Source organism: Shewanella sp. 492, assembly GCF_059338445.1.
This window is the reverse complement of record NZ_CM181702.1, coordinates 2,595,220-2,652,890: the sequence shown is the minus strand read 5'-3', so window position 1 is coordinate 2,652,890 and position 57,671 is coordinate 2,595,220. Positions and strand designations below refer to the sequence as shown.

The 57,671-nt window shown below is 47.6% G+C and carries 51 protein-coding genes (2 of these 51 only partly in view); 38 read left to right on the top strand and 13 right to left on the bottom strand.

From position 1 onward, the window contains the following. Positions 1–376: the start of an NADPH-dependent 7-cyano-7-deazaguanine reductase QueF gene (queF, locus tag AC5YBX_RS11765; protein WP_494523727.1), read on the bottom strand. Its footprint begins 482 nt before the window's first position; the window shows 376 of its 858 coding nt (coding positions 1–376); the start codon lies at positions 374–376; the stop codon falls past the left edge of the window. A gap of 60 nt (positions 377–436) precedes the next feature. Here queF and syd point away from each other — a divergent pair, with 60 nt between their 5' ends. Then, positions 437–1,099, top strand: a complete 663-nt coding sequence (gene syd / locus AC5YBX_RS11760; protein ID WP_475514399.1) for a SecY-interacting protein — start codon at positions 437–439, stop codon at positions 1,097–1,099. Between the two features lie 114 nt (positions 1,100–1,213). On the opposite strand, the gene AC5YBX_RS11755 is transcribed toward syd, so the two are convergent. Further along, positions 1,214–1,987, bottom strand: coding sequence for a Zn-ribbon-containing protein (locus AC5YBX_RS11755; RefSeq protein WP_475514398.1), 774 nt, complete (start codon positions 1,985–1,987; stop codon positions 1,214–1,216). Then, positions 1,987–2,322 (bottom strand): hypothetical protein, encoded by a 336-nt coding sequence (locus AC5YBX_RS11750; protein ID WP_475514397.1) that lies wholly within the window; start codon positions 2,320–2,322, stop codon positions 1,987–1,989. Before AC5YBX_RS11750 ends, AC5YBX_RS11755 begins: the two co-directional genes overlap by 1 nt. Positions 2,323–2,437: 115 nt before the next feature. Here AC5YBX_RS11750 and AC5YBX_RS11745 point away from each other — a divergent pair, with 115 nt between their 5' ends. Then, positions 2,438–2,842: a DUF3192 domain-containing protein gene (locus AC5YBX_RS11745; protein WP_475514396.1), complete on the top strand. Its 405-nt coding sequence runs from the start codon at positions 2,438–2,440 to the stop codon at positions 2,840–2,842. 141 nt (positions 2,843–2,983) lie between these two features. Here the strand turns inward: AC5YBX_RS11745 and AC5YBX_RS11740 are convergent, their stop codons facing one another. Then, entirely contained in the window at positions 2,984–3,214 is a 231-nt protein-coding gene (locus AC5YBX_RS11740; RefSeq protein WP_475514395.1) for a DUF2789 domain-containing protein, read from the bottom strand. Positions 3,215–3,486: 272 nt separating this feature from the next. On the opposite strand from AC5YBX_RS11740, the gene AC5YBX_RS11735 reads away from it, so the two are divergent. Together AC5YBX_RS11735 and AC5YBX_RS11730 are read left to right on the top strand one after the other, a co-directional pair. Further along, the gene (locus AC5YBX_RS11735) at positions 3,487–4,137 is read left to right on the top strand and encodes a GNAT family N-acetyltransferase (protein WP_475514394.1); all 651 of its coding nucleotides are present in this window, start codon (positions 3,487–3,489) and stop codon (positions 4,135–4,137) included. Further along, complete coding sequence (locus AC5YBX_RS11730) at positions 4,130–4,444, top strand: Mpo1-like protein (protein ID WP_494521338.1); 315 nt, start codon at positions 4,130–4,132, stop codon at positions 4,442–4,444. The genes AC5YBX_RS11735 and AC5YBX_RS11730 overlap by 8 nt, the downstream gene beginning before the upstream one ends. 1,386 nt (positions 4,445–5,830) lie before the next feature. On the opposite strand, the gene AC5YBX_RS11725 is transcribed toward AC5YBX_RS11730, so the two are convergent. Together AC5YBX_RS11725 and AC5YBX_RS11720 are read right to left on the bottom strand one after the other, a co-directional pair. Next, complete coding sequence (locus AC5YBX_RS11725) at positions 5,831–6,220, bottom strand: DUF3301 domain-containing protein (protein WP_494523726.1); 390 nt, start codon at positions 6,218–6,220, stop codon at positions 5,831–5,833. Then, positions 6,217–7,230, bottom strand: a complete 1,014-nt coding sequence (locus AC5YBX_RS11720; protein ID WP_494523725.1) for a DUF3549 family protein — start codon at positions 7,228–7,230, stop codon at positions 6,217–6,219. The genes AC5YBX_RS11725 and AC5YBX_RS11720 overlap by 4 nt, the downstream gene beginning before the upstream one ends. Positions 7,231–7,379: 149 nt before the next feature. On the opposite strand from AC5YBX_RS11720, the gene AC5YBX_RS11715 reads away from it, so the two are divergent. The 5 genes from AC5YBX_RS11715 to purU all read left to right on the top strand — a co-directional run bounded on the left by AC5YBX_RS11715 (position 7,380) and on the right by purU (position 11,821). After that, entirely contained in the window at positions 7,380–7,700 is a 321-nt protein-coding gene (locus tag AC5YBX_RS11715; RefSeq protein ID WP_475514390.1) for a YqcC family protein, read from the top strand. Between the two features lie 22 nt (positions 7,701–7,722). Further along, positions 7,723–8,520: a tRNA pseudouridine(65) synthase TruC gene (gene truC / locus AC5YBX_RS11710; protein ID WP_494524817.1), complete on the top strand. Its 798-nt coding sequence runs from the start codon at positions 7,723–7,725 to the stop codon at positions 8,518–8,520. 495 nt (positions 8,521–9,015) lie between these two features. Then, a complete protein-coding gene (locus AC5YBX_RS11705) occupies positions 9,016–9,480 on the top strand; it encodes a flavodoxin (RefSeq protein ID WP_494523724.1) in 465 nt (154 codons plus the stop codon). Then, entirely contained in the window at positions 9,444–10,910 is a 1,467-nt protein-coding gene (locus tag AC5YBX_RS11700) for a PTS transporter subunit EIIC (protein WP_494523723.1), read from the top strand. Before AC5YBX_RS11705 ends, AC5YBX_RS11700 begins: the two co-directional genes overlap by 37 nt. Before the next feature lie 77 nt (positions 10,911–10,987). Next, the gene (purU, locus tag AC5YBX_RS11695) at positions 10,988–11,821 is read left to right on the top strand and encodes a formyltetrahydrofolate deformylase (RefSeq protein ID WP_494521606.1); all 834 of its coding nucleotides are present in this window, start codon (positions 10,988–10,990) and stop codon (positions 11,819–11,821) included. A 212-nt stretch (positions 11,822–12,033) separates the two neighbouring features. Here purU and AC5YBX_RS11690 read toward each other — a convergent pair whose 3' ends face one another. The 4 genes from AC5YBX_RS11690 to map all read right to left on the bottom strand — a co-directional run bounded on the left by AC5YBX_RS11690 (position 12,034) and on the right by map (position 17,025). After that, on the bottom strand, positions 12,034–12,378 hold the full coding sequence (locus AC5YBX_RS11690; RefSeq protein ID WP_494521342.1) for a DUF3718 domain-containing protein: 345 nt from the start codon (positions 12,376–12,378) through the stop codon (positions 12,034–12,036). A gap of 303 nt (positions 12,379–12,681) precedes the next feature. Continuing rightward, on the bottom strand, positions 12,682–13,506 hold the full coding sequence (gene dapD / locus AC5YBX_RS11685) for a 2,3,4,5-tetrahydropyridine-2,6-dicarboxylate N-succinyltransferase (protein ID WP_494521343.1): 825 nt from the start codon (positions 13,504–13,506) through the stop codon (positions 12,682–12,684). A 47-nt stretch (positions 13,507–13,553) separates the two neighbouring features. After that, positions 13,554–16,124 (bottom strand): bifunctional uridylyltransferase/uridylyl-removing protein GlnD, encoded by a 2,571-nt coding sequence (glnD, locus tag AC5YBX_RS11680; RefSeq protein WP_494521344.1) that lies wholly within the window; start codon positions 16,122–16,124, stop codon positions 13,554–13,556. Between the two features lie 103 nt (positions 16,125–16,227). Further along, on the bottom strand, positions 16,228–17,025 hold the full coding sequence (map, locus tag AC5YBX_RS11675) for a type I methionyl aminopeptidase (RefSeq protein ID WP_494521345.1): 798 nt from the start codon (positions 17,023–17,025) through the stop codon (positions 16,228–16,230). A gap of 290 nt (positions 17,026–17,315) precedes the next feature. Here map and rpsB point away from each other — a divergent pair, with 290 nt between their 5' ends. The 17 genes from rpsB (at position 17,316) to tilS (ending at position 37,134) form a co-directional block, all read left to right on the top strand. Beyond that, positions 17,316–18,044, top strand: a complete 729-nt coding sequence (gene rpsB, locus AC5YBX_RS11670) for a 30S ribosomal protein S2 (RefSeq protein ID WP_110458609.1) — start codon at positions 17,316–17,318, stop codon at positions 18,042–18,044. Between the two features lie 119 nt (positions 18,045–18,163). Next, positions 18,164–19,012 (top strand): translation elongation factor Ts, encoded by an 849-nt coding sequence (gene tsf / locus AC5YBX_RS11665; protein ID WP_475514383.1) that lies wholly within the window; start codon positions 18,164–18,166, stop codon positions 19,010–19,012. Positions 19,013–19,145: 133 nt separating this feature from the next. Further along, complete coding sequence (pyrH, locus tag AC5YBX_RS11660) at positions 19,146–19,892, top strand: UMP kinase (protein WP_475514382.1); 747 nt, start codon at positions 19,146–19,148, stop codon at positions 19,890–19,892. Positions 19,893–19,940: 48 nt separating this feature from the next. After that, on the top strand, positions 19,941–20,498 hold the full coding sequence (gene frr / locus AC5YBX_RS11655) for a ribosome recycling factor (RefSeq protein WP_494521346.1): 558 nt from the start codon (positions 19,941–19,943) through the stop codon (positions 20,496–20,498). 81 nt (positions 20,499–20,579) lie between these two features. Next, positions 20,580–21,374: an undecaprenyl pyrophosphate synthase gene (uppS, locus tag AC5YBX_RS11650; RefSeq protein ID WP_494523722.1), complete on the top strand. Its 795-nt coding sequence runs from the start codon at positions 20,580–20,582 to the stop codon at positions 21,372–21,374. A gap of 18 nt (positions 21,375–21,392) precedes the next feature. Continuing rightward, positions 21,393–22,250: a phosphatidate cytidylyltransferase gene (locus tag AC5YBX_RS11645; protein ID WP_494521348.1), complete on the top strand. Its 858-nt coding sequence runs from the start codon at positions 21,393–21,395 to the stop codon at positions 22,248–22,250. A 2-nt stretch (positions 22,251–22,252) separates the two neighbouring features. Then, a complete protein-coding gene (ispC, locus tag AC5YBX_RS11640) occupies positions 22,253–23,446 on the top strand; it encodes a 1-deoxy-D-xylulose-5-phosphate reductoisomerase (RefSeq protein ID WP_494521349.1) in 1,194 nt (397 codons plus the stop codon). Between the two features lie 12 nt (positions 23,447–23,458). Continuing rightward, positions 23,459–24,820: a sigma E protease regulator RseP gene (gene rseP, locus AC5YBX_RS11635; RefSeq protein WP_494523721.1), complete on the top strand. Its 1,362-nt coding sequence runs from the start codon at positions 23,459–23,461 to the stop codon at positions 24,818–24,820. Between the two features lie 31 nt (positions 24,821–24,851). After that, positions 24,852–27,335, top strand: a complete 2,484-nt coding sequence (gene bamA / locus AC5YBX_RS11630) for an outer membrane protein assembly factor BamA (protein WP_494521351.1) — start codon at positions 24,852–24,854, stop codon at positions 27,333–27,335. Between the two features lie 68 nt (positions 27,336–27,403). Next, entirely contained in the window at positions 27,404–27,898 is a 495-nt protein-coding gene (locus AC5YBX_RS11625) for an OmpH/Skp family outer membrane protein (protein ID WP_494521607.1), read from the top strand. A gap of 6 nt (positions 27,899–27,904) precedes the next feature. Then, on the top strand, positions 27,905–28,930 hold the full coding sequence (lpxD, locus tag AC5YBX_RS11620; protein WP_494523720.1) for a UDP-3-O-(3-hydroxymyristoyl)glucosamine N-acyltransferase: 1,026 nt from the start codon (positions 27,905–27,907) through the stop codon (positions 28,928–28,930). Between the two features lie 30 nt (positions 28,931–28,960). Next, positions 28,961–29,422, top strand: coding sequence for a 3-hydroxyacyl-ACP dehydratase FabZ (fabZ, locus tag AC5YBX_RS11615; RefSeq protein ID WP_494521353.1), 462 nt, complete (start codon positions 28,961–28,963; stop codon positions 29,420–29,422). Continuing rightward, positions 29,419–30,186 (top strand): acyl-ACP--UDP-N-acetylglucosamine O-acyltransferase, encoded by a 768-nt coding sequence (lpxA, locus tag AC5YBX_RS11610; protein ID WP_494521354.1) that lies wholly within the window; start codon positions 29,419–29,421, stop codon positions 30,184–30,186. Before fabZ ends, lpxA begins: the two co-directional genes overlap by 4 nt. 212 nt (positions 30,187–30,398) lie before the next feature. After that, positions 30,399–31,547, top strand: a complete 1,149-nt coding sequence (gene lpxB / locus AC5YBX_RS11605; RefSeq protein WP_494523719.1) for a lipid-A-disaccharide synthase — start codon at positions 30,399–30,401, stop codon at positions 31,545–31,547. Position 31,548: 1 nt separating this feature from the next. Further along, positions 31,549–32,169, top strand: a complete 621-nt coding sequence (gene rnhB, locus AC5YBX_RS11600; protein WP_494523718.1) for a ribonuclease HII — start codon at positions 31,549–31,551, stop codon at positions 32,167–32,169. A gap of 119 nt (positions 32,170–32,288) precedes the next feature. After that, positions 32,289–35,762, top strand: coding sequence for a DNA polymerase III subunit alpha (gene dnaE, locus AC5YBX_RS11595; RefSeq protein WP_494523717.1), 3,474 nt, complete (start codon positions 32,289–32,291; stop codon positions 35,760–35,762). Between the two features lies 1 nt (position 35,763). Next, positions 35,764–37,134, top strand: a complete 1,371-nt coding sequence (gene tilS, locus AC5YBX_RS11590; protein ID WP_494521357.1) for a tRNA lysidine(34) synthetase TilS — start codon at positions 35,764–35,766, stop codon at positions 37,132–37,134. A 48-nt stretch (positions 37,135–37,182) separates the two neighbouring features. On the opposite strand, the gene dgcS is transcribed toward tilS, so the two are convergent. Beyond that, entirely contained in the window at positions 37,183–38,061 is an 879-nt protein-coding gene (gene dgcS / locus AC5YBX_RS11585) for a diguanylate cyclase DgcS (protein ID WP_494521358.1), read from the bottom strand. A gap of 290 nt (positions 38,062–38,351) precedes the next feature. Here dgcS and AC5YBX_RS11580 point away from each other — a divergent pair, with 290 nt between their 5' ends. Next, complete coding sequence (locus AC5YBX_RS11580) at positions 38,352–40,301, top strand: monovalent cation:proton antiporter family protein (RefSeq protein WP_494521359.1); 1,950 nt, start codon at positions 38,352–38,354, stop codon at positions 40,299–40,301. A 79-nt stretch (positions 40,302–40,380) separates the two neighbouring features. Next, entirely contained in the window at positions 40,381–41,193 is an 813-nt protein-coding gene (locus AC5YBX_RS11575) for an SGNH/GDSL hydrolase family protein (RefSeq protein ID WP_494521360.1), read from the top strand. Here the strand turns inward: AC5YBX_RS11575 and AC5YBX_RS11570 are convergent. Continuing rightward, complete coding sequence (locus AC5YBX_RS11570) at positions 41,190–42,323, bottom strand: patatin-like phospholipase family protein (protein WP_494521361.1); 1,134 nt, start codon at positions 42,321–42,323, stop codon at positions 41,190–41,192. The two genes, AC5YBX_RS11575 and AC5YBX_RS11570, sit on opposite strands and share 4 nt — an antisense overlap. A gap of 451 nt (positions 42,324–42,774) precedes the next feature. On the opposite strand from AC5YBX_RS11570, the gene AC5YBX_RS11565 reads away from it, so the two are divergent. Next, positions 42,775–43,434 carry a response regulator transcription factor gene (locus AC5YBX_RS11565; protein ID WP_494521362.1) on the top strand — a complete coding sequence of 220 codons (660 nt, stop codon included), beginning with the start codon at positions 42,775–42,777 and terminating at the stop codon, positions 43,432–43,434. Between the two features lie 117 nt (positions 43,435–43,551). Here the strand turns inward: AC5YBX_RS11565 and AC5YBX_RS11560 are convergent, their stop codons facing one another. After that, positions 43,552–47,049, bottom strand: a complete 3,498-nt coding sequence (locus tag AC5YBX_RS11560) for a sensor histidine kinase (protein WP_494521363.1) — start codon at positions 47,047–47,049, stop codon at positions 43,552–43,554. Between the two features lie 352 nt (positions 47,050–47,401). Between AC5YBX_RS11560 and AC5YBX_RS11555 the strand changes: the two genes are divergently transcribed. The 9 genes from AC5YBX_RS11555 to AC5YBX_RS11515 form a co-directional block, all read left to right on the top strand. Then, positions 47,402–48,442: a DcaP family trimeric outer membrane transporter gene (locus AC5YBX_RS11555; RefSeq protein WP_494521364.1), complete on the top strand. Its 1,041-nt coding sequence runs from the start codon at positions 47,402–47,404 to the stop codon at positions 48,440–48,442. 155 nt (positions 48,443–48,597) lie between these two features. Beyond that, a complete protein-coding gene (locus AC5YBX_RS11550; protein WP_494521365.1) occupies positions 48,598–49,395 on the top strand; it encodes an ABC transporter ATP-binding protein in 798 nt (265 codons plus the stop codon). Then, a complete protein-coding gene (locus AC5YBX_RS11545) occupies positions 49,395–51,356 on the top strand; it encodes a long-chain fatty acid--CoA ligase (protein WP_494521366.1) in 1,962 nt (653 codons plus the stop codon). The genes AC5YBX_RS11550 and AC5YBX_RS11545 overlap by 1 nt, the downstream gene beginning before the upstream one ends. Beyond that, entirely contained in the window at positions 51,353–52,246 is an 894-nt protein-coding gene (locus AC5YBX_RS11540; protein WP_110458633.1) for a branched-chain amino acid ABC transporter permease, read from the top strand. Before AC5YBX_RS11545 ends, AC5YBX_RS11540 begins: the two co-directional genes overlap by 4 nt. 57 nt (positions 52,247–52,303) lie before the next feature. Beyond that, positions 52,304–53,377, top strand: a complete 1,074-nt coding sequence (locus tag AC5YBX_RS11535; protein WP_494521367.1) for a branched-chain amino acid ABC transporter permease — start codon at positions 52,304–52,306, stop codon at positions 53,375–53,377. 186 nt (positions 53,378–53,563) lie between these two features. Then, complete coding sequence (locus AC5YBX_RS11530) at positions 53,564–54,808, top strand: ABC transporter substrate-binding protein (protein ID WP_494521368.1); 1,245 nt, start codon at positions 53,564–53,566, stop codon at positions 54,806–54,808. 66 nt (positions 54,809–54,874) lie between these two features. After that, positions 54,875–55,693 (top strand): ABC transporter ATP-binding protein, encoded by an 819-nt coding sequence (locus AC5YBX_RS11525; RefSeq protein ID WP_110458636.1) that lies wholly within the window; start codon positions 54,875–54,877, stop codon positions 55,691–55,693. 11 nt (positions 55,694–55,704) lie between these two features. Further along, a complete protein-coding gene (locus AC5YBX_RS11520; protein ID WP_494521369.1) occupies positions 55,705–56,934 on the top strand; it encodes a phenylacetate--CoA ligase family protein in 1,230 nt (409 codons plus the stop codon). A 416-nt stretch (positions 56,935–57,350) separates the two neighbouring features. Beyond that, positions 57,351–57,671 carry the 5' end (the start) of a S8 family serine peptidase gene (locus AC5YBX_RS11515; RefSeq protein WP_494521370.1) on the top strand. It continues 1,512 nt past the right edge of the window, so the window shows 321 of its 1,833 coding nt (coding positions 1–321); its start codon is at positions 57,351–57,353; its stop codon lies beyond the right edge, outside the window.

Here is a 57,671-nt window from a genome sequence, read left to right as displayed (position 1 = left end):
CACATGCGCAAAGATCGTCAGTTAATGTCTGCTGCACCTGTTCAATGCTGTTGAATTTAGTTTGGTTAAAACTATTGAGGTACAGCTTGAACGACTTAGATTCGATTAAGTTGGCGCTATTCACATCTAAGCAGAACTCGGCAATGGCAACCATGGGTTTACCTTTGGCATTGAGCCATGAAAGTTCATAACCTGTCCAAATATCGGCCCCATGAAATGGCAATTGATGGCCTAAATCAATGGCATCACGATTAAGTTTACGCGGCACGCCCTGTAATAAATTGGCATCGTACTGTGCTTGGTAGCCCGTCGATTTACCTAAGGTTAATTCTGCAAGGGCGGGAGCATCACTGTATGGGTCATGAACTGGTGTCATCGAGTGGATTTCCATGTCAAAATAGCCTTACATTATACTCAAATTTTGGACTGCTGCTAAGTGTCTTCTTTACCTGCTTTAGATAATTTTTTTGACGTTTACCACCAAAGTTATATTGAAAAGCTAGCTGAACCGCCTAGATATTACCCTGAAGGTGAAGATTCTGAGTGCATTTTAAGCGAAGATAAAGCCCATGTGGTGAATCGTCCAGAGGTTGCTGTGCGTTGGCTGGCTGTTGAGCGGCAATCCCCCGGCGGCTTTAATAATATTGAACATGCCTTAGAGTTGAGCCTGCATCACAGCATAAATGCCTTTTATGGGGCTTACTATGCGGCGCCGTTAATGTTTGATTCTGCCTGGGGGCAAGGCGAACTGCTACAGGTGTGGAACCATCAAGATTTTGAATATTTACAGCAAAACTTGATTGGGCATTTAATGATGAAGCAAAAATTGAAACAGAGTCCCACCTGGTTTATTGGTGTGCTTAACGAAGGCGATCAGATGTTGGTGGTCGATAATAATGACGGCAGTGTCTGGCTGGAGATCCCTGGGCAGGTGCCTCATCAACGGTTAGCCGAGAGTTTAAATGAGTTTATCGATGCGTTATCTCCCAGAGTATGCCCGCCGGTTAAGCATATTGAAGAGTCTCTGCCCGAGCTTGACCATCCGGGGATATGGCAGCGGATTAAAACCATGTGGGCCAATCTCAGAGGTAAAAGCTAAAGGTTTATGTTGCAGGCTAACGTTAACAGTACTGCTAAGTCAATCTGGCTCATCAATGTATGCCCCATTGATGAGCCTGTTGAGGTGAGTTCACTAAAGCTATTTTTTAAATAGTTAAAGGTGATCCCATGAGATGTTAGAGACAATACGGCAGTCATCACACCGAAAGTGGAACATATCTAATAAGGGCTCATCGAGTAACCAGTCTTGATTGCCACAGCGCGGGCATGGCCGTTGTTGCTCAGACGCTAAACTTTCGCCCCCAACGCGATATAAGTAATAGTAGGTGGGGATGTGTGTTAGGTATTCAACGCGGCCGCGCAGATCCCAACCTCGTCTAAACAGGTCGCTGTCGCTCGAGGTTAACTCTTCAAGTGCGGCAAATTCGGCTTTGGTGGCCGCAGCCATCTGCAGTTCATCACAGGCTTGCCATTCAGTTTGCCATTTAATGATACGTTTATGATCGCCATTAAAGGTGGCTGGGATCTGGTATAGCGGGATAGGTTGTAAGGTATCACCGTTGCGAAGTGGGGAGCACATATGCACGTAACTGGTGTAAATTAGCTGCCAACTGGGCGTCTCTGTACTGGTCACTTCTGAATTGATATCTTGGCCGATATACTTTTCGCGAGGGTGCAACAGTTTTGCTTCGGTCAGCTGAGCTAAGGCGTGCTCGACCCATGGGCTATTATAGCGTTTTGCTAGGCTGCTTTTTTCTGGCATCAGCAGACGTACGCGAAATTCCCCGTCATTAAATGCCACGGCAAATTCGCGCCCAAGGACTTGGCCGTTAGCACGGTAAGCTTCGAGAAGCCCATTGATAGCCTGTTCTGCTGCGGTGATGGTGGTGTTATCGAAGCATTCAAATCTTAATTCCACGACGTGCATTAATGGTTATCTCGCTGTGTGAGTTTGGCTTCTAGGGCGGAGATCCTATTGATTAACTCCTGTTGCTGTTGTGTTAAGGCATGCACTTGTTGCTGCAATTGCGCTAAGGCGGTCTCGGCACTGGCGGACTGCTCTACCACGGCGGGCAGGTGATAGCTTGCATCAAGCGCCGCCACTTCTTCCTTAGATAACGCCTTAAAACGTTGTATGCCTTGAATGAGCACTGGCATAGGCAATGCGTTTCCCAGCTTTGATTTTATCAGTGCCAGACTAGGTGTCTTGCCGGAGTCGACAATCGCTTTTGCCACTGCAACGACCTGTTCGATCGGAGTCATAATGAGTGAAATTCCTTACTTTTTAGCAATTATGGTATCCATTAAAAGAACCGACCAAATAAAAAACATTATTATTCATATAGATAGTTGTTTGGCATGCACTTTGCTGTAATTAATGTCGATTATAATAGATAAACAGGGAGTTAAAGTGAAAACAAAATTACTGAGTTTGATTATTTTGACAGCATCAACCATTGGAATGTCAGGTTGTGTGATCAATATTGGCGACGAAGAGGGCGGCTGGGATAAGGGCCATAGCTGGCAAGCCACGCAAGCACAAAATCGGGAAAATTTGTCGAAGTTGGCCATCGGCATGAATAGAGAGCAAGTGATTTCACTAATGGGCACGGCTGATTTTACTGAAGCCTATGTTAAACAAGGCCAAGAGGTCGCCATACTCTATTATCGTACCCAGCGCATCAGAGGAGATGGTACGACTACTAAAGATGAATGTACGCCGATAGTCTTAGCCGATAACAAGGTTACTGGTTGGGGCGATGCGGCCTATGCTAACCTCTAAGCATGGCTACTCAGTTAAAGGGTTAATCATCTTGATCCCGCTATACGTCACATGGCGAAATGATAAAGGCCATAACGACTATTAGACACTTGGCTCGTTATACGATATCGAGCCAAGTCTATCTACTCTTTACCTGCAAGTTTATGCTCTTAACTGCGCATCTAGCTGATCGATCACCTCTGTCCACTGCGCATCTTCTTCGAGTGATTCTTTAATAAAATGGCGTTGAGATGGGTTCCAAAAGTCGGCGTTAGCAATATGGATATTGTCTGCCATTTTGTGTTGCGCAATAAAGTCTGCTATCGCCTGATCGCTATTAGGTAGTCCTAGCTGTGCAAATAAACTATTGAGATTGGGTGTAGTGATATCCATTTTGGGCTCCTTAATTAATATCGAATCAGTTCATTGAGTATGGAACAAAATGATTAAGTTACTGAAATATTATGAACCTGTTTGTCAGTACCCTATGCACTGTAGCCTGCAGCGCGTAATCAGTATGCCAGTAAATTATCTACTGAAAATTTTTATTACATTTCGAAGTGGATGCAGATATTAGTCAGATTAGGCGGACAAAGATTATGCTTTGCACTAATTAACACTTTTGTTACATTGGAAAGGTTGACCGCTAATTTGGACATTCAGAAATGAATAGCAAAGCCCCCATACAGACCCTCAATGGCTATAAGGCTGTATATTTAACCGCTGAAGATCTTCGCATCGCCGCTTCCATCTTATATAACGCTTACCATGATGATGCTTTTTTTATGGCCGCTTTATATCAAGGCGACAAAGCGCAATATGAACAAAAGTTGCGCGGGGCAATTCGCGAAGAATTACATACATTGTGGCAAGAAGAGCAAGCGTTAATTGGCCTGTTTGATGATCAAAGACTTGTTGGGTTAGTGTGTATTGTGACTCAGCAAGTGCCTCTGGGTGAAGCACGATATTGGCATTGGCGACTAAAAATGTTAATCAGTACTGGCTGGCGCTCAACTCAAGCGTTAATGAACAAAGAAGACTCCATTCTAGAACACTTACCCAGTACTCATTGTGGTATCTTGCAATTTATTGCGTTGACACCAACAGAACAAAATAAAGGCTTAGGAGTGTGGTTAGTCGAGGCGGTGATTAGTTGGTGTGATGAACAACCAAAGCTTGATGGCATTGGTGTGTTTGTAACCGAAGATAAACATGCTCATCTGTTTTCCAAACTGGGGTTTGCCGCAATAGAAAGCTTGGATATCGACGGTGTAGAGGGCGAACTGTTATTTTATCGCAGCGCCGAAAGTGAATAAGCCTTTACACCGTTTTAGCGATTTTTACCCGTTTTATTTATCACAACATCAGCATCCTATGTGTCGTGCGCTGCATTATGTTGGTAGTACTTTGGTATTACTATTAATCGCCTTAGCAATCTCACTGGGTAACGTTTGGGTGTTATTACTGCTTCCTATTGTGGGCTATGGTCCAGCTTGGCTAGGACACTATGCTTTTGAGCATAATCGCCCCGCGACGTTTACTCACCCAATATACAGTTTTTTGGCAGATTGGCTGATGTTTACGCAGTGGGTAAAATCGTTATATAAAATTAAACCCAAATAACAAGAATAGCTTGGGCTAATGGCTTTTATCGAGCGAATTGCTTTGTGGCGGTTAACTCCTTATCTCTCATCTAGATGTAAGAGATCTCTTACAATGATGTGAGTGATTAACTTTTTCATTGAGTGTTTTATGGGGTTTTTACATAGTAAGCTTTTATAAAACAATGGCTTAAATTATATTTTTTTGCAGGTTATCCCTAGCATGTTGAGTATGATTGTTTTTATCATCGTACGCTAGAACAAAGCTTGGCCTTATAATAACCGCAGTTAAGGAATTGAGCTTAAGTCACACCTTAAATGACTTCAGGATGAAGTGCTTGGGACATGGTGATGGATGGAGTCAGGATGCACTCTAGTGACATGGGATGTGACAATAAGGAATAACGACTTAAGTCTTTAGTACAAGGATTGTCTTGCTGGATGCACCAATGCTTAATGGAATGAGCGGTTCAGTTAAACGGAATAATTGAACTCAGGAAAAACAGCTAGGATGTTAAAGGATCTGTTTGGAGCTGGCAGGATGCCGCAGCATTAGGGATGAAGCAGGGAGCAGTGTGATAGCAGGAAGGCTAACAAAAGTATACTAGGCGCACTTTTTAGTGCGCCTTTTTCTTTGGTTAAATATAGGCCTGCTCTCGTCATTGCATGTTGGCCTTCTCGAGTTAACAGCTGCTATGTTGTTAACATTTATTGGTGTATAAACCCACATCTGCTCGTGATCTTGTGAGCTATCTCTTACAACAGCGTAAGACTTTGGGGAGTTACCACTAGATAAAAACTCATCTTTGATTTTAATTTTCAATTTTTTCATACGGTTATTAACGGTTTGGCTGGTTAAGATAGCTTGTTATGGCAATGCTAATGGTTATTACCGGTCAAAATATTTCTCGGTGTTTTACAATTGATCGTGTTCAAGGATGAATGCTTATGGACAATGAATCAGGATGATTCAGTGCTGTTAGGATTGATAGCATACTAGGAGTGGCAAGGATGTAGCGCTCAGGATGAGTGCAAGCAGACTAAGGAAGGCCGAATATTCATGGATGAACGCGCTCTGCCTAGGATGGCAGTAGACACGGAGTGTGTAGCAAGGAAGCACAAGGACGACAAAGGACATGCTTAAGGAGTAAGCAAACTTGGTAAAAGGATGACCAAGTAAAGGGACAGTACGTCAAGTACAAGGATGCAAGGGATACAGGGAAGAGGCAAGGAGCAATTCGAACCCATGGATGGTGCAGGGAGCACAGGCATAGCAGGATAGCTTAGCGAAAGACACAAGGCGCGACTCTTTATTGAGCCGCGCTTTTTTTTTGGAGACTTTCACATATCGCCTGGATTGAGTTCAGCTTCGCATTATCTTTTTTGAGCCTGTTTTATAGGCTTAGTGCTATTTACAGCCATTGGGTTTACAGCCGCCACGACTACCGCAACCGCCGCCAATAGAGCCGCTGGCTTGTGGTGCATCTAACCATTCGGGTTCAGGAAATATTGGCCACTGAATTTTTTGGATCTTTTTTCCATGCATCCAGATAGTTGCTTGATATTGATTGAGGCCGTCGGTACTAAAATCCAATAGAAACTTAGCTTTCCATGTGAGACCACTATTACCGCCTATGCTGGGGCGAGCCGATTCCATGGCGATAGCCAAAAACTGCACTCGTTGTTTTTTGCATTCGCTACTGGCAAACAAACGGCTTACTTCAGCCATCTGTCTTAATTGCCAGAAAAAGGCGGCAATGATCACGAGCGCCGCAATCAATAAAAAGTCTGTCATCATGCTTTCGTTACCTTAAATAATCCACCAATTGCGGCAGACAGTACTGTGCTGCGATTAGGATTACGGAGTTCCATTAATAGCTCGGCTCTAATCGCTGGAATAGCTACGATATCAGCAAAAATTTGGTTAAAGAAGTGTTGATCTTGTTTTGCAAGGGCTTCGAGATAAAGAGTGCGGGTCTGATCGTCTTTTAGGGCCATCCAATTGCGAGCGGCAATGGTAATTAGTGTCTCTTTATCTAAACGGTCGTGCTGAGCAAAGTAGTGAATGGCTTTTTGAGAATATTTAGCTTGAGATGCTAAAGCGCGCATAAAGTAGAGTTTATGTTCAGCCTTTACGCTATAGAGTTTCTCCAGTAAGCGCTCTGCAAATTCGGCAGAAAGGGTTAAATGTTCTAATTGCTGACATATAGCGATTTGTACCTCTATGGCACCGTGCTCTAAAGCGTTTTCAATCTGAGTTTGGTGATCGAGTTCATCGGCGTGAACACAAATATCGGCAATCCCTTGCAAACCCACATCTTGCCAGCGGCTGGTATCCACTTGGCCGGAGAGGTATTGATAGGCAAATTCATATTGCGCAGAAGCCACTTGGCCGAGCTGCTTTCTCACTAGAGCATTAAACAGCGCCAGCTTTTCGGCGCTAGGCTTAAAGGCGAAAGGGTGATTGGCCAGTCTATTTTGTTGCTCTTCAGATATGGGCTGGGTGGGATCGCTGCCCAACGCCTCAAGCACCATACTAATAAATTGGGTTCTTGGCGCAGGAGAGAGCAAGCCTCGCTCATCAAGAGGGAGTTTTAAAAACCAGATGTAATACTGTTTTGATGCGTCCCAAAAAACCAATGCAAATTGAGCATGGCCTTGAATAGGTGAAGGGTAAGGCGTTGCTAGCTGCTCAATTTGGGAAAATGCTAACTTATCGATATGTTGTACCCGGCGGCCTAGATCATAGATTTCGAATTGAGAGTTGGCCGTGGTTAAAAATTGGGTGAGAGTGGTGATTTCAGTCATGAGTTAGAATGCCGTTACATGTGAGGACTAGATTTCAATGACCGTTATTATAGGGAGAACTCTACCGAGATGGTATAATTTGGCGCAAAATAGCCAAGATATCCGTCACTAGAGACAAGATCCATCGTCAATGATGCTAGGAAATTACAATGTTGTACCGGTTTACCCAAAAGCAATTAGCTCTCATTACGCAGGAACTAAAAGCGCAGGCGTTATGGGCTGATGAGCCACCGTCAGCGCAGGCCATGGCCGATCCTACGCCGTTTGCTTGTGAGTCAATGCCATTTGAGCATTGGCTGCAATTTATTTTTATTCCCAAGATGAATGAGCTTGTGGCCCAGCGAGCTCCTTTGCCAACTAATATTGCGCTAGCACCGATGGCTGAATACGTATGGCAGCACCGCATTGAGCTGCGAACGTTAATTAGCATTATTAATCAATTAGATGAGTGTTTAAGTGAACCAAGATAATCCAATAGTCGATCCGCAAGCGATGCTCTGTGATGAAACCTGTAGTGCCGCAGACTCAGCGCCAGAGATAGTTATTCTTTATGAGGATGAAGATCTGGTCGTGATCCATAAGCCCGCTGGCTTATTGGTGCATCGCAGCTATCTTGCTCGCCGAGAACGCTTTTTTGCCATGCAAATGACGCGTGACAAAGTCGGCTGCCATGTGTTTCCGGTACACCGCCTAGACAGGCCAACATCGGGTGTATTGTTGTTTGCTAAAAGCAGTGAAATGGCTAATGTTTTGTGTCAGCAATTCGCCTCAAAAGCGGTTGAAAAGCACTATTTAGCCATAGTGCGTGGAAATATGTTGCAAGGTGATACCTTGGATTATCCGCTTAAACAGGAGTTTGATGAGCTGGGCGATAAGGATGTCGACCCTAATAAGGCGGCTCAAGAAGCGCAAACCAGTTACCAGCCTCTGCTAAACTGTGAAATACCCTATGCTTCAGGACGCTATCCTACCAGTCGTTACGCATTGGTGCAGTTAACGCCTCATACGGGACGTAAACACCAACTTCGCCGGCACATGGCGCATCTGCGTCATCCAATTGTGGGTGACACCACCCATGGTGATGGTAAGCAAAATCGCTTTTTTAGGGATCACTTTGGCATCAATCGTTTATGGCTTATCGCTAAAAAATTAAGCTTCACTCATCCAAGAACGGGTGAGCCTATGAGTGTCGAAACCGAGTTAGAACCAGAGTGGTTGACCTTGTTTGAGGCCTTTGGTTGGAATGATGAATTGTTGTCTGATAAGCCAAGCTTACTGATCGCACGCTAATTATGTTGGTGTAATACCGCTCATTGCCCACTATATTTTACCGTTATCATCAAATGCCTTACGCCACCTTGAATAAAAACAAGTGTCAGTGCGTAAGGTATTTTCATTGAAGGTGTTTATTTAGTCATACTCATCGGTAAGTGTCAGTCGGTGCTCTGCGCCGTAGATAAGTTACTGGTTATGACTAGAACAGGACTAACGACCGGTTAGCTATTTACACTCTTGTTTATCTTTATCAGTCTGATGGGTTAACAACTCAGTTTCTTTCTTGATAGTCAGTTCGTATGGTTGCAGCGGGGCGAAAGTGTGGACGGTTCTGAAATAACACATGCGTCTAATATGAGCGCTTCGTTGAACATGCTTTAGATGTTTTTTTCGGCTAGAGTGTCGCATCTAATTGATCCTTGAAACTCAATAACCTAGTGTAGCTATCAAGCTTTCAATAAAGTATTGTTTGAATTATATGTAAATTCTGTGCCGAGGGCTAAAGAAAAAATGAAAAAAGTTAATCTAGTTTTTGGAACTGTTTATGGTAACGCCCAGTTTGTGGCCGAAACCTTACAAGCACAACTTGTCGAGGCCCAATGGCCTGTGATGCTTAGCGCCCCTGAAACCTTGACGGGCTTTGTGCCGCCAGAAGATGAGTTGCTACTCATCGTTACATCGACTACAGGACAGGGGGATATTCCAGACGAGCTTAATCTTTGGTTTGAGACGCTGCGACAGGCAGCACCTTATCTACCTAAGTTAGCTTACGGGGTCATTGCCTTGGGTGACTCAAGTTATGAGACTTTCTGCCATGCAGGAATTAAGTTTGATGAGCTATTAACTGAATTAGGTGCTACTAGGGTCGGTGAGCTACTTAAGCTTGATGCTTGTGAAACCATGGAGCCCGAGCTCGCGGCTAAAGCCTGGTTGAGTCAATGGCTATTAATGGCCTCACCGAATCACGTCGGTTGAAACAACTCCGTCATCAATGGTTTAAGTTTGCCCAGCGACTAAGCCAGTCATTGCTATTGCCCATCGCGATTTTACCTGCAGCAGGGCTGATGGTGGGGTTAGCTTTCAACCCTATTGCGTTTATTTCGGCCAATAGTGCCGTTGTAATGTTAGCCATAGGTGAGTTGATTTTCGCTATGATGCCGATGCTATTTGCGGTGACCATAGCGATAGGGTTTTGTCGTGATCAAGGGATTGCCGCCTTTACTGCAGTATTTGGCTATAGCGTATTTTTTGCCAGTTTATCGGCGTGGGTCGATATACATCAATTTGATGCGCAGAGCATATTAGGGGCGCAAACGTTCGACACTGGTATCGCTGGTGGTATTGTTGTTGGTGCAGTGACCTGCATCGCGGTTAGGCTTAGCGAGCGGCTTAGACTGCCTGCAGTGTTCTCGTTTTTTGAAGGCCATCGTAGCGCTCCGTTGTTAATGTTACCTATTGCCATGGGGTTGGGCTATGGTGCCCTGTTGCTATGGCCGCCATTATCTCATTGGATTGAGGGCGTCTCAGATTGGGCCGTGTATCAAGAGCCCGTATTGGCCTTTGCTATCTACGGTAGTGTTGAGCGGCTATTAATCCCATTTGGATTACACCATATTTGGAATGCGCCGTTTTATCTTGAAATGGGGCAATATGCTACCGATAGCGAAGTTGTGAGGGGCGAAGTTGCCCGTTATTTAGCGGGCGATCCTAAAGCAGGTCATTTAGCTGGTGGTTATCTGATTAAAATGTGGGGGTTACCTGCTGCGGCACTGGCTATTTGGCGCTGCGCGGATAAAAGTGAGCGTAATCGCGTCGCAGGAATCATGCTCTCAGCAGCGGGGGCAAGCTGGTTAACTGGGGTGACCGAAGCCGTCGAATTTGCCTTTATGCTTGTCGCGCCATTATTGTTTTTAGTGCATGCCTTGATGACCGGGCTTGCCTATGCGGTGGCTATTGCCTTAGATATTCACCACAGTGTGGTGTTCTCCCATGGGCTGGTGGATTTTACCTTATTGTTTGGATTGTCACATAATACACATTGGTTTTGGGTATTAGGCCCGCTGACGGCAGTGATCTATTATCTGGTGTTTCGTATTTCCATTATGACCTTTAATTTGAAAACCCCTGGGCGAGTAGAAGGACAATCGGCACCACCTCTAAGCATCATTGCCATGATCTCAGCCTTAGGTGGTAAAGATAACATCAGTGGATTGAGTGCTTGCTTAACTCGGCTGCGGATAGGCATTAAACAGGCCGAACTTGTGGATAAGCAACGCCTAGCACAACTGGGGTCAAAGGGTGTGGTGATGGTCGGAAGTGGCGTACAACTGGTTTATGGGACTAAAGCTGAACGCATTCGTCGCTTGTTACAGCGGTATTTAGACCGACATAAACCGTCATCATAACGGCTGAGTTATCGGGCTAGCTAATGAACAAAACAAGCGTCATTATTGGCTTAGATCGAGGTTAATGGAGAAAAATGATGCAACGAAAAGTACTGATCACCGACTGCGCCGATGCGCCGGGGTTAATCACTAAAATTACCGCTGTCTGTTATGCCCACGGCTTAAATATCGTTAAGAACAGTGAGTTTGTTGATAATGCACAGGGGCGATTTTTTATGCGCACCGAGGTCGAAGGCTGTGAGGATGAGCAGGGGTTACTGTTCGATGTAGGGAAGGTATTACCGCCCCAGCGTCATCTTAAACTGGTGACCAAAAGCACCAAGCGGATTGTTGTGATGGTAACCAAAGAGGCTCATTGCCTTGGCGATTTACTTATGAAAGCGTATTACGGTGCTTTAGATGTTGAAATATCAGCAATTATTGGTAATTACGATCTACTCAAACCATTAGCTGAAAAATTTAATATCCCGTTTTATCAGGTGTCTCATGAGGGCTTGACTCGTCATGAACATGAGCAAGCCATGTTGGATATTATCGTGCAATATCAACCTGATTACCTCGTTTTGGCTAAATATATGCGGGTGTTAACCCCGGAGTTTGTAGAGCAACACCCTAACCGTATCATCAATATTCACCACTCTTTTTTGCCGGCTTTTGTGGGGGCTGCACCTTACCGACAAGCGTGGGAACGTGGGGTGAAAATCATTGGCGCCACGGCGCACTTTGTCAATAATTGCTTGGATGAAGGGCCGATTATTAAGCAAGATGTGATCCCAGTGGATCATAGCTTTAGCGCCGATGATCTGGCTCAATGTGGTCGTGATGTTGAGAAAAGCGTGTTGAGCAAAGCGCTGCAATTGGTACTGCAAGAAAATGTCATTGTTTATGGCAATAAGACGGTGGTGTTTTAATAGCTGTGACGCTAAATCTGCGGTGATGGTATCAATGAGCATATAAAGTCTTGGTTGACCCGTCGCTAGGCGACGAGGTCAACTGAGATCAAATCTCAAATCTTTAACTGAGAATTGCTAACCTATCGGCTACGTAGCTTCTGCTTTCGTCACTGGTTTGTTGATTACGGCTAATCTCTCTAGGTTTACGCTCCATGCTTTATGATAAGTCGTTAATAGTTAACGGTAAGTGGCTGCATATCCTCATAATGCATGGCAATATCTGTGATGGTTACACTTCCTTTGGTGTAACGTAATATCTGCTGTGCGGTACGCTCTGCGCCTTGGGACTGAGCGAACTGGTAAAAGCTCTGCTGATTACAAACGAGCCTAGGGAAAATACGCTGTTTATTGATGCGGTATTCCCGCATGGTGCCATTAAACTTAACGACGTTGTTGCTGGCCCCTGCTTTGCAAACGGCAATTAAAGCGTTTTCCATCTGCACTGTCATGGCTGCCTGAGTTGAGAAAGCCAATGGCGCTAAAGCAATGACAGCGATCGAGAGTAACTTTTTCATGTTGAACTCCTAGCATTTTTTATGGCGGTTAAGGTTGAGTTAAGTCGTTTTTAGCGCCAAAAGCTGTGAGTAAATTGTCTAAAAATGTATTTTTATGTGAGGCATGTATCGAATGGTATCTGCAGGTAAACAAATGTGTCTAACTGGTGCTAATTCGGTCAGAGAAGAGAGCTCAAAGGTTAAGGGGATAGGGCGATGAATAATTAGTACAAGGCTATTAGCATAGAGCAATGCCTGTACCCAGCGTATAAAAAAGCCAGCTGATAGTGCTGCAGCTGGCGTTAATATTAGGTGCAACGGTGATTAATCAACGATACGCAGTAGTTCATTAATGCCCACTTTGCCGCGAGTTTTGGCATCGACTTTCTTGACGATGATCGCCGCATAGAGGCTGTAAGTGCCACATTTTGACGGTAAGTTACCCGACACCACCACAGAGCCGGCAGGAACGCGGCCATAATGCACTTCGCCAGTTTCACGGTCAAAAATACGTGTGCTTTGGCCAATGTAGACGCCCATAGAGATAACCGAGCCTTCTTCAACCACAACACCTTCAACAATCTCAGAGCGGGCGCCGATAAAACAGTTATCTTCGATAATGGTGGGGCCAGCTTGCAGCGGTTCAAGTACACCGCCAATGCCAACGCCGCCTGACAAGTGCACGTTTTTACCAATTTGTGCACATGAGCCCACAGTTGCCCAAGTGTCGACCATAGTGCCTTCGTCGACGTAAGCGCCCAAGTTGACATATGACGGCATCAATACGGTATTTTTGCCGATATAAGAGCCTTTACGCACAGCTGCAGGAGGTACCACACGAATCGCTTCCGCTTTAAAACGTGCTTCGTCGTAGTCGGCAAATTTCATCGGCACTTTATCAAAGTACTTAGTTTCTGCACCGTCGACCACTTGATTGTCGAAAATACGGAACGAGAGTAAAACGGCTTTCTTCAACCATTGGTGCACATGCCACTGACCATCAATTTTCTCGGCGACGCGTGCCTCGCCTTTATCAAGCATATTGATGACTTTTTCTACGTCGGCACGCACGCTGGCATCGACCGTGGTAGGGGTAATTTCTGCGCGAGCTTCAAAAGCTGCCTCAATACGTTGGCGTAAAGCCTCCATTAACGTCTCCCGATTATCATTAAAGATGATTGCTGAATAAAAAGTATTTAGTTACTTGGCTCGGCGAGCGCTTCGATTAACGCGGCGCTGAGCTCCTCTTGTTGAGCTGGTTCTAACTGTTTGCCATCGGCGGTTTGCAACATAAAAAAGTCTTCTGCACGCTCACCAATCGTGGTGATCTTGGCCGCCAGCAGCGTGACCTGACAACGATAAAAAATATCACCGACCTTAGCCAGTAAGCCAGGGCTGTCTAATGCAATAAGCTCCATTAAGGTGGTGCCTTGCTTGCGCGCGGGTAAAAAACTCACCTGAGTCGGTACCCTAAAGGGTTTCATCTTACGCGGCAATTTTTTAAATTTGGGCAGTTTGGCGGTATCGCTGCTTAAGGCTCTGATCAGGGCTTTTCTTAAGCTCTGAATTCGAGATAACTGCGAAACTGGGCTGCCATCTTGCTCTAAAATGACGAAAGAATCCAGTGCATATCCATCTTTTGAGTTCATGATATTAGCATCATGCACATTGATGTTTTTATTATCGAGTACCGCCATAACAGTGGCAAATAATCTCGGTTTGTCTGGAGTATAAACAAATAATTCTGTACCACCACGAGTGGTGTGTTTGGAGATGAGTACTAAGGCTTCATCATGTTTATGTTTAAGGATAGCCTCGGCATGCCAAGCTACTTGATTGGGCTGGTGACGCAAAAAGTAATCGGCTTTAAAGCGTAACCATAATTGGTCGAGGCTTTTTTCTTTAATGCCGCGTCTTAGCAGCTCTTTTTTTGCCTTGGCTTGGTGTTCGCGTACACGGGCACGAATATCAACCGGCTTTTCTTTGCCGCGTGCTAGCACCCGCTGCGTCGAAAAGTAAAGATCGCGCAGTAACGAGCCTTTCCAGCTGTTCCAGGTTTTTTCATTGGTGGCACAAATATCCGCGACCGTCAGGCAGTAGAGATAGCTTAAATGCACCGCATCTCGCACTTTATCGGCAAATTCAGCAACCACATCAGGGTCGGAAATATCGCGGCGCTGCGCCGTTACCGACATAATCAGGTGATTCTCGACTAGCCAGCTAACCAGTCTGCCATCGTGTTTATTTAAGCCGTGTAGATCGCAAAATGCTTGAGCATCGACTGCGCCCAGCTTGCTGTGATCACCGCCGCGGCCTTTGCCTATATCGTGAAAAATGGCCGCCAAGACCAGTAAACCTTTTTTAGGCAGCTGATTAATCAGCACTGAACCAAGTGGAAATTCCTCTTTTTGCTCGGGTTGAGAAAACCGCTCGATATTTAAGATTAATCTATGGGTATGTTCATCGACCGTATAGGCATGGAACAGGTCAAACTGCATCTGACCTTCGATACTGCGCCAAGCAGGTAAGTAGGCAGACATGATCCCGTGGCTGTGCATCAATGATAAGGCCGCAATACCGCGCGGATGGCGTAATATTTCAAGAAATATCGCCCGGCACGGCTCATGATGCATTAGCGGTTGGGTTTGTGCACGCCGCGCTCGGCGAAGCTGGCGCAGGGTAGGCGCGTAAATGGCTTTAATATTGGAGTTACGCGCCACTTGTAAGAAGAGCCCCATGATCTCGGCGGGATCGTCAAAAAGGTTAGGCTTAAGACACTCGATAAAGCTACTACGACGTTGGTAGTTTTCATCGATAGGGAAGATTTCAAGTGCCGTAGTGTGACCTAAGGTTGCCCGTTTAAACAGTTGCAGCAGCATCTGGTTAAGCTCCATCACCCGGCGCACCGTGCGATAGTAGCGTTTCATCATCTGTTCTACCGCAAGCTGAGTTTTATCTTTATAACCAAGTAATTCAGCAACTTGACGCTGCAAGTCAAACAGTAAACGGTTTTCGTCACGGCCAGAGATAAGGTGCAGTGCAAATCTCAACTGCCACAAGTATTCTTGGCATTCGAGTAGTTCGTCTAACTCTGCTTTTTCTAAAAAACCGTGGGCGACTAAGTCTTCGGTGCAGCTGGCATTAAAGTAGCGCATAGCTACCCAAGTAATGGTTTGAATATCGCGTAAACCACCAGGGCATGATTTGATGTTGGGTTCGAGATCGAAGGCACTGGCTTTAGCGTGCCGGAGAATCTGTTCATCGCGCTTAGCAATAAAAAACTCACTGGCAGGCCAAAAGTTGGCTTCTCTTACGCGGCGATATAACTCTGCAAATAACTTGTGTGGACCACATAGCCGCCGCGCTTCGAGCAAGTTGGTTGCTATGGTAATGTCATTACGGCCTTGATTGATAGTGTCATCAACGCTGCGGACGCTATGGCCCACTTCTAAGCCAGCGTCCCACAAAAAGGCGATATATTGCCCCAATAGGTGTTCACCTTCTTGGGATAATTGTCCGTCAATCAAAAACAGCAGATCTACGTCTGAGTGCGGGTGCAGTTCGCCACGACCATAACCACCAACCGCGATCAGTGCCACAGGATGTTGCTCAAGTTGATGAGAACGCCATTGTTTGCACAGTAACGCATCTACGGCGCGACAGCGTTGCTTTACCAGCAAGGTAACCGACTCGCCCGCATTAAATCGCTCTAATAGTTGCTCGTTTTGCAGTTTTAAGGCTGATTTAGCGTTCAGTGCGTTATTCATTGGTATCCTTCGGGGAAAGGCTGCGGCTATTGCCGAACCGCAGCCTGATATTATCGTAATCCACTCTCCACTTTACGCACTACTTAAACGGAAAGTACAGCAATTAGTGATTGATTATGCGCGGGAAGTCTTCTTCTGAACGTAGGGTCAATACTTCAACCCCTTTGTCAGTCACTAATAGGGTATGTTCCCATTGGGCCGAGTTTTTACCGTCAGAGGTCGTTACCGTCCAGTTGTCATCTTTATCTAATACGCTTGTATGACGACCCGCATTGATCATTGGTTCGATGGTAAAACACATGCCAGGACGCAATACGGTCTTGTCATTGTTTTTGTAATGCATGACTTGGGGTTCTTCATGAAAACCAGCGCCGATACCATGGCCACAGTAATCGGTTACGATACTGTATTTCTCTAGACCGGTTTTCTTACTCTTAATGTATTTCTCAATGATGGTGCCAATTTCACCTAGCTTCATACCTGGACGCACCTTTTTGATGGCTTCGTATAAGCTTTCTTGAGCGACACGGCACAAACGTTTGTCTTTGGCGCTGACATCACCAATCAGAAACATTTTTGAGGTGTCACCATGGTAGCCATCCTTAATCACGGTAATGTCGATATTGAGGATATCGCCATCTTTTAAGGCTCTGTCATTGGGAATGCCATGACAAATCACCTCATTAATAGAGGTGCAAATAGATTTCGGGAAACCGTGATAGTTAAGTGGCGCCGAAATTGCCCCTTGCTCTGCAGTATATTTGGCACAGATATCGTTAAGCTCATTCGTGGTGACGCCCGCCTTAACGTAAGGGGCTATCATCTCTAGAACATCGGCGGCTAATTTGCCCGCAGCGCGCATTTTTTCGATCTCTTCGGCTGTTTTAATCACTATACTCATTAGGCTTTCTCTTGTTTCTCGGTAGTCTTATTTTTGGCGCGTCAACTATGCTAAAAATTTGTGTTTTCGCTGGTTTCATGGTATAAAGCGCGCCGTTACGTTTGACTCTTGATTACTTGTCATCTGACCAGGTCTTCTGACGTTTGGTTAAGAGCGAATCTGGCGGCCATTATACATGGCAATTACTAAATACTAAATCACACACGTATCGACACGTTCTCCGGGGTGCCTATAAAAGGTCGGAGATATGGGATGCGTGGAGGTCTAACCCCCAATTTTAAGGTAATAAAATGACTACAGTTTCAATGCGCGACATGCTTCAAGCCGGTGTTCACTTCGGTCACCAAACTCGTTACTGGAACCCAAAGATGAAGCCATTCATCTTCGGCGCTCGTAATGGTGTTCACATCATTAACCTAGAGCACACTGTGCCTATGTTCAATGAAGCACTAGCGTTCATCAGCAACGTAGCATCTAAGAAAGGGAAAGTTCTTTTCGTAGGTACTAAGCGCGCTGCAAGCGAAGCTATCAAAGAAGCAGCAATTTCTTGTGATCAGTACTATGTTGATAACCGCTGGTTAGGTGGTATGTTGACTAACTGGAAAACAGTTCGTCAATCAATCAAGCGTCTAAAAGATCTAGAAAGCCAGTCAATCGATGGCACTTTCGACAAGCTAACTAAGAAAGAGGCGCTAATGCGTACTCGCGAGCTTGAGAAACTAGAAAAGTCTCTTGGTGGTATCAAGAACATGGGCGGTCTACCTGACGTTATCTTCGTTATCGGTGCTGACCATGAGCACATCGCGATTAAAGAAGCTAACAACCTAGGTATCCCAGTTGTTGCTGTTGTAGATACTAACTCTTCTCCAGACGGCATCACCTACATCGTTCCTGGTAACGATGATGCTATGCGTTCTATCCGTCTGTACACTGAGTCAGTTGCTGCAGCTGCTAAAGCTGGTCGCGGTCAAGACCTAGCGGTTCAAGCTGAACAAGACGGTTTCGTAGAAGCTGAATAATAAGGCGAGATGAATTTCATCGCCCTTATTAACCAAGATATATGATTGGTGAACAGGGGCCCTTAAGGCCCCTGTTTTATATCATTTGATTTGTAGATTTACCTATAGAGGATTTAACAATGGCAATTACTGCTGCCCAAGTTAAAGAACTACGTGAGCGCACTGGCGCTGGCATGATGGATTGTAAAAAAGCGCTAACTGAAACCAATGGTGACATTGAGCTAGCGATTGAAAACATGCGTAAGAGCGGTGCTGCTAAGGCTGCTAAAAAAGCGGGTAACATCGCTGCTGAAGGTACTATCCTTATCAAGCAAGGCGAAGGTTTCACTGCACTTTTAGAAGTTAACTGTCAAACAGACTTCGTTGCTAAAGACGGTAACTTCCTAGCATTCGCTAACGCAGTACTTGATGTTGCTGCTGCATCTAAAGTGACTGTTGAAGACCTAAAAGCACAGTTCGAAGAAACGCGTGTTGCACTAGTGGCTAAAATCGGTGAAAACATCAACGTACGTCGCGTTGAGTACATCGATGGTACTAACACTGCTTCATACCGTCACGGCGAACGCATCGGTGTTGTTGTCACTGGTGATGCAGACGAAGAAACACTTAAGCACATCGCAATGCACGTAGCGGCTTCTAAGCCTGAATACGTTCACCCAGAAGATGTTCCTGCTGATGTTGTTGAGAAAGAAAGAGCCGTTCAAATCGAAATCGCGATGAATGAAGGCAAGCCTCAAGAGATCGCTGAGAAGATGGTTGCGGGTCGTATGAAGAAGTTCACCGGTGAAGTTTCTCTTACTGGTCAAGCTTTCATCATGGAACCAAAGAAAACAGTTGGCGAGATTCTTAAAGAGAAAGGCGCTACTGTTACAAACTTCATTCGTTTAGAAGTTGGTGAAGGTATCGCGAAGAAAGAAGAAGATTTCGCTGCTGAAGTTGCAGCACAAATCGCTGCTTCAAAGGCGTAATCGCCGCTTTTTTGATACCCTAAAAACCGCAGCAATCGCTGCGGTTTTATTATGCCAATTAGATTGTCACAGCCTGCATTTTTTTCGATATAATTGGTAAAATACCCACCAGCATTTATCAGGACAAAAAACTATGAGCACAAACCCCAAACCCGCTTTTCGACGTATTCTTCTTAAATTGAGTGGCGAAGCCCTGATGGGCGAAGAAGGCTTTGGTATCGACCCTAAAGTACTCGATCGTATGGCACAAGAGGTTAAGGAGTTGGTTGAGCTTGGTATTCAAGTTGGTGTTGTGATCGGTGGTGGTAACCTGTTCCGTGGTGAAGGGCTGGCTAAAGCCGGTATGAACCGTGTTGTTGGCGACCATATGGGCATGTTAGCCACTGTGATGAATGGCTTAGCAATGCGTGATGCCTTGCACCGTGCTTATGTTAATGCGCGCCTGATGTCAGCAATACCGCTTAAAGGTGTGTGTGACGATTATAACTGGGCCGAAGCGATTAGCTTGCTTAAATCGGGTCGAGTGGTGATTTTTGCAGCCGGTACGGGTAATCCATTTTGCACTACTGACTCTGCTGCGTGCCTGCGCGGTATTGAGATTGAAGCCGAAGTTGTGCTCAAGGGCACCAAAGTCGATGGCGTCTATTCAGACGACCCAGTGAAGAACCCTGAAGCCGTTAAATATGACGAAATGGGTTACGACGAAGTACTAGACAAAGAATTAAAAGTGATGGATCTTGCTGCATTTACACTGGCGAGAGATCACGACATGCCTATTTTAGTGTTCAATATGAATAAGCCTGGTGCGCTGCGCCGTGTTATTATGGGTGATCATGAAGGCACAATGATCAAAAGTAGCCGCGTAAAATCAGCCGAATAAGTACCATTTATACTAACGTAAATTTAGTAAGCAAAAAGGATATTAAACGTGATTAATGAAATCAAAGAAGATGCGAAACTACGCATGGGTAAATGTGTTGAAGCGACTAAAACGCAAATGGCTAAAGTGCGTACCGGTCGTGCTCACCCGAGTCTACTTGATTCAATCAAGGTACCTTATTACGGTTCACTGACTCCACTAAAGCAAGTGGGTAACGTATCGATTGAAGATTCAAGAACCCTAGCGGTCAGCGTTTTTGACTCAACTATGATAGCAGCGGTAGAAAAGGCAATTATGAGTTCAGATTTGGGGCTAAACCCTATGTCTGCAGGCACCACTATTCGCATTCCGCTACCTGCGCTAACTGAAGAGCGTCGTAAAGACCTGATCAAAGTGGTTCGCGCCGAAGCGGAAAACGGACGTATTGCCGTACGTAACGTTCGCCGTGATGCTAACTCTGATGTAAAAGCATTAGAGAAAGAAAAAGAGTGTACCGAAGACGATGTGCGTCGCAGTGAAGATGAAATTCAGAAGTTTACCGATGCACACATTAAAATGATTGATGAAATTTTGGCGGCTAAAGAAGCAGAGTTGATGGAAGTCTAATCTGCAGTCTTAGTTACTAGAGTTAACACGCCGTGTAGGGGTATACTACACGGCGTTTGCTATTTTTAAGGGTTGTAATAGATGTCGATCGAATCTCAATCTGGCTCAGAGTTAGCTGATGACACACTCGCTGAGCTGATTAAGCTGTCTATACCTAAGCACGTTGCTATTATCATGGATGGCAATGGGCGTTGGGCGCAAGCTCAAGGTAAGCCGCGGGTGATTGGACATAAAGCAGGCGTAAAGGCGGTTCGCCGAGCGGTGAGCACTGCACGAGAAATGGGGGTCGGTTCATTGACCTTATTTGCATTTTCCAGTGAGAATTGGCGCCGACCAGACAAAGAAGTTAGCTTGTTAATGGAGCTGTTTTTTACCGTTTTACAACGGGAGTTAAAGCGACTACATAACAATGGCGTACGCCTCAATATCATAGGCGATACCAGTCGCTTTTCGCCGCGTTTGCAAAAGCAAATTGCTTCGGCAATGGCACAAACTGCCGAGAATGACGGTTTAATCTTAAACGTCGCAGCCAACTATGGCGGTCGTTGGGACATCATGCAAGCGGCGCAAACCTTAGCCAAAAAGGTTGAATCTGGCGAAATGAGCAGCAGTCAGTTCACCGAAGAGGCGTTAAGTCAGCATTTATGCATGCAAAATCAGCCGGAAGTTGATTTAATGATCCGTACGGGTGGAGATTTTCGCATCAGTAATTTTATACTCTGGCAGGCCGCTTATGCAGAGTTAGTGTTTACTGAGGTGCTTTGGCCCGACTTTGACGAGCAAGCCTTTAAAGAAGCTGTCGCTGTATTTGCTTCGCGTCAACGCCGTTTCGGATTAACGGGAACGCAAATTGAGACGCTACAGGCTGAGCAATAAATTATAAGAGGGAAAGTTTTGCTAAAGCATAGAATAATAACAGCAGTATGGTTAATCCCATTAGTGATGGGTGCCATATTCTTTTTCCCTGTGGAGTATTTTTCATGGGCTCTGGTGGCGGTATTTTTAATCGCCGCTAAAGAGTGGGGCCGTATTATCGATAAACGTTGTAACATCACTCAGTGGAGTTTCACGTTGACTATCGGTATTTTATTAGTGGCGCTCAATCTGTTTGTACCTAGCACAGAGGTGTGGTTTAAGGGCCATTTACATCCCATATTTCTAGCGATTATGGTCATTGGTGCATTTTGGTGGGTTATCTCCTTACTCTTCATCGTGTCATATCCTAAAAGTTCGACCTTGTGGGCTAAGAGCCACATGTTCAAGTCGATGTTTGGCCAGTTAACATTAATCCCTTGTTTTACTGCATTAGTTGCGCTCAAGGCATTAAGCTCACAGGCTGATCCCTATTACGGTGGTACCTTGGTCTTCTTGGTGATGTTGACCGTATGGGCTGCCGATTCTGGCGCTTACTTTGCGGGTAAAGCCTTAGGTAAACATAAATTGATGCCCAATGTCAGCCCTGCTAAAACCGTGGAAGGCCTCATTGGTGGCCTGCTGACGACTATGCTTGTTGTTGCTGGGGTGATGTTACTCTCACCTGAGCAAGAGTTAGGCTTGGTGATTGTAGTCACCCTGTTTGTTGCCTTAGTGTCTGCGGTGGGCGATCTGTCTGAGAGTATGTTTAAGCGTGTTGCCGACATAAAAGACTCAGGTACTATCTTGCCTGGCCATGGTGGCGTTCTAGACAGAATTGATAGCCTAACCGCCGCGTTGCCAGTCTTTACACTCATTTATATCGCATTTTGGATGTAACCATGCAAAAGATGGTGATTCTAGGGGCCACAGGCTCAATTGGCGCCAGCACGCTCAGTGTTGTCGAGCGTAATCCGGCTGATTATGAGGTTTACGCCCTAGTGGCCAATCGTAGTGTCGATAAGATGCTAGCGTTATGCATAACCCATGAGCCTTGTGTGGCGCACATGGTCGATGCCGATGCGGCCAAAGAGTTAGCAGACCGACTGCCTAAATCACTGCGCACCCGAGTCTCTAGCGGTGCAGATGAACTGCTCGATTTAGTTGCCGCAAGTGAGGTGGATACTGTGATGGCGGCCATTGTCGGGGCTGCCGGATTACCTTCAACCTTAGCTGCGGTTCGTGCGGGCAAGCGAGTGTTATTGGCCAATAAAGAATCATTGGTGATGTCAGGACGTTTGTTTATCGATCAGATGCAAGCTTCTGGCGCGCAAGTGCTGCCTGTGGACAGCGAGCATAATGCGATTTTTCAATGTTTACCCTTCGAGGTGCAGCAGCAAATCGGCGTATGCCAACTAACCGACGCCGGTATTTCACATATTTTGCTGACTGGTTCGGGTGGTCCTTTTCTTAGTACTGACCTTGCCACTTTGCAGCACATGACACCAGATCAAGCCTGTAAGCACCCCAACTGGTCGATGGGACGTAAAATCTCTGTTGATTCGGCTAGCATGATGAATAAAGGGCTGGAATATATTGAGGCCCGTTGGTTGTTTAATGCCGGCAAAGAGCAATTAAAAGTGGTGGTGCACCCACAAAGTGTCATTCACTCAATGGTGCAATATAAAGATGGATCTGTTGTCGCTCAGTTGGGCAACCCTGATATGCGCACGCCTATCGCGCATTGTATGGCTTATCCACAAAGAATTTCTGCTGGCGTTGAACCTTTAGATTTTTTCAAAGTCGGACAGTTAAGCTTTCTTGAACCCGATTTTAACCGTTTCCCTTGTTTAGCATTAGCCATTGATGCCTGTGAGCAAGGCCAAGAAGCGACAACTGTGCTCAACGCGGCTAATGAAATATCGGTCGAAGCATTCCTAGCAGGGCGCATTCGGTTTACCGATATTGCTCTTATCAACGAATTTTGCCTAACCAAAGTGGCCAAGCAAAGTTTAAACACGATTGAAGATATTTTGGCGCTGGATAACCAAACTCGCCGAGTGGCTGCTGAACATGTTAAACGTGTGCAGCAGTAAAGAAGGAGCTCAATGCTAGATTTTTTATGGAACCTAGGTTCCTTTATTATTGCTTTAGGCATATTAATCACGGCCCATGAATATGGCCACTTTTGGGTCGCACGTCGCTGCGGCGTCAAAGTGGAGCGCTTTTCCATCGGTTTTGGTAAAGCGATTTGGCGTAAAATCGGATCAGATGGCACCGAATATGTGGTCGCGATGATCCCGCTCGGTGGTTACGTGAAGATGCTCGATGAGCGTGTTGACGATGTGCCAGAAGCATTAAAATCTCAAGCTTTTAATCGTAAGTCCGTCTGGCAGCGCATTGCCATTGTCGGCGCCGGCCCCATGGCTAACTTTATCTTCGCAATTTTTGCGTTGTACATCATGTACCTCATTGGTGTGCCGTCATTAAAACCAGTTATTGAAACCACCCAGCCTAATACGCCTGCCGCTATCATTGAGGTTAAACAGCCGCAGCAAGTGATTGCCGTTGGCGATCAAGCCGTCCGCAACTGGGAGGAGGTGACCTATGCCTTAGTTGGGCATATTGGCGATGATAATATCGACATAACCCTAGCCCCACTATCAGGTGTTATGGGCCAAGAGCGTACTTATCGCCTCGACACTCGTCAGTGGCAATTTGACCCAGAAAAACAATCACCTATCACCTCGCTGGGGTTAGGCATTTATCAACCAGACGTGAGCCCCACCTTGGCCTTTGTCAGTGAAGATGGCGCCGCGTATGCCGCAGGGCTTAGGGTTGGTGATACCTTGGTTGCTATCGATGGCCAGCGTTATAGCCAATGGGATGGGTTTGTCGAACAAATTAAAGCGGCGGCGGGTAAGACTGTAAACATCACTGTGCTACGCGATGGTATGCAGGTTGAGCTTGCGGTGACGCCTAAATCGCGTACTGGTGATTATGGTCAAATAGAGGGCGTAATAGGTGTTGCACCCACTCAAGATCCTTGGCCAGATGATATGCGTTTACAGTTAGAATACGGTTTAGGCGAATCTTTTGTGGTTGCCGCCGATAAAACGTGGCAACTTGTGTCAGTCAGCATTAAGATGATTGGCAAATTATTTACTGGCGATGTGTCGGTGAAAAACCTAAGTGGACCTATTTCAATCGCACAAGGTGCGGGGAGTAGTGCTAACTATGGTTTAGTTTACTTTTTAGGGTTCCTAGCATTAATTAGCGTCAATTTAGGCATTATTAACCTATTGCCTTTACCAGTGCTAGATGGTGGGCATCTGTTATATTACTTCATCGAAGTGATCACAGGCAGGCCTGTACCGGAGAAGGTACAGGAAATTGGATTCAGATTTGGGGCAGCTATGCTGCTAATGTTGATGAGTATCGCCCTTTTCAATGATTTTTCCCGACTCTGAGCAAGGACACACACATAATTAGAAGTGCTCTATGAGATTGAATAAAATTTTTGCCTCGATGTTATTAGTCGGTGCGTCTTTATCAGGGAACGGTTGGGCCGAAACATTCCAGCCTTTTGAAGTTACAGACATCCAAGTACAAGGTTTACAACGTGTTGCATTAGGTGCCGCACTCCTCAATATCCCCATTAAGGTGGGCGATACCGTTGACGAAACGCGTCTGCAGCAAGCGATTAAAAGCTTGTACGCGTCAACTAACTTCGAACATATCGAAGTCAGTCGCGATGGCAATGTCCTCGTGGTGACGGTCAAAGAGCGTCCAACCATTAGCGCTGTGACCTTCGAAGGCAACAAAGACATTAAAGATGAGCAGTTGCAAGAGAGTCTCGATGGCAGTGACGTTAAAGTTGGTGAGTCATTAGATCGCACCATGCTTAGCGGAATTGAAAAAAGCCTGCAAGATTTCTACTACGGTGTGGGTAAATACGGCGCTAAAGTGGAAGCACAGGTGATTAACTTACCGCGAAATCGTGTCGAGCTTAAGTTTAAGTTTACTGAAGGCTTAGCCGCTGAAATTCGCCAGATAAACGTTGTGGGTAACACAGTGTTTAGCGATGCTGAATTGATCAGCATGTTGGAATTAAAAGATTATGTGGCCTGGTGGGACCTGTTTGGTGAGCGTCGTTACCAAAAGCAAAAGCTGCAAGCCGACCTTGAAACCATCAAAACCTTTTACCATAACCGCGGTTATATTCGCTTCGATGTCACCTCGACTCAGGTCGCGATGACGCCTGATCGTAAAGGGCTGTATATCACGATTAATGTCGATGAAGGTGAGCAGTACAAGGTAAAAGAGGTCAACCTCACCGGAGACCTTATGGGCCGTGAAGAGGTGATGCAAGCGATTTTGCCGATCAAAGTGGGTGATACCTACAATGGCGGCGACGTGACCTTTACCGAAGAGATGTACGGCAAGTATCTTGGTCGTTTCGGCTATGCCTATCCTGAAGTGAAAACCTACCCAGAAATTAATGACGACACCAAAGAGGTGACTCTTAATGTCAATATTAAACCGGGCAAGCGGGTTTATGTGCGTAGCATTAACTTCACGGGTAACCAAGTCACTAAAGATGAAGTAATGCGTCGTGAATTACGCCAGATGGAAGGGGCATGGTTAAATGCCGCGCAAGTCGAGCAATCTAAAGCGCGCCTTAACCGTCTAGGTTATTTCGAAACCGTCGATACACAAACGGTGCAAGTACCTGGCACCGATGATTTGGTCGATGTTGCCTTTAATGTGAAAGAGCAGCCTTCTGGTTCATTTAACGCGGGTGTGGGTTATGGTACCGAATCAGGTATAAGCTTGCAGTTTGGTGTACAGCAAAGCAATTTCTTGGGTACCGGTAATCAGGCCGGCATTAACTTAAATACTAATAAGTATTCTAAGAATATTAATTTCTCTTATACCGATCCCTATTTCACTAAGGACGGCGTGAGCTTAGGCGGCAGTGTTTTCTGGAATGAGTTTGATGCGCAAGAGGCTAACCTTGAGCGTTATAAAAACAGCTCTTACGGCGTTGCTTTAAACTCAGGTTTCCCAATTAATGAATATAACCGTATTAACGGTGGTATAGGCTATCGTCATAACGCAATTTCAGAGATTTCAGCTTATGAGCAGGCGCTGCGTTTCTACAATATCTATCGTGATCAAGATGACCCTAATGCCGAGCTAGCATTTGATAATTTCGAATTGAATCTTGGCTGGTATCGCAGTACGTTGAACCGCGGTACCTTCCCTACAGACGGTTCATCACAGCGTTTAAGCGGTAAGATGACGGTTCCTGGTTCAGATCTGCAATACTTTAAAACCGACTTTGACACCAGCTTCTACTGGCCCTTTAACCGTAGCCATAGCTTCGTGTTATTAACTAAGGCGCGTGTCGGCTACGGTAATGGTTATGGCCAGTTTGGGGATAACGATCAGATTTTACCGTTCTGGGAAAACTACTACTCGGGTGGTAGCAGCTCATTACGTGGCTTTAAGTCGAACTCTGTGGGCCCTCGTTCATTCTACTTGTATCGTGGTAGTGAGCCGTGTTCACCAGATCCATCGGGTGATGGTTGTACCTTGCCTGGCGATCCAAATCGCATCGAAGTCAGCCAAGGGCGTTCTATCGGTGGTAATGCCATCGCGACCGCCAGTATTGAGCTTATTGTGCCGACGCCATTCTTGGACGAAGCCTATACTAACTCTGTGCGTACCAGCTTCTTTGTCGATGCGGGTAATGTCTGGGATACTGAATTTGATTACGATTCCTATCGCGGCTTGCCTGCTGAAGAGTTTGCCGAACTGGCAGATTACTCTGATCCTTCACGCATTCGTGCGTCAGCGGGGATGAGTGTTCAGTGGTTGTCGCCCATGGGGCCAATGGTATTTAGCCTTGCGTGGCCAATCACAGAGTATGAAGATGATGAAACCGAGATTTTCTCGTTCAACATTGGTAAAACTTTCTAAGTTAGAACTAATTTAAATAAAAATAATCGGCAAGTTTTGCTGACAACAAGGAGTTTATTTTGAATAAGATGTTTAATCGCGCAATGATGGTTTTGGTTCTGTTAGGTGCACCGATTGCTGCACAAGCAGAAAAAATTGCAGTGGTAGATATGCAAGCGGTATTTGAGCAGTTACCCCAGCGCGAAGCCGTGAGTAAAACACTCAAAACCGAATTTGGTGACCGTGTGGCTAACGTGCAAAAGATGCAAGACGAACTACGTGGCATGCTTGAGAAGCAGCAACGTGATGCCGCGCTGATGAGCGAAAGCCAAAAAACCGATATGTTGCGTAAGATGGAATCACTCAAAGCTGAGCTGCAATTAAAAGGCAAAGCTTTAGATGAAGATATGCGTCGTCGTAACGGTGAAGAGCAAAACAAACTGTTAGTTGAAGTGCAAAAAGCGATCACCGCTATTGCGGAAAAAGAGCAATATGACCTAGTGCTGCAGCGTGGTGCTGCCATCTATGTTAAGCCTTCTTCAGATATCAGCAGTAAAGTTGTTGAAGCGTTGAGCAAAGGCTAACGATTAATGAAAAGCTATACATTAAAAGAGATCGCTGTTTACTTAAATGCTGCGGTACAAGGTGACGACACGGTTGAAATTAACCGAGTTGCCACTCTCGAAAAAGCGCAAAAGGGTGAGATCTCTTTTTTAGCCAACTCAAAATACCAGCATCAGCTTGCGGGCACATTGGCATCAGCAGTGTTGTTGTCGCCCAAAATGGCGGCTGATTTTAGCGGCAACGCAATTGTACTTAATGATCCTTATGTGGGATTTGCAAGGGTGGCGCAGTTACTCGACTCGACGCCTAAAGCCGCTGAAGCAATTCATCCCAGCGCAGTGATTGATGTCAGTGCCACTATAGGCGAAGGCGTTGCTATTGGCGCCAATGCCGTTATCGGCCCCAATGTGATTTTGGGGCAGCAGGTACAGATTGGTGCAGGATGTGTTATTGGGCAAGATGTTATCATCGGCTCCAATACCATCTTGTGGCCTAATGTGACTGTGTACCACAATGTCCACCTTGGTCAAGACTGTATAGTGCATTCGGGCACGGTACTGGGATCGGACGGTTTTGGTTATGCTAATGAGCGTGGGCAGTGGATCCGCATTCCGCAAACGGGGGGCGTGCGTATTGGTGAGCGGGTTGAAATTGGTGCTTGTACCAGTATTGACCGTGGCGCACTAGATCATACCGAAATCCATGATGGGGTGATCATCGATAACCAAGTGCAAATTGCCCATAATGTGATTATTGGTGAAAACAGTGCCCTTGCCGGTGGTTCAACTTTTGCCGGTAGTGTCACCATAGGTAAATATTGTATCATTGGTGGCTGTAGCGCCGTAGCTGGACATTTATCCGTCGCCGACGGTACCCATATCTCAGGTGGCACAAACGTTACGAGTGTTATCAGGGAGCCTGGTGTATACTCCTCGGCTACTGTGGCGATGGAAAACAAGGTGTGGCGTCGAAATACCGTACGGTTTAGACAGCTAGATGAACTGTTCCAACGCGTTAAAAAGTTAGAAAAAAACGTTAAAATAGAAGATTAAGTGCCCCTTGGCAGCTAAGGAAATTATTGAGTGTCAAATCAATTAAACACAATGGATATCAAAGAGATCCTAAAGTTTTTGCCCCATAGGTATCCGTTTTTATTGATCGATAGAGTCCTCGACTTTACCCCAGGCGAATCACTCCATGCGATCAAAAATGTCACTATTAATGAGCCATTTTTTCAAGGCCATTTCCCCGTTCAACCCGTGATGCCGGGGGTATTAATCCTCGAAGCGATGGCACAAGCCACGGGTTTATTAGCATTTAAGACCATGAGTGACGAACCATCAAATAATGCACTCTACTATTTCGCGGGTATCGACAAAGCACGTTTTAAGCGTGTGGTTGAGCCAGGCGATCAGCTGCATTTTGAAGTGAAAATGATTAAAGAACGCCGCGGGATAGGGGTGTTTACTGGTGAAGCAAAGGTCGATGGCGAACTAGTCTGTTCTGCCGAGATTATGTGTGCCCGTAGAGAGATTAGTCAGTGATTGATGATTTAGCGTTTGTACATCCCGATGCCAAAATTGGTAATAATGTCACCATAGGTCCATGGACCTATATTGGTGCCGATGTTGAAATTGGTGACGATTGCCACCTGAGTTCTCATGTTGTGGTCAAAGGCCCGACAGTGATGGGCAAAGGCAATCGCATTTTCCAGTTCGCCTCTGTGGGTGAAGACTGCCAAGATAAAAAGTACGCGGGTGAACCAACGCGCTTAATTATCGGCGACAATAATGTGATCCGTGAGTCGGTGACTATTCATCGCGGTACGATTCAAGACCAGGGTGAAACCGTTATTGGTTCTAACAACCTGTTTATGGCCTACGTGCATATTGCCCACGACTGTGTGGTTGGCAATAATGTGATCATGGCTAACAATGCTTCGATTGCAGGTCATGTTCATGTCGGTGATTGGGCCATTTTAGGTGGTATGACTGGCGTGCATCAGTTTGTGCATATAGGCGCGCATGCTTTTACCGCAGGTAGCTCACTTATTTTGCAAGATGTGCCTCCGTTTGTGATGGCTTCAGGCCAACCTGCGATACCACGTGGTCTCAACGCCGAAGGGCTCAAGCGTCGTGGCTTCTCTAAAGAGAGCCAACTTGCGGTGCGCCGAGCTTATAAAACTGTGTACCGCAAAGGGTTGACGGTTGATGAAGCCATTGCCGCATTGAGTGAAGAGTCTCAAGATGAGCAAGTGAAGCTATTTACTGATTTCATCGCCAATTCCAGTCGAGGCATTATTCGTTAAGCCACTGGTCTTGAAAATCAAAAGCTCGTTTAGACGGGCTTTTTTTTATGAGTGAAATTAAACCAATCGCATTAATTATCAGCTCGATCTTGATGGCTAAAATAGGCTGTTTCTCTGGTGTAAATGGTATCAGCCCATTGCAGGCATCAATGAATAGTCATTGAGTTAATGTGATTAATCGTAAGTCGGAAACAACGGATAAGAATCGGGTTATGACTGAACGTAGACAAAAAATATTTGCCATGGTCGCAGGCGAACTGTCTGGGGACATCTTAGGCGCAGGTTTAATCCGTGCCCTGAAGCAGCGTTATCCTGACGCGCGTTTTGTCGGCATTGGTGGTCCACAGATGGACGAATTGGGCTTTGAGTCGCTGTTCTCATTTGAAGAGTTAGCGGTGATGGGGATAGTGGAGGTCTTGTCGCGTCTGCCTCGGTTGCTTAAGGTGCGTAAAACCCTCATCGATGAAATCTCCGCCTTGTCACCCGATTGTTTTATCGGTATCGATGCGCCCGATTTCAATATCGGCCTCGAGTTAAAGCTTAAGCAGCGTGGCATTAAAACCGTGCATTATGTCAGCCCATCTGTGTGGGCATGGCGGCCTAAGCGCATCTTTAAAATTGCCAAAGCAACCAACATGGTGCTGTCGTTGTTGCCGTTTGAAAAGGCGTTTTATGATAAACATCAGGTGCCGTGCACTTTCGTCGGTCATACCTTAGCCGACGACATCCCTCTGGAGAATGATAAAGCAGCAGCCCGAGCTCAGCTGGGGTTAGATGCCGAAGATGAATACTTAGCCTTATTGCCGGGCTCACGCGGTGGCGAACTAAAGCAGTTGGCAGAGCCTTTTGTGAAAGCGGCATTGCTGCTACGACAACGTTATCCCGATCTTAAGTTCATCACGCCGCTGGTTAATGCCAAACGCCGCGCCCAATTTGAGGCAGCGCTTGAACAATTTGCTCCCGATTTGGCGATTCATATGGTTGAAGGTCAGTCACGGGGGGTGATGGCGGCTGCTGATGCCATTTTACTGGCGTCAGGCACGGCGACGTTAGAAGCCATGTTGGTTAAACGGCCGATGGTGGTGGCGTATCGCGTGAGTCCGATCACCTATAGCATTGCCAAACGTATGATGCAGATAGACAGTTACTCACTGCCTAATCTATTGGCAGGTGAGAAAATTATTCCTGAGTTGATCCAAGCCGACTGCACCGCGCAGAAGATCGCCGATGCGGTAGCGCAACAACTCGATAGCGATCATCGCCCGTTAATGAAGCGTTTTGCCACCTTGCATCAACAACTCAAATGTAATGCCAGTCAGCGGGCCGCCGATGCGGTGGTCGCGTTAATTGAGGAGGCGTAATATGGCGACCTTTAAAGATATCACTCAAGCGCAAATCAGCCTATTGTGCCAAGGGTTTTACGCCGGTGTCGACGAGGTGGGGCGCGGACCTTTGGTTGGTGATGTCGTGACCGCAGCCGTGGTGCTCGACCCTAATAATCCTATCGCTGGGCTGAATGACTCGAAAAAATTGTCAGAAAAAAAACGCTTAGCCTTATTTGCCGAGATTAACCAAAAAGCCCTCGATGTCAGTGTGGGGCGTGCCAGTCCTGCTGAGATAGATGAGCTTAATATTCTGCACGCCACTATGCTGGCAATGCAGCGCGCGGTGGCCGGTCTTAAGGCTCGCCCCGCGCGGATATTGGTCGATGGTAATCGTGTGCCTGACTTTGGTATTGAAAGCCATGCGGTGATCAAAGGTGATGGCCTGATCGCTGGCATCAGCGCCGCATCGATCATTGCCAAAGTGGTGCGAGATCAAGAGATGGACGCGCTCGATGCCAGATACCCACAATTTGGTTTTGCTAAGCATAAGGGCTACCCGACAAAAGCGCATTTTGAGGCGCTAGAACAACATGGCGTATTAGCCGAACACCGTAAGAGTTTTCGCCCCGTACAGGCACGTTTATCGCGGGACGATTAATCCTTATCAGCACAGGCAAAGCCGAGCTGAAAGGGTGACGCTGTGTTTCGCTATGTGTTAATCTCAGTCTGTTAATCTCAATGGGCGCTTGCCGCCCAACTAAAAAGATACTATCAACTATGTCAGAACCTCGTTTCGTGCATCTGCGCGTTCACAGTGATTTTTCCATGTCCGACGGCCTCTCGAAAGTGAAGCCCATTCTAGCTAAGGCGACTGAGCTTGAAATGGCGGCGCTTGCCCTGACCGATAAAACCAATTTATGTGGTTTGGTTAAGTTTTACAGCGGCTGCCATGGGGCGGGGATTAAGCCAATTATTGGCACTGACTTTTCGATGTTGGTGCCAGGCTTTGACGACGAGTTTTGCTCGATTACGGTATTGGCCATCAACAATCAAGGTTATAAAAACCTCACCTTATTGATAAGCGATGCCTATCTACGTGGCCATGTACGCGACCGCGCCGTGATCGATCAAGAGTGGCTGATTAAATACAGCGAAGGGTTAATTTTACTTTCGGGCGCCAAAGATGGCGACGTCGGTAAGGCGTTGCTTAAAGGCAACAAAGGCCAAGTTGACTCCTTGGTGGCATTTTATCAGACCCATTTTCCTGAGCGCTATTACCTAGAGCTTATCCGAACGGGTCGCCCCGACGAAGAGCGCTATTTGCACATGGCGGTCGAACTGGCGGCAGAAAAAGACTTGCCCGTGGTCGCGACTAACCAAGTGGTATTTATTCAACCCGAGCAGTTTGAGGCCCATGAGATCCGTGTGGCGATTTCTGATGGCTATACACTCGCCGATCCGCGCCGCCCTAAAACTTACAGCAAAGAGCAGTATTTCCGCTCACAAGATGAGATGTGTGAGCTGTTTGCCGATATTCCTGAAGCGTTGGCAAACTCGGTGGAGATCGCCAAGCGCTGTAATGTCACTGTGCGCCTTGGCGAATACTTTTTGCCTAATTTCCCCACTGGCGATCTGTCCATCGAAGATTTTCTCGTTGCTGTGTCTAAAAAAGGGCTTGAAGAGCGTCTCGAGTTTTTGTTTCCCGACCCTAAGGTTCGAGCCGAGCGCCGCCCCGAATATGATGAGCGTCTCGATGTTGAGCTGACCGTGATTAACAACATGGGTTTCCCCGGCTACTTCCTTATCGTGATGGAGTTTATTCAGTGGGGTAAAGACAACGGTATTCCGATTGGCCCGGGTCGTGGTTCAGGAGCGGGCTCGTTGGTGGCGTATGCGCTGAAGATCACCGACCTTGACCCATTAGAATTTGACCTGCTGTTCGAACGTTTCTTGAACCCAGAACGGGTATCGATGCCCGATTTCGACGTCGACTTTTGTATGGACCGTCGCGATGAGGTGATCGATCACGTGGCCGAGCTGTATGGCCGAGATGCGGTATCGCAAATCATCACTTTTGGTACCATGGCTGCCAAAGCCGTGGTGCGCGATGTGGGCCGCGTGCTGGGTCACCCTTATGGTTTTGTCGACCGTATTTCAAAGATGATCCCTGCCGAGCCTGGCATGACGCTGGCTAAAGCCTTTGAGGCGGAACCTGCGCTTCCTGAAGCTTATAACGCCGATGAAGAGGTTAAAGATCTCATCGACATGTGCCGCATCTTAGAAGGGGTGACGCGTAACGCGGGTAAGCACGCAGGTGGCGTGGTGATCGCGCCAACGGTGATCACCGACTTCGCGCCACTGTACTGCGACTCTGAAGGGCAAAATCCGGTTACCCAATTTGATAAAAATGATGTCGAAACCGCTGGATTAGTTAAGTTCGACTTCTTGGGGCTGCGAACCTTAACCATCATCGACTGGGCGCTGCAGATGATCAATCCGCGTCTAGAAAAAGCCGGCAAAGAGCCCATTAGAATCGAAGCGATACCGCTAGATGATCCGGCCTCATTTAGGCTGTTGCAGCGTTATGAAACTACGGCAGTATTCCAGCTGGAATCTCGCGGTATGAAAGACTTGATTAAGCGTCTGCAACCCGATTGCTTTGAAGATATGATCGCCTTGGTGGCGCTGTTTCGTCCCGGACCGCTACAGTCAGGCATGGTAGATAACTTTATTGAGCGTAAGCACGGTCGAGAAGAGGTTTCCTATCCCGACTCTCAATATCAGCATGAGTCTTTAAAAACCCTGCTTGAGCCCACTTACGGCATTATTTTGTATCAAGAACAGGTGATGCAGATAGCCCAGGTCTTATCTGGTTATACCTTGGGCGGCGCGGATATGTTGCGTCGTGCTATGGGTAAGAAAAAACCTGAGGAGATGGCCAAGCAGCGAAGTATCTTTAAAGAGGGCGCAGTCAATAACGGCATCGATGGCGAGCTATCGATGAAGATTTTCGACTTGGTGGAAAAGTTTGCCGGTTACGGTTTTAACAAATCTCACTCGGCCGCTTATGCCTTGGTGTCGTACCAAACCTTGTGGCTTAAGACCCATTTCCCATCGCAATTTATGGCCGCGGTGATGTCGGCCGATATGGATAACACCGACAAGATCGTCACCCTGGTTGATGAGTGTGAACGCATGGGCTTGCCACTGTTGCCACCGGATGTGAATAAAGGGCTGTTTCGTTTTACCGTGGATGACGATATGAACATCGTCTACGGCATTGGTGCCATTAAAGGGGTGGGTGAAGGTCCTGTCGACTCGATTCTCAAGGCGCGTGAAGATGGCCCCTTTATCGACCTATTCGACTTTTGTGCGCGAATTGATCTGAAAAAGCTCAATAAACGGGTTATCGAAAAACTTATCTGTGCTGGCGCCCTCGACACTTTAGGGCCGCACCGCGCGTCAATGATGGCCACCTTGCCAGAGGCCATTCGCGCCGCCGACCAACATGCGAAAGCCGAAGCGATTGGCCAGCACGATATGTTTGGCTTACTCAATAGCGAGCCCGAAGACAGCAAACAGCAATTTGTCGAATGCACCCCGTGGCCCGATAAAGTCTGGCTCGAAGGGGAGCGCGATACCTTGGGCTTGTACCTTACAGGTCATCCGATTAATCAATATCTTAAAGAGTTGAAACACTACACTTCGGGGCGCTTAAAAGACGTGCATCCGACCGAGCGCGGTAAAACCACTAAGGCCGCTGGCTTGGTGGTCGCCACCCGAGTGATGATGACCAAACGCGGCTCTAAGATGGGCTTAGTCACCTTAGACGATAAGAGTGCGCGCCTAGAGGTGATGCTATTTACCGAAGCCTTTGATAAATTTGGCCACCTGCTTGAAAAAGATCGCATCTTAATTGTCGAAGGCGAAGTCAGTTTTGATGACTTTTCAGGTGGCAACCGCATGACGGCACGTAACATTATCGATATGGGCGAGGCGCGGAGCCATTTTGCCCAGGCGGTAGAGGTGGATGTCGATGCAAGCGAAGTCGACAGCAACTGGCTCAACCGGTTTCATCAGGCATTAATGCCGTGGAAAGCGGGCGCGGTGCCGGTGGTGATTAATTATGCGCAGCCACAAGCCAAAGCCCAATTTAAGCTGGGCGATGAATGGAGGGTTAACCCAACCGATGAGCTGATGTTGTCACTGGAGACCTTGACGGGCTCCGATAAAGTCAGGATCCTATTTTAATATGAACGCCACCGCTTGGCAGCCCGCAGAGCAAATTGCGGCATTAATCGCGCAGTTAACGCCACCGCCTGGCACTCAACTGGTGCTGGCCTACAGTGGCGGCGTCGATTCTGAAGTTTTGGCTTTTGGTTTGGCCCAGTTTGCCAAGCAGTATCCCGAGTATCGTTATCTGTTGGTACATGTGCATCATGGGTTAAGTGACAATGCCGGGTGCTGGGCAACCCATTGCCAAGGGCGCGCCTTAGCATACGACCTACCCATTAAGGTTAAGCAAGTTGCGGTGAACACTGGGCCTAGGGTAAGCCTAGAAGCCGCGGCGCGCGACGCCAGATACCACGCCTTAGCCCAAGAGTTAACTGCAGGCGATCTGCTATTGACGGCGCATCATCAAGACGATCAGCTAGAGACCTTATTATTGGCGTTAAAGCGCGGTTTGGGTCCCAAGGGACTGGCCGCCATGGGCGCAATACAAGCATTTCATCAAGATAAGTGGTTGCTACGTCCCTTGCTCGATATTAGCCGGCAACAGGTCGAGCAATTTGCGGCCACTCACGCCATTGAACATATCGAAGATGAGAGCAATTTAGATAATCGTTTTGACAGAAACTTCCTGCGTCTTGAGGTGATCCCCGCTTTGCGTGCGCGCTGGCCGGCCATTGCCGCCACCAGTGCTCGCAGCGCGCAGCTGTGCGCCGAGCAGCAAGCCTTGATTGATGACGAGGTAGCCTCTCGCTTACCCGTCATGTTGCAAGATACCGCTAACTCAAGCAGGCCTGTATTAGATTTACGTTTGTTAGCCCAGCAATCAGCGCCGTGGCGCGCGCAGTTATTAAGGGGTTTTATCGACTCTCTCGGGTTTGCCATGCCATCTGCAGCGCAGCTTAAACAGGTTCTGGTGCAACTCATTGACGCTAAAGAAGATGCTAAGGTCGAAATCAGGCTTAACGCTATGGTGTTACGCCGCTTTCGTCATCAGCTCTATATCGATAGATATCAACCTCATACAAAGTTAGCGCCAATTAATATTTGCGTTAGCGATGCGCCATTACAACATTGGCCGATAACGGACACCATCTCATTGCAGGCTAAGCGCTGTTGTCACGGCGATCGCTTGCGCCTTCCTATGGCAGATGAGCGGGTGAGCGTACGCTTTGGTGCGCCAGGGGCGCTGCGTTGTCATCCCCATTTTCGAGATAAGGGACGTGAGTTAAAAAAACTGTGGCAGGAGTTAGCCGTACCGCCGTGGATGCGCGATCAAGTGCCGCTTATCTATTTTGATGACAATCTCGTTGCCGCGGTGGGCTACTGGATAGAAAAGCGAGATATCGCGATGGCCGATGACGTGGGGGTGGTTTTTGAGTGCGTTGTTTAAGCTTTGTAGTTAGTTAGAGATAGTTGACTTAGCTTCAAATATCTCATGTTATTCTGCGATCCTATAACAGCGACGACCAGCGACCTTGGCATCATATAAGGCTTTATCTGCGCGCAGGTAGAGGTTTTCGGCGTTATCCATAGCTTGCCACTCGGCGACACCTAAGCTGGTATAAATCTCTCTATTATGTTGCTGATTATTATGCTGCATCATGGTCAATATGCGCTGACAAATGAGGCTTGCCGCTTGTGCGTTGCCTTGCACTAATATAGTAAACTCATCGCCACCGATACGAAAAGCCTGGTCGCTGCTACGGATTGCCTGATTAATGGTTTGCCCGAATGTAATGAGCGTCTCATCGCCAATGTGGTGTCCGTATCTATCGTTAAGCGTCTTAAAATGATCTAAATCTAATAAGATTAATGATAAAGGTTCGTCGTGACGAGTGGCTCTGGCTAGCGATTGCTTGAGGCTTTCGATGTAATAACGACGATTACCCAGTTGAGTTAATGCATCGTACATCGCCTGTTTAGCCACCTGCTCATACTGCGCTGCGTTAAATAGCGGACGCGCTAATAATGCCTGCAGTTGATAAAGTAATTCGGTTTGCGAATTTAGCATCGGCGCATTGAGGCGATATTCAATAACAGCACTGCTGCCTTCAATGGGCAGGTGTTGTTTTATTTGCAAACCTTGCTCACTGCCCCAGCTTAGCTGATACTCTTTAAAGTGCAGCTTTATGCCGTTGACAGGCAAATATTGGCCGACCACTTTGCCGTAACAGCTAAATACAGATGCCGGGTCTAAATGCTGGTGTAGCTGTTGCACTATGGTCACCATATTGGGTGAGTCCATACTGGCTTGACGATATGCCGGCTGGTAACGATATTCGCCGGGTGAAAACTCGCTAGCTAAGGCAAAGTCCATGCATTAACTCCACAAAAAATTGGACTAGAGATATGCTAAAAATAAAGCAATTATCGTGCCTACATTTTTAATTGATTATTTCTCTATATTTGTCATTCAGTTACCTCGGTTACATAAAGGTAGTAAATCGGGCGTCAGGATTTTGACAAGCTCAATAAACCCTGACAAGGTAAGGTGTTGCGTGTGTCAACATTTCAAATGTGACCTCATCTATGTTCGGTCGAGCATCGAGCAGAATGCGTCAGGGCATTGTCATGTTGGTAGGGAGGAATGGCTGATTTGGAGCCTAAATGGAACATAGCTTTCTGATTAAAATTTTATTGATGCTGATGATAGCGATCGTCGCCATTGCGATGTTTCGCCGTTTGGGCTTGCCGGCTATTTTAGCTTATTTAGTTACTGGGGCCCTCAGTGGTCCATCGGTATTCAATTGGTTTAGCCAGCAGCAAATACATTCGGTGGCCGAGCTTGGTGTAGTACTGTTGATGTTCTCGCTAGGATTAGAATTTTCTTTACCACGCCTGTGGGCCATGCGCCGCACTGTATTTGGCCTAGGTAGTGCGCAAGTCTTTGTCACTGTTTTGCTTAGTATGTGTATCAGCTTAATGATGGGGCTGAGCATTAATGAGTCGATTATTGTCGGCGCGGCCATCGCTTTATCTTCCACCGCCATAGTTCTTAAGCTGCTCAACGAACAGGGGTGGCTGCGTCGTCGCCACGGTGAACTGTCGGTTAGTGTGTTGCTGTTTCAAGATCTTGCCGTAGTCCCTCTGCTGATTTTAATGCCCTTACTGGCCTCAGACGGTGAGCCGTTAAGTTGGCAAAGTATCGGTCTTGCTATGGTAGAGGGGGTATTCGCCTTCATCGCGTTAATGGCCTTTGGTAAGTGGGCTCTGCCTAAGTTGTTTGATGAGGTGGCTCGCTCGCGATCCAATGAGTTGTTTGTATTATCAACCCTAGTGGTGGCCTTGGTGACTGGCGCAGTGACTCAATGGCTGGGGTTATCCATGGCTTTAGGGGCGTTTATGGCGGGGATGTTACTTGGGGAAAGCCAATATAAGCGCCAGTTAGAGGCCGATATTCGCCCCTTTCGGGACTTGTTAATGGGGCTGTTTTTTATCTCAATCGGTATGCTGCTCGATTTTGGTTTGGTGGTCGATTTTTGGTGGCAGGTACTCTTGCTGGTGGTAGCGGTGATAGTGGCTAAGGCATTGATTGTGTATGGCTTACTTCGCGCCGCTAAAGAATCGTTTCGTACCTCGGTGGCCAGTGCGATCAGTTTAGCTCAGGTGGGGGAGTTTAGTTTTGTGGTGCTGGCACTGGCGGTCAATTACCAGTTATTGGAGATCACCGTCAGTACTAAGCTGGTAATGGTGGCGGTGCTGTCAATGGCGATAGCGCCATGGCTGGTTAAGCACAGCGTCGATATTGCACGGCGCTTACAGGGCAGTAGATTTAAGAGTGAGTTAGAGGGGCAAGGCATACCGCCAATGGAGCACAGTAAAGATCTGGTGTTGATTTTAGGCTATGGCAGAGTCGGGCAGACCATTGCTCGCTTTATGAAAACCGAAGCGGTGCCTTATCTTGTACTCGACCTTGATCCCACTCGAGTGACCGAAGCCCGCCGCGCCGGAGAGCCGGTGTACTTTGGTGATGTGGCTAAACGGGCTATTTTAAAACAAGCGCAAATACGGCAAGCCAAGTTAATCGTGATTACTTTTAGCAGTGCGCGGGTGTTAGATGAGGTATTGCCTTTGTGTCGCCAGTTGGCACCCGATGCCAACATTTTAGTCAGAACACGCGATGATGAGGGCATGGAAGCGCTCGAACAAGCGGGTGCAAGCCAGGTGATCCCCGAGTCGCTCGAGGGCAGTTTAATGTTGGTATCGCAGGTGCTGTATCAGTGTGGTGTGCCACTGACGCGCATCTTAAAACGGCTCGAATATGAACGTCGTAACCATTATCAATATCTGCACGGTTTTTTTTCAGGAGAGGAGACTGACTTTACCTTAGAGTTACTGCATGCGGTAGCACTGCCCAAGGGGGCGCAAGTGGTGGGCCAAACCTTAGCCGATATCCCATGGCAAGAGTTACGGGTAGAGTTACGCGCTGTCAGGCGAGCCGGCGCTGAAGTGGAAAGCCCCGATCTGACCTGGCTTATCAGGCCCGGTGATATTTTAATTTTGCTGGGTAAACCTAGGCGTGTCGAGAAAGCGGAACATTTTTTATTGCAAGGGTGAGTGATTAAGGCGTGTTATTGAGGCGCAGCATGATAGCAGTAAGTGACATATGATGAGTCAGCACAAAAAGGAGGAGCGGATGCAATCGTGGTTAGCGACCCTATTACTGCCTTTGCTTACACCAATGTTAGTGCTACAGGCCTTATGGGTTAAGCGGGTAACGCCTAAATTACCAGAAGCTAAGGGGCCACGTGAAGGCTTGATTGAGTCGAGTCACAATATGTTGGATTTTGCATTGGCTAAGGAGGCTTGTGGAACTGCCGATACGTCGTTGATAAAGAGCATTAATATCCTTATTTTAGGCGACTCAGCTGCGGCGGGAGTGGGGGTGGATTTGCAGCAACAGGCACTAAGCGGCTATTTGACCAAACGGTTAAGCGAACATTATGTCGTGCGTTGGACCTTGCTTGCTCGCAGTGGCTTAACCACAAACAAAACATTGGCTAAGCTCAGCAGTGAGTCTTGGCAAGCCAGTTTACGCCAAGGGCAATATGATGTGGTGTTGCTGTCTCTAGGTGTTAATGACGTGCTTAGCCCGTTAAGGGTGACGAAATGGCTTAGCAGTACAGAATGTTTACTGCATGAGCTCAGGCAACACTCGCCAGAGGCGCAGTTACTACTTACACCCGTGCCGCCGTTAGGGGCATTTTTGGCATTCCCACAGCCACTGCGCTGGTTTGTAGGACAACGAAGCGATGAATTTAATCGGCGTTTACAACAATTGCTCGCCTCAAAGAGCCGTTGCTACCTGCTATCACTGCAACTTCCTTTGAGTCATGATTCGCTGGCAGCTGATGGATTTCACCCCAGTGAGTCGAGCTATCGCCTGTGGGCTGACGTTGCTGTGCAGCAAATGCTATCGCAGCCTGGTATTGACGGCAGGGTGAATTAGTATGATGAGTCGATATTAAAAAACGCTTTAATCTCATCAATCTGACACATGGCATCTTGATAGCCCAAATTAATTAATGCGCCACAATAGGGCTGCTCAAACAGCAGATAGGAGGCGATACTCGAGTCCGATTGCTGATTAATGCCGATAAGGCGCAGTAATGTGCGCACCGCCAGCGGCATCTTATGATAGTACTGCGCCGCAATTTGGCTTAAGTCTTCGCTGGGTTTAATCACTAAGGTATCGATAGGTTTAAGCGAAACTTGTTGGCGCGCCGCTTCTGGGATCAAACTCAAGGTACTGTTAATACGCTGTAATCGTTCTAAGTCACTGTTGAGCGTGTCAGAGAAGATAGTATCTAATAGGTGACCCGCAATGGTCGCCGTCTTAGGATGATGTTCCATCTCCTGATGTAGCTGTTTATGTGGGCTCTCTAAATTAATCACCATAATTTTTTGGGCCCCTAAATGAATCGGGCTGCTCAGTGGAGCCAGTTGATGCACTGAGCCATCACCATAATAACCTCGGTTGAGCTTGACCGAGGGAAACACCAAAGGGATCGCCGCGCTCGCCAGTAAATGTTCGGTATTTAACTGTGTCCGTTGACCGCCACGGCGGGCTCGATTCCACTCTTCAATTTGGCGACTGGCTTGAAAAAAGGTCACTGAACGTGCCGAGTTATAGCATGAGGTGTCAATACTTAAGGCGTGCAGGGCGCCATTGGCAATATTTCTGTCGATGCGAGCAAAGTTGATTACTTCATTGAGTAGACCACGCAGCGGTTCATTGTCAAATAGGCTGCCAGGTTCGGGATTGATCCGCTCATCTTGTAATCCCATTAATGCCATTTTAGCCAGGTGTGAAAATACGCCACCAAAGGAGGAGCGGTAGACCATATGGGTATTAAAATGGCGCCAAATCCACTCGAGCTTACGAACCCCAAGATGAAAACAGGAGGCGTGAGTCGCTATAGAAGTACCATTGATCGCCCCCGCTGAGGTGCCACAAATGATCTTAAAAGGGATGCCATGATTACGAGGATAAAATTGCACAATCGCCTTGAGCACCCCTATCTGATAAGCGGCTCTTGCACCCCCACCCCCCAAGACTAACGCTGTTGTGTCCGGCAAGTTCATCCCTTACTATCGTTAAGCTACTATCTTATTAAAAATAAACACTTATTTTTAATTGTTATTGGTTTTGCGTGTTGGTCAAATATGCGCTATGTCATCAAGTTGTTATTAATTTAGAATATGTGAGCGGCTGTTGATGTTCAAGTGACATGGCATCTTTTTATCAGGTAATGGCTGCTGTGATGTTTGCTTCCTATCATCAGCGCTAGCGTATTTTAGGGCTTGGCAGCAAAGCGCGACCCTAACATAAAGTGCTGCCGATATCGTCTAGTTAATAAGTCTATATTTACCCAAGCCTGAAAATGTGTTTCAGCAAGAGATATAAGCCTATCTTATTGTAATTAATATGTTAAGTTTGAAGTGGCGTCTACTTTGTTGCCAACTGGGCAGATTTGATAATATCGGAGGTTGCGGTAGACTGGAAAAATCTACATTTGAGGGATTAACCATGTTACAGCCACTAAAAATAATAATAGCTGATGACCATCCACTGTTTAGACAAGCATTAGTCAATATCCTAACCAGTCAGTTCGACAACATAACCTTGTTAGAGGCCGAAAGCGTGGGTCAACTCGAAGCGCTGTTAATGGCTCATGACGATGCCGACCTGCTGTTATTAGACCTTAATATTCCTAATGCTCATGGTTTTAATACCTTAGTCAATATCCGTAATAGTTACCCACAGATTGGTGTATTAGTGATCTCTGGCCAAGAAGATAAGCTAACCGTAGGCAAGAGCATCTCCTTTGGCGCGGCAGGCTTTATCCCTAAGTCGACGGCGGTCGATGAGATGGTTAAAGCCATCAAGGCTGTGCTGGCGGGGCAGCAATGGATCCCTCAGGGTTGTGGCGACTTAGCCTCGGTCACCTTAGACAGTATGAGCAGTAAAATTGCCAGTTTATCGCCGCGGCAACACCGCATTTTAATGATGTTTGCCGATGGCCTACTCAATAAGCAAATTGCCTACGAGCTGGGTTTATCTGAAGCGACCATCAAGGCCCACGCCAGTGCGATTTTCCTAAAATTAGGCGTCCATACTCGCACTCAGGCCGTGATTGCCATGAGTCAGTTATATCTGGATAAGACGCCGCAGCCTGAGCAGGCCTAACGACTAAGTTTACATGGCTAACGTTAATATGATTAAGCAGACTCCACCTCATCGATAGCCACTCTCTATTACTCGATTAAGCCGCTAGCCATGCCTAGTTGCGATGACAACTCGTTATTAAGGTTCTCGTTCGCCGGCGGCATAATTAGCCGATGTGGGCGCCGAGTAGTTATTGTGTAGGCTACTCGCCAGTGTGGCGCTCATCACCGCCCGCAGTGCGATGGGTTTAATGATTTTGCGTAGATACCCATAACCTAAGGCTTTGGCCTGCAATACCACGCTTTCATCTATGGTGGCGGTGATCAGCACTGCTGGCACCGGATGGGGTGACAGGGCTTGTAGCTGACTCATTAAATCCAAACCATTTTGGTTATCATCGAGTTGATAGTCCATCAATACAATATCGATATTGGCAGCATATTGCTTAAACAGCGCTTTGGCTCGCTCTGGCGTCGATGCCCCGTAGACTTGGCAGCGCCAGCCTGCCAGCAACTCTGTCATGCCATTGAGTACGTTAGGATCGTTATCGACCACCAAGACGTGCACCCCATTGAGAGTCAAAATATCTGCCTGAGTGGCAATTGTTGTACAGGGCTGAGCCGTGACCGTTTGCACCGCCAAACTGAAGATGCTGCCGCTGCCCACCTCGGACGATAAGGTCAGCTGATGTTGCAGTAACCCGGCTAATCCTTGTGCAATGTTTAAGCCTAACCCTAAACCGTTAACGCCATCATGCCCCGAATGCTGCAGGCGGGTGAACTGCTCAAAGATCATCGCCTGTTTGTCGGCTGGGATCCCTGGGCCATCGTCGACCACTTGCACTAATACGCCAGTTGCTTGCCTGCGACAACCCAGTACTATTTTACCATTCCCCGCGTAGCGAAACGCATTGCTGACCAGGTTTTGTAAGATGCGTCTGAGCAACACTTTATCACTGCGGATCCACACCGAGGTGTTAATCAACTTGAACTTAACCTTAGATGCCGCCGCCATGGCGCTAAACTCTTCTTTAAGCGAGTCCAGCACCTCTTGCAGGGCGAAGGCGGTAATTTCGGGCACTACCGTGCCACTTTCAATACGTGATACCTCATTAAGATCCAGTAGCAGTTCGTTAGCCACCTGCAGGGCATTGTCGATATAGCCTATCTGCTGTTTTTGTTTGGCACTGAGCTGACCATTTTGCACAAAGGCGGAGGAAAATAATCTGGCCGCCGACAGGGGCTGCAGGAGATCATGGCTGCACGCCTTGAGATATTGGCTTTTTTTCTGGTGAGCCTGCTCCACTTTTTGCAGCGCCTGAGCCAGCTCGGCGTTGGACTGGGCCAGCTGGGCGTTGGCTTGCTCCATCTTTTTGGTGCGCTCAGAGACTCGGGCCTCTAGATCGAGGTTTTTCTCTTTGAGCAGTTTTTCCGCTTCGCGATAGATAGTGATATCGGAAAAAATCATCACAAAACCACCATCGGGGATCGGATTGCCCTGAATGCGAATGGTCTTACCATCGGGCTGCTGGCGCTCTGTGCTGTGATGACTGCCTTGACGTAAAAAATCCAACCGCCGCTCTACCTGCTCATCGAGATTGGCAATGTAGCGTTTGCCCACGCTGAGGTTATATTCGATAAGTTGGCTCACCGGGCAACCTATGTAGATCAGGTCGTCCGGATAGTTAAACAGGTTCAAATAGTGTTGGTTCCAGGCCACTAACTTGAGATCTCTGTCGATCACCGAAATCCCTTCACTGGCATTTTCAATCGCGCTATGGAGTACCGAACGGCTAAACTCCATCCGATGGCTGGAGGCGACTTCCACCAACTGGGCCACATCTTCAATGGCAATATCGCGGCCATTGAGGGCATAAGAGAGCACTAAGCGCGCCGACGCTGACCCCATTACGCTGGCAAGCATGTTTTCGGTATAGAAAATCAGCGCCTGATTATGGGCGTTTTTATCGACAATAGGTTGGGGCTGACATGCAAAAAAATGGTAAAAGCCTTGGGCGGCCTTATCTTTGCCCACAAAGCGCGCCACTAAGAGTTCAAGCTCGGTCGGATTAACGTTTTTGGGCACCTCTTGCTGTAATTTATCCAGCTCTGGTCGCTCGATAAAGTGGCCGATTTGCATCTGCTCATGCACGCTTTGACGGGTAAAGGAAGACACCAACCAGATAGTCATGATATTGACAAACAAGCCCACTAAGGTCGCCATGGTCGTCATGGAGTAGTCGCTGCCAGCAAAGGGATGTGGATACAAGCCAAGCTGTGGCAGTAAGTTCAGTGTCAACCACAAGCTGAAGCCTGCACTTATCCCCACCAACACGCCAATCAGGGTCACGCGGCGCCATAAAAATGCGGCAAAGAACGCCGGACCAATTTGCGCGATAGCGCCAAAAGCCACTTCTCCAAGTGAGGATAGGGTGTCGGGGGGGGCGATAAGGAACATGCCATAGCTCATAAATATCACCACTAATACCAGTGCTTTACGTATATTGAGCAGGTGTGAGCGAAATTTATGAAAGTCGTTGCTGTGGATATTATTGATCTTAAATAGGGTGGGAAACACCACCTCGTTACTGAGCATGGTACTCAGGGCGATGGTCGAGATGATCACCATAGAGCTGGCCGCCGAAATCGCCCCAAGAAAGCTAAACAAGCCTAACCAAAGATCGCCGTTAACCGTGGGTAAAAACAATACATAAGCATCACTTTGCAACGAATCGCCATAGAGAATATTGCCTGCCTGTCCCAGCGGGGTGGCAAAAAAAGCAAAGACCAACACATACAGCGGAAACGTCCAGCGGCTCCATAGCGCGTGTTTTTGCTCTTTTAGCTCCACAATCAACACCTGAAACTGGCGCGGCAGACACAAAAACGCTGACATCACGATAAACAGTAAGCCAAACATCGAAATAATATTGGGGTAGGCAAACTCGGTGGTGATAGGGGAGAGCGCGCTGGCCTGACGCCATATCTCTAGGGGCGACTCAAAGAGAAAAAAGGAGACAAAAATCCCGATGGTGAGATAAGCGATAAGCTTGACCAGAGATTCAAAGGCAATCGCCAGCATCATACCTGGGTGGCGCTCAGTGACATCGATGGCGCGCACGCCAAAGATAATGGTAAAACCGGCCAAGATTAAACTCACCACCAGACCCAACTGCCACGATGATAAGAGGTGGTCTTGGCGCAAAATTTCATAGGAGTTAACAATCGCTTTTTGCTGCAAGGCTATATAGGGCAGGGTGCCGAACAGGGCGACTAAGGTCACCACTACTGCCAATAGCGGCGATTTACCAAAGCGGGACGCGAGCAGGTCGGCAATCGAGGTGATATTGAGCCGCAAACAGACCCGTATCACCCGCTGAATAAAGGGCCAAGCGAAAATAAACAGTAAAATAGGCGCAATATACACAGGTAAGTAAGCAAACGAGTTGTTCGCCGCTTGCCCTGCAGTCCCCAGAAAGCCCCACGAGGTGCAGTACACCCCAAGAGACAGTGAATAGATAATCTTATGTTGCTGTTTAAACAGCTTATCGCGGTATTTGTCACCGATAAATGCCATCAAAAACAGCAAACCGATATAGCTGATGCTGATGGTCACTAAGAGCCAATTAGGAAACATGGTAGCGCTAAACCTATTGCGGCGCAGTGTTGTGGCTAGGCAGCCCACTGCTGTGATTGTTATGTAAATTAACTTATCACATTTTGTGCGATCTGCATCACATATAGGCTACCGACTTAAGTCTTAAGGGCTTGCTTAGTTTGCCCACTTGAGGGCAGTTGAGATGACACACACTTTTGTCTTACGACTTATGGGTTACCCCTTATTGGTTAATGCTTGCTGATTACGCCTTGGTGACTAAGTCCCATGGTGTAAGCCAAGGGATCTAAGCCCTGTGCATTAATACCTATTCCCAATTGAGCCTTCAAGGTTATATGTCCATCTTGGAGGCAGACTAAACAGGGGAAAAACGATGCTCACTTCAACCATAAAAAACATCACGCTTGCTACTTCACTCTGCCTCGTGGCGGGTTCTGCCGCTGCTGCATTTGACTTTGAGGTCGGCGACGAGGGCAAGTTGTCATTTGGCGGTTACCTAAAAGCCGATGCGCGTTACGTGTCTGGTGACGTTGCCTACCGCGACTTTTGGATAGGAGCGGGTCAGCCGCTCGCAGAAAGTGCGAATCAATTTAAGATTTTTGCTAACGAATCACGCTTTAACACCAAGTATGTCCATGGCGATGTGATGGGCTTTATTGAGATGGATTTTTATGGTGGTGGCGGTAGCGAGGTGGTATCGAATTCGGCTAATCCACGCCTGCGCCACGCCTTTATAAAATACAAAGGGCTGACGGCTGGGCAAACCTGGACCACCTTTATGAACACCAGTGCCATACCTGAAACGGCCGACTTTGCCGGTGCCACCATTGGTTTAGCGTTTGTGCGTCAGGGGCAGGTGCGTTACGACATGGGCAATTTCCAGGTGTCGATAGAAAATCCAGAGAGTGTCGGCGGCGATACGGCTAATGACGACTTGCCCGATGTGGTCGCGCGTTACAACCTTAAAGGCGACTGGGGTAATGTGTCGTTTTCGGCTCTAGGCCGCAACCTTAATACCACAACGGGTAACAGTGAGACCGCCTTTGGTGGCTCTATCGCCGGCGTGGTTAACACCTTTGGCAAAGATGATTTTCGCTTTCAGGTGCACCTAGGTGATGTGGGGCGTTATGTGGGCGTGGGCGCCGTGCAAGACTTAGTGGGCGAAGAGGTAGAAAGCACCACCTCGTATTTAGCGGCCTACCGTCATTACTGGACCGATACCCTCAGAAGTACCGTGCTTTATGGCTACCTAGAAACCGATGAAACCAATATTGAGCGCAGCCAATGGAGCGTTAATTTGTTCCAAAATCTCACGCCAGCACTAGCCATAGGTGTTGAGGTGGGCAATTTTGCCATGGATGAGCAAAACGTCGATTCAGACTACGTGCAACTGTCTATGCGCTACGCCCTCTAGACCCACCACTTGGCGAGGCGGCAATGTGCCCCTCGCCTTTTTGACATCAGTTTTGACACCACAATACAGCGCTACCAGTTAAGTGAGCTAGCGGGTTGAGATAAACCGCGCTGCGCTCAAGGCGAGATAAGCGTTTTTTTAAAAGGAGTATGGGTGTGACAGAGACCATTTTAAAAGTCGAGCAGATTTCACTGGCATTTGGTGGCGTTAAGGCGCTGACCGATGTCAGTTTTGAGGTCAATCGCGGCGCCGTTTTCTCCATCATTGGTCCAAATGGTGCGGGCAAGACCTCGATGCTTAACAGCATTTCAGGCCGTTATCGCCCGCAGCAGGGCTCGATTCATTTTGACGGCCAAGATGTGACCCACATGCGCCCTAACGATCGCGCCGACCTTGGCATTGGGCGCACCTTCCAAAACTTGGCGCTGTTTGGCCATATGTCGGTGCTCGACAACATCATGGTTGGGCGTCATCACCTGATGAAAAATAACTGGTTGACGGGCCCGCTGTACTGGGCATCGCCGGCACAAAAAGAGGAGCTGAGTCATCGTCGCCACGTCGAGGAGATCATCGACTTTCTCGACATCTCTCATGTGCGTAAATCTGTCGCAGGCACCTTGTCATATGGGCTGCGCAAACGGGTTGAATTGGCGCGCGCTATTGCACTCAATCCCAAGCTGATTTTGCTTGATGAGCCGATGGCAGGCATGAACCTGGAAGAGAAAGAGGATATGGCGCGTTATATCCTCGACTTAAATGAAGAATTTGACATCACTGTGGTGATGATTGAGCACGATATGGGCGTGGTGATGGATATCTCCCACGAAGTGATGGTGCTCGATTTTGGTAAGCGGCTTATTTGTGGTCTCCCGGATGAGGTGATGGCCGACGAGCACGTAAGACAGGCTTATTTAGGGCTTGAAGACAATGAGCAATTAAAAGAGGTCGTCTAATGAGTAGGTCAAATCAAGCAGCGCAATCCTTTGATATGGGAAGCATGGATACCTTTCCCAAGATCTTGCGCCATAACGCCGCTAACTGGGGCGCCGACATCGCCATGCGTGAAAAAGAGTTTGGCATTTGGAGCGAGTTTAGCTGGCAAGATTATCACAATCGCGTCAAGTGGATGGCGCTCGCATTTAACCATTTAGGCATTACAGCCAACACCACCATTGCCCTACTGGGTGAAAACCGCCCCGAGTGGGTGTGGGGCGAGGTGGCCGCCCACGCCTTATGTTGTTACTCGCTGGGTATTTACCAAGACTCGATGCATGAAGAGGTGGCTTATCTGCTTAATCGCAGTAATGCCCAAGTGGTGGTGGCTGAAGATGAAGAGCAGTGCGATAAGTTACTCGAGCTGGGCGACCAGATCCCGTCGGTAAAATACATTGTCTATTGCGACCCAAGAGGCATGCGTAAATATGACGACCCACGCCTGATCAGTGTGGAAGAGATTTACCGCATTGGTCAGCAGGTGGATAACACCTCACCGCGCTATTATGACAACTTAGTCGATGCCGGAAAGGCCGACAACATCGCCATCTATTGCACCACATCGGGCACCACCTCTAAGCCGAAAATTGTGTTGCTGCAAGGCAGTAAATTTATCGACCATTGCTGCTCCTATTTACGTGCCGATCCTAGGGCACCGGGTGATAACTATGTGTCGGTTTTGCCGCTGCCGTGGATCATGGAGCAGGTATATGCTGTGGGGCAGGCATTAATTGCCCGGCAAATCGTCAATTTTGTGGAAGAGCAAGAGACCATGATGGCGGATCTGCGCGAGATAGGTCCTAGCTTTGTGCTGCTCGCTCCCCGTGTGTGGGAAGGCATTCTTGCCGATGTCAAAGCGCGCATGATGGACTCCACCCCCTTTAAGCAAAAGCTGTTTAACTTTGCCATGGCGCGCGCCGAACAACGGCTGACGCAGGGCAAACGTTCTCAGCTTGCCGATTGGTTGTTGATGAAGGCGCTGCGTGATCGTTTAGGGTTCTCGTTTTTAAAATCGGCAGCCACCGGCGGCGCCGCGATGGGGCCAGACACCTTTAAGTTTTTTCAAAGCATCGGCGTTCCGCTGCGTCAGCTCTATGGGCAAACCGAGATGTGTGGCGCTTACACTATTCATCAGCAAGATGATGTGGATTACGACAGCGTTGGGGTCGCCTTTGATACCGCCGAACTCAAAGTGATCAACACCGACAGTGAAGGGGTGGGTGAGGTTATCGCCAAAACCGTTGGCATGTTTAACGGGTATTTAGGCGACGATGAAGCTTATCTGGAAGATGTCAAAGATGGTTGGATGCACACCGGCGATGCTGGTTACTTCAAGCCATCGGGTCATTTGGTGGTGATTGACCGCATTAAAGATCTGGCTAAAACCAGTAACGGTATTCAGTACTCACCACAATATATCGAAAACAAACTCAAGTTCTCCTCCTTTATCGGTGAGGCGGTGATTTTGGGCAAAGATAAACCCTATTTGTCGGCGATATTGTGCATTCGTTTCAGTATTGTCGCCAAGTGGGCCGAGCAGCAAGGCTTGGCGTTTACCAACTACACCAACCTGTCGAGTTTGCCTGAGGTGTATGAGCAGCTCAGCCTTGAAGTGCAGCGGGTCAATGAAACCCTGCCAGATGCACAAAAAATCAATAAATTCATTTTGTTATATAAAGAACTCGATGCCGATGACGGTGAGCTCACCCGTACCCGTAAGGTGCGCCGTGGGGTGATCGCCGACAAGTATGGCGACATTATCGACTCGATTTATAACGATGAGCCCCATGTGGATATCGACACAGTGATCACCTTCCAAGATGGCACTCAGTCGCGGATTAAAACCCAACTTAAGGTCGCCACCGTGGTCGATGGCCCTACGGCTACCGATGCCAATGTCACGCAAAGGAGAGCATCATGAATTTCGAACTGTTATTACAACTGATCATTAACGGCCTGATAGTCGGCCTGTTGTATGGGGTTGTCGGCATGTGTTTTGTGTTGGTGTATAAGTCGACCCAAATCGTCAACTTTGCCCAAGGTGAGTTTTTGCTGGTGGGCGCGTGGGTCTGCTGGGCATTTTTAACCTACTTCCAGTTACCTTTTTTCTTAGGCTTTATATTAACCCTCTGTTTTATGGCCGCGTTTGGCGTGTTACTGCAGATGATAGTGCTGCGCCCCATGATTGGCGAACCGATAATTTCGGTGATCATGGTGACTATCGGCCTGTCGATTTTCTTCCAGTCGTTAACTAAATGGATTTTTGGGGTGTCGCCCCAGAGCTATCCGCAGGTGTTTGATACCCAGTCGGTGGCCATCTTTGGCCTCAATATCGAATTTGCCTACTTGATGAGTACTGTGATTGCGCTGCTGATCATGGTGAGCTTCTTTCTGTTCTTTAAATATTCTAAGCATGGGTTAGCCATGCGCGCCACCGCGTTTGATCAGCAGGTTGCACAAAGCCTAGGCATTTCGGTTAAGCAGGTCTTTGCCATGAGCTGGGGCATTGCCGCCACCGTATCGGCCACCGCAGGTGTGGTGATTGGCATGGTTAACGGGGTATCAGACTCACTCTCCTCTATCGGCATTAAGGTGTTTCCAGCGGTGATCTTGGGCGGGCTAGACTCCATTGTCGGTGCCATTGTCGGCGGCGTGGTGATTGGCGTGCTGGAAAACGTGGCCGAGTTCTTCGACAGCCAATATCTGCATATTGGTAACATGTACGACATCGCGCCTTTTTATGTGTTGCTTATCATCTTGTGGTTTAAACCTTACGGCCTATTTGGCACCCGTGATATTGAGCGGATCTAGAGGATAGCATTATGAATCAACTATTTGAGATTGACCTATTGGCCCAAGGAGTTTGTTATGTCTAGTTTGGCGATGCGCCCCTGTGGTGATTTCCGCACCAGTTATAAGGCGGATAACACCATTTTCGAAACCAGTACCATTCGATTAGTAACCATCATGGTGATCGCTCTGGCGTGTGCGGCACCGTTGGTGCTCGACGGTTACTTTTTAACCCTGTTTATTCAAATCTCCTATCTTGGTATTGCGGCCCTGGGGCTCAATATTCTGGTGGGCTTTACCGGACAGATCTCCTTAGGTCACGGCGCCTTTTTTGGCTTTGGTGCGTTTGCCTCGGCTTGGCTCAATACCAGTTTCAATATTCCTGTGGTGTTTTGTATCCCCTTGGCGGGTTTCTTAACCATGGCGGTTGGCATGATGTTTGGTATGCCGGCAGCGCGCATTAAGGGCTTGTACTTGGCTATCGCCACCTTGGCAGCGCAGTTCATTATTCAGGACTTCTTTGGCCGCGCCGAATGGTTTTCTGGCGGTGCGTCGGGGGCGATGGCTGCGCCAGTTAACCTGTTTGGTTTCGAATTTGATACCGACTTGAGCTTCTACTTTATCGCGCTGTTCGCCTTAGTGTTTATGTACATCTGGGGCTGTAACTTGATGCGAAGCCGTGATGGCCGCGCCTTTGTGGCGGTGCGCGACCATTATCTTTCTGCCGAGATCATGGGCGTTAAATTAAATAAATATCGTCTGTTGTCTTTTGGGATCTCCTCTTTTTATGCCGGCATTGGTGGCGCGCTATATGGCCACTATTTGGGTTATGTGTCGGCGGAAGGCTTTACCATTTTTATGTCGATTCAGTTTCTGGCCATGGTGATCATCGGCGGGCTAGGGTCGGTAAAAGGCACCTTAATGGGGGTGGTGTTTATGGTGTTACTGCCCGAAGTGCTCGAGAGCATGGTGGGGTTAATGAATTACACCCCGTGGGGTGACATCCCTATGGTGACCGACGGCCTTGCCTATATCAAAGAGATGGCCATTGGCTTGGTGATCATCTTGTTTTTGATTTTTGAACCGCAAGGTCTAGCCCATCGCTGGGGCCAAATTAAAAACTACTGGAAGTGCTATCCATTTGCTTACTAGTAGTGACGGTTTTACCTGTGTCCCGAGAGCGGACACAGCCGTTAACGGTGCTGGCGAGCAGCGTTAACAAGATACTCTTCTTAGCCTTTAAAGAAGCACGCAGTTTGACATGAGAACGGGCTTAGCCTAACCCACTTGGGGGCGGCAGCGTTCAACCTGATGGACCATTTTTGAAGGGAAATTATTATGTATAAGACACTATTACTTGGCTCAACATTGGCAGGAATGACCTTAGTCAGTGCGGGCGTGCAAGCCGAAGATTCGGTATTTGTTGGCCATCTTGCTGATATGTCAGGCCCCACAGCGTTTGTGGGCAAGCCTTACGCCGATGGCGTGCGTGATGCGCTGGCGTATATCAATGCCAATGGCGGTATCGACGGCACCACGCTGGAATATGAAACCATAGATTATGCTTACAAGGTGCCGCAGGCTATCGCCTCCTATAAAAAGTGGTTGTCGCGTGAAAATATGGTGGCGATGCAAGGCTGGGGCACGGCCGATACCGAAGCGTTGATCTCTTTTGCCGCTAAAGATGAACTGCCGATCTTCTCGGCTTCCTATTCGGGGCATCTCACCGATCCGCAAGGTAAAAACCCCAATACCAAAAAGCCTGCGCCGTATAACTTCTTCTATGGCGCGTCTTATTCTGATGCATGTCGTGGCTTGGTGCAGTGGGCCGCAGAGGATTGGCAAGCAAAAGGTGGGCAGGGCAAGCCAAAGTTCACCCACATTGGTGCCAACCATCCGTTCCCTAACGCCCCTAAAGAGGCGTGCGCCGAATACGCCACCGAGCTTGGCTTTGATGTACAGCCGCCGGTGGTGATCTCGATGAAACCCGGTGACTTTAAAGCGCAATGTTTAAGCCTTAAAAGTTCGGGGACCAATTATGGCTATATCGGCAACTTAGGCGGTTCGGTGCAGTCGTTAATCAAGTCGTGCGACACGGTCGGCACCGATATTCAGTTTATGTCTAATATTTGGGGCGGCGACAAGTTGGTATTTCAGGCGGCGGGTGAAGGGGTGAAAAACTATATCTTCCCTACCATGACCCCGTTTTGGGGCGATGAGGTACCGGGCATGGCGCTGGTTCGTGAGATCTCAAAAATGTCCGATGCTAGCGGTCAAGAACCTCGTCTACACCACTATATTCGCGGTGTTTGCTCCACCTACTTTATGAAAGAGTCGATGCAGTGGGCTAAGGCCAATGGCGGGATTACTGGGCCTAACGTTAAAAAAGGCATGTATGTGCAGCAAAACTGGGTGCCTAAAGGGCTTGAAGGCGTCTGCTTAGCGGCGACGTGGACACCTGATGATCACCGCGGCATTAATCAGGTCAACATCTACAAAGGCAACTATAACGGTGGAGACATTAAGGTTGAGAAGGTCAACCAAGTCACGCTTGAGCGCCGCGTTGATTGGTTAGGTTATTAATTACCCATTTCGGCCTAGCATGGTATTACAGCCTGCTAGGCCATCACCTATCGCCCTGGAGTTGTTATGACACAAGCAGTGCAGTTAAAGCCAGAAAGCCCCATTCTCTCTATTAATAATATCGAAGTGGTGTATGACGATGTCATTCAGGTGCTTCGCGGCGTCAGTATCGATGTGCCACAAGGCGAAATCGTCACCCTACTTGGCCCTAATGGCGCAGGTAAATCGACCACCTTGAAGGCGATATCTGGATTACTAAAGACCGAAAACGGTGAGGTGTCTCGTGGTGACATCCATTTTATGGGCGAGCGAATCGATACCCAAAACGCTTCGGATGTGGTGCGCTCAGGCCTATTTCAGGTGATGGAAGGTCGGCGGATCATTGAAGATATGAGCGTGATTGAAAATTTAAAGTTAGGCGCCTATACCCGTCATGACGGTCAAGTTAATCAAGACATTGAGATGGTGTTTAACTACTTTCCACGCCTAAAAGAGCGCACCGGGCTCGCCGGATACCTGTCGGGCGGCGAGCAGCAAATGCTGGCCATCGGCCGCGCGTTAATGGCGCGCCCTAAGATGATCTGTCTCGATGAACCCTCGATGGGCCTATCGCCACTGCTGGTTAAAGAGGTGTTTGGCATTATTGAGAAGATCAATCGCGAGCAGGGGATCACCATGCTGCTGGTAGAGCAAAATGCTAACTACGCCTTAAAGGCTGCCAATTACGGCTATATCATGGAGTCGGGCAAGATAGTGCTCGATGGCAGTAAGGCGCAGCTGCTCAATAACGAAGACGTAAAAGAGTTTTATCTGGGGGGCGGTAATGAAACCCGCAAAAGTTTTAAAAATTTAAAGTCGTATAAACGCCGTAAACGCTGGTTGTAACAGGAGCCGACATGAGCCATTTTTATCACCCACTGGAAGGGCAAAGCGCTACCGTTCGCGAAGACTACCTTATGTCGGCGCTGGCCGAGCAGCTGAGCTTTGCTAAAAATCACTGCAACTATTATGCGATGCGGTTAGCCGACATCGATGTTAGCCAAATCAATAGCCGGGCTGCGTTAGCGACGCTGCCCATCACCCGTAAGGCCGATCTGATTGAATTGCAGGCCGCGAAGCCGCCTTTTGCCGGCATGACCCCCACGCATCATCATGTGGGGCGTATATTTCAATCACCGGGCCCAATTCATGAGCCCGAATGTGATGGCCATGATTGGTGGCGCATGGGACAAGCGTTTTTTGCTGCGGGTTTTCGTCAGGGCGATCGGGTGCAAAATTGTCTCTCTTATCATTTAACTCCTGGCGGCTTTATGATGGACTCGGGTGCTAAGGCCTGTGGTTGCAGCGTGATCCCCGCCGGTCCCGGGCAGACAGAGCAGCAACTGGCCTTGATTGGCAGCTTAAAGCCCAATGGCTATTGCGGCACACCCTCATTTTTAAATATCTTGCTCGAAAAAGCGCAGCAGTTGGATGGCGATGTCTCGTCAATCACTAAGGCGCTGGTCTCTGGCGAGGCGTTAACGGCGCCGCTCAAAGCCCGCTTTGCCGAGGCGGGCATTACCGTTAAGCAGGCTTATGCGACTGCTGATCTGGGGCTTATCGCCTTTGAAAGTGTCAGCGATGACGGCTTAGTGGTCGCCGAAGATATTATTGTCGAAATTGTGCGCCCAGGTACGCAAACTCCTGTTGTCGATGGTGAAGTTGGCGAGGTGGTGGTCACCAGCTTTAATCGCGATTATCCGCTGATCCGCTTTGCCACCGGGGATTTGTCAGCCTTCATGGGTGGGGAAAGTCGCTGCGGGCGCACCAATATGCGCATTAAAGGCTGGATGGGCCGCGCCGATCAAACCTGTAAAGTGAAAGGCTTGTTTGTGCACCCAGAACAAGTTGAGCGTATTCGCCGTCGTCATAGCCAGCTTGCTAAAGTACGGCTAGTGATCGCGAGCAGTAACCACAACGATACTATGTGTTTACTGTGTGAAGTGGATGAGCCGCAGCGATCGCAACTGGATATTGCCGCCATTAGCGCCTCTATTCGAGCCGAAACCCAGCTCAGTGGCGAGGTGGTTTTGGTTGCCACAGGGACATTAGCCAATGATGGCGTGGTGATTGAGGATAAAAGATAGCGTTTTGATGTCGTGCTAAAAAGTAGTGCTTAGAATGAGCGATGATACTCAGTCGATTATGTACTTAAGTGTAATGCCTAGCCTTGAATGAGGCTGGGCATTTTTGTGTTTGTTTGAGTCGTGGCTGATGGTTGGCTGATGGAGTTTTGTTTAGCTGATGCGATGGGTTTATTGTCAGCATAAGCAATCTTTCCAATAGCTAGGTGTAACCATTTGTTAACATTTACAGATCTCTAGCATAGGTCTACTATTTATTGATAATTCGTTTTACCTTAGTTTTTATGATAGGTGTTTCAAATTTACGTAGTCGTAAGTGCCGAAAACGGTTGTAAATAGCGTGAGATGTATCGTGGCGTTTGCAGGTGGATACTCGAGTAAGTAACTCTAAATATAAACAATATAATGGAGATAGCTTTATGAAGTTGACAAAATTAGCAAGTGCAGTGATGGCATTAAGTGTTGGCCTTTCAACCTCGGCAGTTGCTGATGATGAGCGTTACATCATCCAAGTAGAAAATGGAGGCAAGGGTGTTGTAAAGGCGCTTGCTAAGCAATTAGGGGCTCAGATCCACGTTGATGGCGATGGTTTTGTCGCTGCGACATTTACGGGCAGAGATTTAGCTCAAGTGAGAGGATTGTTCAATAATCCACATGTAAAATGGGTCGAAGTGGATCAACGTCGTTACCTTATGGGTTTTAGTGATGATGTGGGTGATCCTATGACCCAGCAATTGACT

What these genes read in the sequence shown, in the direction of transcription:
- map (WP_494521345.1), bottom strand. Translation starts at nt 17,025, where the DNA reads ATGAGTATAGTGATTAAAACAGCCGAAGAGATCGAAAAAATGCGCGCT.
- AC5YBX_RS11520 (WP_494521369.1), top strand. Translation starts at nt 55,705, where the DNA reads ATGAGCCATTTTTATCACCCACTGGAAGGGCAAAGCGCTACCGTTCGC.
- AC5YBX_RS11690 (WP_494521342.1), bottom strand. Translation starts at nt 12,378, where the DNA reads ATGAAAAAGTTACTCTCGATCGCTGTCATTGCTTTAGCGCCATTGGCT.
- AC5YBX_RS11735 (WP_475514394.1), top strand. Translation starts at nt 3,487, where the DNA reads ATGAATAGCAAAGCCCCCATACAGACCCTCAATGGCTATAAGGCTGTA.
- bamA (WP_494521351.1), top strand. Translation starts at nt 24,852, where the DNA reads ATGAGATTGAATAAAATTTTTGCCTCGATGTTATTAGTCGGTGCGTCT.
- rpsB (WP_110458609.1), top strand. Translation starts at nt 17,316, where the DNA reads ATGACTACAGTTTCAATGCGCGACATGCTTCAAGCCGGTGTTCACTTC.
- rseP (WP_494523721.1), top strand. Translation starts at nt 23,459, where the DNA reads ATGCTAGATTTTTTATGGAACCTAGGTTCCTTTATTATTGCTTTAGGC.
- tilS (WP_494521357.1), top strand. Translation starts at nt 35,764, where the DNA reads ATGAACGCCACCGCTTGGCAGCCCGCAGAGCAAATTGCGGCATTAATC.
- AC5YBX_RS11555 (WP_494521364.1), top strand. Translation starts at nt 47,402, where the DNA reads ATGCTCACTTCAACCATAAAAAACATCACGCTTGCTACTTCACTCTGC.
- AC5YBX_RS11740 (WP_475514395.1), bottom strand. Translation starts at nt 3,214, where the DNA reads ATGGATATCACTACACCCAATCTCAATAGTTTATTTGCACAGCTAGGA.
- AC5YBX_RS11725 (WP_494523726.1), bottom strand. Translation starts at nt 6,220, where the DNA reads ATGATGACAGACTTTTTATTGATTGCGGCGCTCGTGATCATTGCCGCC.
- dgcS (WP_494521358.1), bottom strand. Translation starts at nt 38,061, where the DNA reads ATGGACTTTGCCTTAGCTAGCGAGTTTTCACCCGGCGAATATCGTTAC.
- AC5YBX_RS11625 (WP_494521607.1), top strand. Translation starts at nt 27,404, where the DNA reads ATGTTTAATCGCGCAATGATGGTTTTGGTTCTGTTAGGTGCACCGATT.
- AC5YBX_RS11560 (WP_494521363.1), bottom strand. Translation starts at nt 47,049, where the DNA reads ATGTTTCCTAATTGGCTCTTAGTGACCATCAGCATCAGCTATATCGGT.
- AC5YBX_RS11545 (WP_494521366.1), top strand. Translation starts at nt 49,395, where the DNA reads ATGAGTAGGTCAAATCAAGCAGCGCAATCCTTTGATATGGGAAGCATG.
- pyrH (WP_475514382.1), top strand. Translation starts at nt 19,146, where the DNA reads ATGAGCACAAACCCCAAACCCGCTTTTCGACGTATTCTTCTTAAATTG.
- AC5YBX_RS11565 (WP_494521362.1), top strand. Translation starts at nt 42,775, where the DNA reads ATGTTACAGCCACTAAAAATAATAATAGCTGATGACCATCCACTGTTT.
- glnD (WP_494521344.1), bottom strand. Translation starts at nt 16,124, where the DNA reads ATGAATAACGCACTGAACGCTAAATCAGCCTTAAAACTGCAAAACGAG.
- AC5YBX_RS11720 (WP_494523725.1), bottom strand. Translation starts at nt 7,230, where the DNA reads ATGACTGAAATCACCACTCTCACCCAATTTTTAACCACGGCCAACTCT.
- AC5YBX_RS11705 (WP_494523724.1), top strand. Translation starts at nt 9,016, where the DNA reads ATGAAAAAAGTTAATCTAGTTTTTGGAACTGTTTATGGTAACGCCCAG.
- AC5YBX_RS11530 (WP_494521368.1), top strand. Translation starts at nt 53,564, where the DNA reads ATGTATAAGACACTATTACTTGGCTCAACATTGGCAGGAATGACCTTA.
- AC5YBX_RS11580 (WP_494521359.1), top strand. Translation starts at nt 38,352, where the DNA reads ATGGAACATAGCTTTCTGATTAAAATTTTATTGATGCTGATGATAGCG.
- purU (WP_494521606.1), top strand. Translation starts at nt 10,988, where the DNA reads ATGCAACGAAAAGTACTGATCACCGACTGCGCCGATGCGCCGGGGTTA.
- uppS (WP_494523722.1), top strand. Translation starts at nt 20,580, where the DNA reads ATGTCGATCGAATCTCAATCTGGCTCAGAGTTAGCTGATGACACACTC.
- tsf (WP_475514383.1), top strand. Translation starts at nt 18,164, where the DNA reads ATGGCAATTACTGCTGCCCAAGTTAAAGAACTACGTGAGCGCACTGGC.
- truC (WP_494524817.1), top strand. Translation starts at nt 7,723, where the DNA reads ATGCTCTGTGATGAAACCTGTAGTGCCGCAGACTCAGCGCCAGAGATA.
- AC5YBX_RS11755 (WP_475514398.1), bottom strand. Translation starts at nt 1,987, where the DNA reads ATGCACGTCGTGGAATTAAGATTTGAATGCTTCGATAACACCACCATC.
- AC5YBX_RS11750 (WP_475514397.1), bottom strand. Translation starts at nt 2,322, where the DNA reads ATGACTCCGATCGAACAGGTCGTTGCAGTGGCAAAAGCGATTGTCGAC.
- ispC (WP_494521349.1), top strand. Translation starts at nt 22,253, where the DNA reads ATGCAAAAGATGGTGATTCTAGGGGCCACAGGCTCAATTGGCGCCAGC.
- dnaE (WP_494523717.1), top strand. Translation starts at nt 32,289, where the DNA reads ATGTCAGAACCTCGTTTCGTGCATCTGCGCGTTCACAGTGATTTTTCC.
- lpxB (WP_494523719.1), top strand. Translation starts at nt 30,399, where the DNA reads ATGACTGAACGTAGACAAAAAATATTTGCCATGGTCGCAGGCGAACTG.
- AC5YBX_RS11535 (WP_494521367.1), top strand. Translation starts at nt 52,304, where the DNA reads ATGTCTAGTTTGGCGATGCGCCCCTGTGGTGATTTCCGCACCAGTTAT.
- rnhB (WP_494523718.1), top strand. Translation starts at nt 31,549, where the DNA reads ATGGCGACCTTTAAAGATATCACTCAAGCGCAAATCAGCCTATTGTGC.
- dapD (WP_494521343.1), bottom strand. Translation starts at nt 13,506, where the DNA reads ATGGAGGCTTTACGCCAACGTATTGAGGCAGCTTTTGAAGCTCGCGCA.
- AC5YBX_RS11540 (WP_110458633.1), top strand. Translation starts at nt 51,353, where the DNA reads ATGAATTTCGAACTGTTATTACAACTGATCATTAACGGCCTGATAGTC.
- AC5YBX_RS11700 (WP_494523723.1), top strand. Translation starts at nt 9,444, where the DNA reads ATGGCTATTAATGGCCTCACCGAATCACGTCGGTTGAAACAACTCCGT.
- AC5YBX_RS11525 (WP_110458636.1), top strand. Translation starts at nt 54,875, where the DNA reads ATGACACAAGCAGTGCAGTTAAAGCCAGAAAGCCCCATTCTCTCTATT.
- AC5YBX_RS11715 (WP_475514390.1), top strand. Translation starts at nt 7,380, where the DNA reads ATGTTGTACCGGTTTACCCAAAAGCAATTAGCTCTCATTACGCAGGAA.
- AC5YBX_RS11745 (WP_475514396.1), top strand. Translation starts at nt 2,438, where the DNA reads ATGTCGATTATAATAGATAAACAGGGAGTTAAAGTGAAAACAAAATTA.
- AC5YBX_RS11575 (WP_494521360.1), top strand. Translation starts at nt 40,381, where the DNA reads ATGCAATCGTGGTTAGCGACCCTATTACTGCCTTTGCTTACACCAATG.
- lpxD (WP_494523720.1), top strand. Translation starts at nt 27,905, where the DNA reads ATGAAAAGCTATACATTAAAAGAGATCGCTGTTTACTTAAATGCTGCG.